The sequence below is a fragment of the Flavobacterium sp. IMCC34518 genome (assembly GCF_027111095.2).
Lineage (GTDB): Bacteria > Bacteroidota > Bacteroidia > Flavobacteriales > Flavobacteriaceae > Flavobacterium > Flavobacterium praedii.
This window is the reverse complement of the sequence record NZ_CP114284.2, coordinates 753,186-810,000: the sequence shown is the minus strand read 5'-3', so window position 1 is coordinate 810,000 and position 56,815 is coordinate 753,186. Positions and strand designations below refer to the sequence as shown.

General features: G+C 32.0%; 52 protein-coding genes (1 of these 52 running past the window's edge). 23 read left to right on the top strand and 29 right to left on the bottom strand.

The genetic code is table 11. From position 1 onward, the window contains the following. Positions 1 to 122 carry the start of a transposase gene (locus OZP06_RS03535; protein WP_269224540.1) on the bottom strand. Its footprint begins 229 nt before the window's first position, so only the first 122 of its 351 coding nucleotides appear in the window; it begins with the start codon at positions 120 to 122; the stop codon falls past the left edge of the window. 369 nt (positions 123 to 491) lie between these two features. On the opposite strand from OZP06_RS03535, the gene OZP06_RS03530 reads away from it, so the two are divergent. After that, entirely contained in the window at positions 492 to 896 is a 405-nt protein-coding gene (locus tag OZP06_RS03530; RefSeq protein ID WP_269223018.1) for a secretion protein, read from the top strand. 442 nt (positions 897 to 1,338) lie between these two features. Here OZP06_RS03530 and OZP06_RS03525 read toward each other — a convergent pair whose 3' ends face one another. From OZP06_RS03525 to OZP06_RS03510, 4 genes are all read right to left on the bottom strand, one after another. Continuing rightward, a complete protein-coding gene (locus OZP06_RS03525; RefSeq protein ID WP_281238923.1) occupies positions 1,339 to 2,220 on the bottom strand; it encodes a tetrahydrofolate dehydrogenase/cyclohydrolase catalytic domain-containing protein in 882 nt (293 codons plus the stop codon). A gap of 69 nt (positions 2,221 to 2,289) precedes the next feature. Then, positions 2,290 to 3,639 (bottom strand): signal recognition particle protein, encoded by a 1,350-nt coding sequence (ffh, locus tag OZP06_RS03520; protein WP_269223708.1) that lies wholly within the window; start codon positions 3,637 to 3,639, stop codon positions 2,290 to 2,292. 139 nt (positions 3,640 to 3,778) lie between these two features. Beyond that, a complete protein-coding gene (locus tag OZP06_RS03515) occupies positions 3,779 to 4,501 on the bottom strand; it encodes a hypothetical protein (RefSeq protein WP_269223707.1) in 723 nt (240 codons plus the stop codon). A 36-nt stretch (positions 4,502 to 4,537) separates the two neighbouring features. Then, positions 4,538 to 5,572: a hypothetical protein gene (locus OZP06_RS03510; RefSeq protein WP_281324233.1), complete on the bottom strand. Its 1,035-nt coding sequence runs from the start codon at positions 5,570 to 5,572 to the stop codon at positions 4,538 to 4,540. 334 nt (positions 5,573 to 5,906) lie between these two features. Between OZP06_RS03510 and OZP06_RS03505 the strand changes: the two genes are divergently transcribed. The 8 genes from OZP06_RS03505 (at position 5,907) to OZP06_RS03470 (ending at position 13,035) form a co-directional block, all read left to right on the top strand. After that, the gene (locus tag OZP06_RS03505) at positions 5,907 to 6,425 is read left to right on the top strand and encodes a sigma-70 family RNA polymerase sigma factor (protein WP_269223705.1); all 519 of its coding nucleotides are present in this window, start codon (positions 5,907 to 5,909) and stop codon (positions 6,423 to 6,425) included. Positions 6,426 to 6,470: 45 nt separating this feature from the next. Further along, positions 6,471 to 7,364, top strand: coding sequence for a FecR domain-containing protein (locus tag OZP06_RS03500; RefSeq protein ID WP_269223704.1), 894 nt, complete (start codon positions 6,471 to 6,473; stop codon positions 7,362 to 7,364). A gap of 6 nt (positions 7,365 to 7,370) precedes the next feature. Further along, complete coding sequence (locus OZP06_RS03495) at positions 7,371 to 9,926, top strand: carboxypeptidase-like regulatory domain-containing protein (RefSeq protein ID WP_281324232.1); 2,556 nt, start codon at positions 7,371 to 7,373, stop codon at positions 9,924 to 9,926. A gap of 300 nt (positions 9,927 to 10,226) precedes the next feature. Continuing rightward, positions 10,227 to 10,622 (top strand): hypothetical protein, encoded by a 396-nt coding sequence (locus OZP06_RS03490; RefSeq protein ID WP_269223702.1) that lies wholly within the window; start codon positions 10,227 to 10,229, stop codon positions 10,620 to 10,622. 5 nt (positions 10,623 to 10,627) lie between these two features. Next, positions 10,628 to 11,497, top strand: coding sequence for a DUF5777 family beta-barrel protein (locus OZP06_RS03485; RefSeq protein WP_281238930.1), 870 nt, complete (start codon positions 10,628 to 10,630; stop codon positions 11,495 to 11,497). Positions 11,498 to 11,545: 48 nt separating this feature from the next. Further along, positions 11,546 to 12,001: a hypothetical protein gene (locus tag OZP06_RS03480; RefSeq protein WP_269223700.1), complete on the top strand. Its 456-nt coding sequence runs from the start codon at positions 11,546 to 11,548 to the stop codon at positions 11,999 to 12,001. Positions 12,002 to 12,137: 136 nt separating this feature from the next. Continuing rightward, entirely contained in the window at positions 12,138 to 12,683 is a 546-nt protein-coding gene (locus OZP06_RS03475; RefSeq protein WP_269223699.1) for a YceI family protein, read from the top strand. Positions 12,684 to 12,789: 106 nt separating this feature from the next. Continuing rightward, positions 12,790 to 13,035 carry a hypothetical protein gene (locus tag OZP06_RS03470; protein WP_269223698.1) on the top strand — a complete coding sequence of 82 codons (246 nt, stop codon included), beginning with the start codon at positions 12,790 to 12,792 and terminating at the stop codon, positions 13,033 to 13,035. A 440-nt stretch (positions 13,036 to 13,475) separates the two neighbouring features. On the opposite strand, the gene OZP06_RS03465 is transcribed toward OZP06_RS03470, so the two are convergent. After that, entirely contained in the window at positions 13,476 to 14,108 is a 633-nt protein-coding gene (locus OZP06_RS03465) for an HmuY family protein (protein WP_269223697.1), read from the bottom strand. A gap of 20 nt (positions 14,109 to 14,128) precedes the next feature. Continuing rightward, positions 14,129 to 16,201, bottom strand: coding sequence for a TonB-dependent receptor (locus tag OZP06_RS03460; RefSeq protein WP_269223696.1), 2,073 nt, complete (start codon positions 16,199 to 16,201; stop codon positions 14,129 to 14,131). A gap of 97 nt (positions 16,202 to 16,298) precedes the next feature. On the opposite strand from OZP06_RS03460, the gene OZP06_RS03455 reads away from it, so the two are divergent. From OZP06_RS03455 to OZP06_RS03445, 3 genes are all read left to right on the top strand, one after another. Next, positions 16,299 to 17,210, top strand: a complete 912-nt coding sequence (locus OZP06_RS03455; RefSeq protein WP_281324231.1) for a DUF6607 family protein — start codon at positions 16,299 to 16,301, stop codon at positions 17,208 to 17,210. A 16-nt stretch (positions 17,211 to 17,226) separates the two neighbouring features. After that, a complete protein-coding gene (locus tag OZP06_RS03450; protein WP_269223695.1) occupies positions 17,227 to 17,571 on the top strand; it encodes a DUF6686 family protein in 345 nt (114 codons plus the stop codon). 513 nt (positions 17,572 to 18,084) lie between these two features. Next, positions 18,085 to 18,639 (top strand): hypothetical protein, encoded by a 555-nt coding sequence (locus OZP06_RS03445; RefSeq protein ID WP_269223694.1) that lies wholly within the window; start codon positions 18,085 to 18,087, stop codon positions 18,637 to 18,639. A gap of 104 nt (positions 18,640 to 18,743) precedes the next feature. Here OZP06_RS03445 and argS read toward each other — a convergent pair whose 3' ends face one another. Beyond that, the gene (gene argS, locus OZP06_RS03440; protein WP_269223693.1) at positions 18,744 to 20,522 is read right to left on the bottom strand and encodes an arginine--tRNA ligase; all 1,779 of its coding nucleotides are present in this window, start codon (positions 20,520 to 20,522) and stop codon (positions 18,744 to 18,746) included. A gap of 354 nt (positions 20,523 to 20,876) precedes the next feature. Between argS and OZP06_RS03435 the strand changes: the two genes are divergently transcribed. Continuing rightward, positions 20,877 to 23,234, top strand: a complete 2,358-nt coding sequence (locus tag OZP06_RS03435; protein ID WP_269223692.1) for a TonB-dependent receptor — start codon at positions 20,877 to 20,879, stop codon at positions 23,232 to 23,234. 275 nt (positions 23,235 to 23,509) lie between these two features. Here OZP06_RS03435 and OZP06_RS03430 read toward each other — a convergent pair whose 3' ends face one another. The 4 genes from OZP06_RS03430 to OZP06_RS03415 all read right to left on the bottom strand — a co-directional run bounded on the left by OZP06_RS03430 (position 23,510) and on the right by OZP06_RS03415 (position 26,952). Then, positions 23,510 to 24,517, bottom strand: coding sequence for a beta-ketoacyl-ACP synthase III (locus OZP06_RS03430; protein ID WP_269223691.1), 1,008 nt, complete (start codon positions 24,515 to 24,517; stop codon positions 23,510 to 23,512). A gap of 140 nt (positions 24,518 to 24,657) precedes the next feature. Continuing rightward, entirely contained in the window at positions 24,658 to 25,602 is a 945-nt protein-coding gene (locus OZP06_RS03425; RefSeq protein ID WP_281238939.1) for an ABC transporter ATP-binding protein, read from the bottom strand. Positions 25,603 to 25,735: 133 nt separating this feature from the next. After that, a complete protein-coding gene (locus OZP06_RS03420) occupies positions 25,736 to 26,425 on the bottom strand; it encodes an OmpA family protein (protein ID WP_269223689.1) in 690 nt (229 codons plus the stop codon). 17 nt (positions 26,426 to 26,442) lie between these two features. Further along, entirely contained in the window at positions 26,443 to 26,952 is a 510-nt protein-coding gene (locus OZP06_RS03415; protein ID WP_269223688.1) for a lipocalin family protein, read from the bottom strand. Positions 26,953 to 27,119: 167 nt separating this feature from the next. Between OZP06_RS03415 and htpG the strand changes: the two genes are divergently transcribed. The 4 genes from htpG to OZP06_RS03395 all read left to right on the top strand — a co-directional run bounded on the left by htpG (position 27,120) and on the right by OZP06_RS03395 (position 32,642). Continuing rightward, complete coding sequence (gene htpG, locus OZP06_RS03410; RefSeq protein ID WP_281324230.1) at positions 27,120 to 29,021, top strand: molecular chaperone HtpG; 1,902 nt, start codon at positions 27,120 to 27,122, stop codon at positions 29,019 to 29,021. Positions 29,022 to 29,253: 232 nt separating this feature from the next. Next, positions 29,254 to 30,441: a pYEATS domain-containing protein gene (locus OZP06_RS03405; RefSeq protein WP_269223687.1), complete on the top strand. Its 1,188-nt coding sequence runs from the start codon at positions 29,254 to 29,256 to the stop codon at positions 30,439 to 30,441. 177 nt (positions 30,442 to 30,618) lie between these two features. Next, complete coding sequence (locus tag OZP06_RS03400; RefSeq protein WP_269223686.1) at positions 30,619 to 31,428, top strand: hypothetical protein; 810 nt, start codon at positions 30,619 to 30,621, stop codon at positions 31,426 to 31,428. 287 nt (positions 31,429 to 31,715) lie between these two features. Continuing rightward, a complete protein-coding gene (locus OZP06_RS03395) occupies positions 31,716 to 32,642 on the top strand; it encodes a magnesium transporter CorA family protein (RefSeq protein ID WP_269223685.1) in 927 nt (308 codons plus the stop codon). 47 nt (positions 32,643 to 32,689) lie between these two features. On the opposite strand, the gene rluF is transcribed toward OZP06_RS03395, so the two are convergent. The 5 genes from rluF to OZP06_RS03370 form a co-directional block, all read right to left on the bottom strand. Further along, positions 32,690 to 33,502, bottom strand: coding sequence for a 23S rRNA pseudouridine(2604) synthase RluF (gene rluF / locus OZP06_RS03390; RefSeq protein WP_281238942.1), 813 nt, complete (start codon positions 33,500 to 33,502; stop codon positions 32,690 to 32,692). Positions 33,503 to 33,698: 196 nt separating this feature from the next. Then, the gene (locus tag OZP06_RS03385) at positions 33,699 to 34,556 is read right to left on the bottom strand and encodes an alpha/beta fold hydrolase (RefSeq protein ID WP_281238943.1); all 858 of its coding nucleotides are present in this window, start codon (positions 34,554 to 34,556) and stop codon (positions 33,699 to 33,701) included. A gap of 46 nt (positions 34,557 to 34,602) precedes the next feature. Then, on the bottom strand, positions 34,603 to 35,382 hold the full coding sequence (locus OZP06_RS03380) for a hypothetical protein (protein WP_269223684.1): 780 nt from the start codon (positions 35,380 to 35,382) through the stop codon (positions 34,603 to 34,605). 3 nt (positions 35,383 to 35,385) lie between these two features. Beyond that, a complete protein-coding gene (locus OZP06_RS03375; protein ID WP_281238944.1) occupies positions 35,386 to 36,483 on the bottom strand; it encodes a Nif3-like dinuclear metal center hexameric protein in 1,098 nt (365 codons plus the stop codon). Positions 36,484 to 36,822: 339 nt separating this feature from the next. Continuing rightward, complete coding sequence (locus OZP06_RS03370) at positions 36,823 to 38,094, bottom strand: hypothetical protein (RefSeq protein WP_269223683.1); 1,272 nt, start codon at positions 38,092 to 38,094, stop codon at positions 36,823 to 36,825. A gap of 396 nt (positions 38,095 to 38,490) precedes the next feature. Between OZP06_RS03370 and lpxK the strand changes: the two genes are divergently transcribed. Further along, positions 38,491 to 39,516, top strand: a complete 1,026-nt coding sequence (lpxK, locus tag OZP06_RS03365) for a tetraacyldisaccharide 4'-kinase (RefSeq protein ID WP_269223682.1) — start codon at positions 38,491 to 38,493, stop codon at positions 39,514 to 39,516. Continuing rightward, entirely contained in the window at positions 39,488 to 40,300 is an 813-nt protein-coding gene (locus OZP06_RS03360; RefSeq protein ID WP_269223681.1) for a purine-nucleoside phosphorylase, read from the top strand. The genes lpxK and OZP06_RS03360 overlap by 29 nt, the downstream gene beginning before the upstream one ends. Here the strand turns inward: OZP06_RS03360 and OZP06_RS03355 are convergent. The 3 genes from OZP06_RS03355 to lipA are packed head-to-tail and all read right to left on the bottom strand — an operon-like array spanning position 40,297 to position 44,408. Then, a complete protein-coding gene (locus OZP06_RS03355) occupies positions 40,297 to 42,480 on the bottom strand; it encodes an ATP-binding protein (RefSeq protein WP_281324229.1) in 2,184 nt (727 codons plus the stop codon). The two genes, OZP06_RS03360 and OZP06_RS03355, sit on opposite strands and share 4 nt — an antisense overlap. Positions 42,481 to 42,488: 8 nt before the next feature. Then, positions 42,489 to 43,496, bottom strand: a complete 1,008-nt coding sequence (gene gap, locus OZP06_RS03350; protein ID WP_269223679.1) for a type I glyceraldehyde-3-phosphate dehydrogenase — start codon at positions 43,494 to 43,496, stop codon at positions 42,489 to 42,491. Between the two features lie 42 nt (positions 43,497 to 43,538). Further along, the gene (lipA, locus tag OZP06_RS03345) at positions 43,539 to 44,408 is read right to left on the bottom strand and encodes a lipoyl synthase (protein WP_269223678.1); all 870 of its coding nucleotides are present in this window, start codon (positions 44,406 to 44,408) and stop codon (positions 43,539 to 43,541) included. Positions 44,409 to 44,648: 240 nt separating this feature from the next. Here lipA and OZP06_RS03340 point away from each other — a divergent pair, with 240 nt between their 5' ends. Further along, entirely contained in the window at positions 44,649 to 45,500 is an 852-nt protein-coding gene (locus tag OZP06_RS03340) for a M48 family metalloprotease (RefSeq protein ID WP_269223677.1), read from the top strand. A gap of 89 nt (positions 45,501 to 45,589) precedes the next feature. Here OZP06_RS03340 and OZP06_RS03335 read toward each other — a convergent pair whose 3' ends face one another. From OZP06_RS03335 to OZP06_RS03295, 9 genes are all read right to left on the bottom strand, one after another. Beyond that, complete coding sequence (locus OZP06_RS03335) at positions 45,590 to 46,408, bottom strand: energy transducer TonB (protein WP_269223676.1); 819 nt, start codon at positions 46,406 to 46,408, stop codon at positions 45,590 to 45,592. 274 nt (positions 46,409 to 46,682) lie between these two features. Next, entirely contained in the window at positions 46,683 to 47,234 is a 552-nt protein-coding gene (locus OZP06_RS03330; protein WP_219318702.1) for a sigma-70 family RNA polymerase sigma factor, read from the bottom strand. Next, positions 47,225 to 48,331, bottom strand: coding sequence for a glycosyltransferase (locus OZP06_RS03325; protein ID WP_281324228.1), 1,107 nt, complete (start codon positions 48,329 to 48,331; stop codon positions 47,225 to 47,227). Before OZP06_RS03325 ends, OZP06_RS03330 begins: the two co-directional genes overlap by 10 nt. A 74-nt stretch (positions 48,332 to 48,405) precedes the next feature. Then, a complete protein-coding gene (locus OZP06_RS03320; RefSeq protein WP_281324227.1) occupies positions 48,406 to 49,020 on the bottom strand; it encodes an FMN-binding negative transcriptional regulator in 615 nt (204 codons plus the stop codon). Between the two features lie 60 nt (positions 49,021 to 49,080). Continuing rightward, entirely contained in the window at positions 49,081 to 50,094 is a 1,014-nt protein-coding gene (murB, locus tag OZP06_RS03315; RefSeq protein WP_281324226.1) for a UDP-N-acetylmuramate dehydrogenase, read from the bottom strand. Between the two features lie 33 nt (positions 50,095 to 50,127). After that, positions 50,128 to 50,799, bottom strand: coding sequence for a DUF2461 domain-containing protein (locus OZP06_RS03310; protein ID WP_269223675.1), 672 nt, complete (start codon positions 50,797 to 50,799; stop codon positions 50,128 to 50,130). 6 nt (positions 50,800 to 50,805) lie between these two features. Beyond that, the gene (locus OZP06_RS03305) at positions 50,806 to 51,504 is read right to left on the bottom strand and encodes a thioredoxin domain-containing protein (RefSeq protein WP_281324225.1); all 699 of its coding nucleotides are present in this window, start codon (positions 51,502 to 51,504) and stop codon (positions 50,806 to 50,808) included. 247 nt (positions 51,505 to 51,751) lie between these two features. After that, positions 51,752 to 52,831 (bottom strand): DNA replication and repair protein RecF, encoded by a 1,080-nt coding sequence (recF, locus tag OZP06_RS03300; RefSeq protein ID WP_281324224.1) that lies wholly within the window; start codon positions 52,829 to 52,831, stop codon positions 51,752 to 51,754. Between the two features lie 202 nt (positions 52,832 to 53,033). Then, positions 53,034 to 54,041: an IS110 family transposase gene (locus OZP06_RS03295; protein ID WP_269221582.1), complete on the bottom strand. Its 1,008-nt coding sequence runs from the start codon at positions 54,039 to 54,041 to the stop codon at positions 53,034 to 53,036. Positions 54,042 to 54,475: 434 nt separating this feature from the next. On the opposite strand from OZP06_RS03295, the gene OZP06_RS03290 reads away from it, so the two are divergent. The 3 genes from OZP06_RS03290 (at position 54,476) to OZP06_RS03280 (ending at position 56,806) form a co-directional block, all read left to right on the top strand. After that, complete coding sequence (locus tag OZP06_RS03290; RefSeq protein WP_281238959.1) at positions 54,476 to 55,255, top strand: tetratricopeptide repeat protein; 780 nt, start codon at positions 54,476 to 54,478, stop codon at positions 55,253 to 55,255. Between the two features lie 101 nt (positions 55,256 to 55,356). Beyond that, the gene (gene ribH / locus OZP06_RS03285) at positions 55,357 to 55,929 is read left to right on the top strand and encodes a 6,7-dimethyl-8-ribityllumazine synthase (protein WP_281238960.1); all 573 of its coding nucleotides are present in this window, start codon (positions 55,357 to 55,359) and stop codon (positions 55,927 to 55,929) included. Positions 55,930 to 56,101: 172 nt separating this feature from the next. Further along, complete coding sequence (locus OZP06_RS03280; RefSeq protein WP_269223673.1) at positions 56,102 to 56,806, top strand: DUF6624 domain-containing protein; 705 nt, start codon at positions 56,102 to 56,104, stop codon at positions 56,804 to 56,806. The last annotated feature ends 9 nt before the right edge of the window (positions 56,807 to 56,815 follow it).

Genomic DNA, 56,815 nt, shown 5'->3' with positions numbered 1-56,815 from the left:
GTCGCTTTTTCTTCAAAATACAAATGCAGATTTTCTTCTGAATTCTTGAATGAGGTTAGATTAAAATTCTCAATCAAAAACTCAGGTAATATTAATTTCAATAGTTCTATATACGATTCCAATTCTCTACTAGTTTTTTGCAAATATCAGACTTTTTAATTATTTCTCCCCAGGTTTTGTTCTTGATCCTGATATTCTATAAAATCGTGAAATTACTAATTTTGTTTTCACTTAGATTTTGCATATTTACGCAGAAAAAGGAGTGCGAAACGTTAAGATTTTGTGATACTTTTTTTTCTTATTTTTAAAAAATAAAAAAATATAGTGTGTTCTAAATTACCTTAGAATAATACTCAATTATCTTAAGTGGTTAGATATCGTTTTCGTAAGGTTAATATAACAACTGTATTGGAAAATGGAGTTGTGTTTTGAACTGAATTATCCTGCTACTTTAGCAGTGGAAATAATTACTAATTTAAAACAACAGTATTATGAAAACGATTTTAAAATTAAGTCTAGTAGTATTAGTAGCAATGACTACCATGAATACTTACGCAATTGATGGTGATTTTTTACTAAATGTAAAAAAAGGAACAGGAAAAGAAATTAGTTTTTCGGTAAATGAGATTCAGCAAGCAAATGTAACTATATATGATAAATTGCATAACGAAATTTATTCTGAGGTTGCTACCGGTAAAGCTGGTATTATGAAAACCTATAGTCTTGAGGAATTTCCTGATGGTGTTTATTTTTTGGAAGTGGAAACAAACTTAAAAAAAGTAACACACGAAATTGTGATCTCAAAAGATGTGCCTTCATTATCTAGAAAAGCTATTGCAGAAGTGTATAAAGGTAATCTAAAAATGAAAAATCAAAATGTAGTAACTTTGAATTAATAAAGTCATGCGTTAAGAAATATACTTACTTCGAATTTATGAAAAACAGCTCTTATATGGAGCTGTTTTTTGTTTTAGTATATTTCCTTTAAAACCAATAAAAAGGTTGTTTTTTGAATTTTAGATTTTGTATTTGATATGAATAAAACTGAATCTGATTTTTTTTAAATTTCATTTCTGATGTCTTATAATATCTTCTTAATGTTCAATTCCCTGTAAAATATTTTATATTAATAAAAATGAAATAATTTTGTCTTTACGAAGTATCGGTTCTGTTTATGGGTTCGCAAAACAAATTTACTAGCCCTCGCTTTGTTTTTATAACAAGGAACTTGAAATAATTACTTATAAAAAAAACGGTAGTAAACTTTTGTTTACTACCGTTTGGAATTTATAACGTATTTACATTACAGTTTAATCAGTTTTAGAATATATAATTTTATTATTTATTACTTCTCATTTGACGAGCTAAAAGTGTGTTTTTTAATAACATCGCAATGGTCATTGGGCCCACTCCTCCAGGAACTGGAGTAATAAAAGAAGCTTTCTTACTTACTTCTTCAAAATCTACATCACCTGTAATTTTGTACCCTTTTGAGTTTGAATTATCTTCAACACGTGTAATACCAACATCTATTACAACTACCCCATCTTTTACCATATTTGCTTTTAAGTAATTTGGAACTCCAAGAGCAGTAATAATTATATCAGCATTTTTAGTATATTCTTCGATATTTTTGGTTCTACTATGTGTAAGTGTTACTGTAGAATCTCCCGGATATCCTTTTCGACTCATTAAAATACTCATAGGGCGACCCACAATATGGCTGCGTCCAATAACTACGGTATGTTTTCCAGCAGTTTCTACGTTGTAACGTTTCAATAATTCCATGATTCCATAAGGAGTTGCTGGCAAAAATGTTTCCATATCCAAAGCCATTTTACCAAAATTGGCAGGATGAAAACCATCTACATCTTTGTCTGGATCAATAGCCATCAAAATTTTTTGCTCGTCAATGTGTTTTGGCAAAGGCAATTGAACAATATAACCATCGAGGTCATTGTCTTCATTTAAATCTTTTATCTTCGCTAATAGTTCTGTTTCGGTAATTTCTTCCGGTAAAGCTACTAATGTAGATTCAAAACCTATTTGCTGGCATGAGCGAACTTTGCTTCCTACATAAGTTAGACTGGCTCCATTACTACCAACTATAACAGCGGCCAAATGAGGTACTTTTTGACCGTCTGCTTTCATTCTTTGAACTTCGGCAGCGATTTCGTTTTTAATATCTTCTGATGTTTTTTTTCCGTCTAATAGTTGCATCTTAAAAAGGTTTCAGGTTTAAAGTTTCAAAAAATCAGAAACTCCAATTTATTATTTTAAACATATATTTTATCTCATTCCAGGCATTCCACCTTTCATATTTCCCATCATTTTCATTAGGTTTTTACCACCAGGACCCTGCATCATCTTCATCATTTTGCTCATTTGCTCAAACTGTTTCATTAATTGATTCACTTGTTCGATTTTTGTCCCTGAACCTTTTGCAATTCTAGCTTTTCTTTTGACATCTATTACTGCTGGTTTTGATCTTTCAATTGGAGTCATTGAATGAATAATAGCTTCTATATGTTTGAAAGCATCGTCTTCGATTTCGATATCCTTCATTGCTTTGGAGGCTCCTGGTATCATTCCTACCAAGTCTTTCATGTTACCCATTTTTTTGACTTGCTGAATTTGTGACAAGAAATCATCGAAACCAAACTCATTTTTAGCAATTTTCTTTTGGATTTTTCTGGCTTCATCTTCATCATATTGTTCTTGGGCTCTTTCCACCAAAGACACAACATCCCCCATACCAAGGATACGCTCAGCCATACGATTTGGATAGAAAACATCAATTGCATCCATTTTTTCACCTGTACCCACAAACTTAATCGGTTTGTTGACTACTGATTTAATAGAAATTGCAGCTCCACCACGAGTATCACCATCTAATTTGGTTAAAATAACCCCATCAAAATTTAAAATATCATTGAATGCTTTAGCCGTATTTACGGCATCTTGGCCAGTCATGGCGTCGACAACAAATAAGGTTTCTTGTGGCTGAATAGCTTTATGCACTTTGGCAATTTCATCCATCATTTCTTTATCCACAGCCAAACGACCTGCTGTATCGACAATTACTACGTTGAATCCATTAGCTTTGGCGTGTTTAATTGCATTTTGTGCAATTTCAACTGGATTTTTATTTTCAGGTTCAGAATAAACTTCTACCCCAATTGAATCTCCTACCACATACAATTGCTGAATTGCTGCAGGACGATAAATGTCACAGGCCACCAAAAGTGGTTTTTTGTTCTTTTTTGTTTGAAGATAATTGGCTAATTTACCAGAAAAAGTAGTTTTTCCAGATCCTTGTAAGCCCGACATTAATATAATGGATGGATTACCAGAAAGATTAATACCTGCCACATCTCCACCCATCAATTCGGTAAGCTCATCTTTGACTAGTTTCACTAATAATTGTCCTGGCTGAAGAGTTGTCAATACATCTTGGCCTATTGCTTTTTCTTTTACTTTAGTGGTAAAATCTTTTGCAATCTTAAAATTGACATCGGCATCAAGTAAAGCACGACGAACTTCTTTCAAAGTTTCGGCTACGTTTACTTCGGTGATTTTTCCGTGTCCTTTTAATATATGAAAGGCTTTGTCTAGTTTATCGCTTAAATTATCGAACATAATTGTTTTATCTTTTATTGAGGTGCAAATATAAGGTAAAGTTGCAAAGTCTCAAAGTTACAAACTTCTAAAATTTAGTTTTTATGCAATAAAAAACCAGTCAAAATGACTGGTTTATAGGATAAAATATTGTTTTTAATTAATCTTTATCATCTAAATGTGTTTCATTTTCGAGTAAATCTTTTATTTCATGTCCAATAGTAGAATGACTGTCTTCAATACCAGTACTAATTTCAATAATTCCATCTCCATCAGTATCCAATAATAAACCTTGATTGGCTAATGTTACTAGTTTTGCCATCAAAGCATCCAATTGTATTTTTATATTAAGAGCAACACCGCTTCCATTAACCGAAAAATCTTTGGTTGGATCCATAAAATCCATTTCAAGTTCTGCATCTTGGTCGCTCCATATCAAGAGTGGCTTATCATTTATTGTTCCTTTGATTACAAATGTTTTACCATTCATGTCTCCCGCAACAAGACTTTTGGTAAACATAAATTTTATTTCTTCGTATTTCGCATTGGGAACATCTACAGAAGTAATAAATTGACTCAAAGGTTTGTTTGGGTCTAATAAATCTAATAAAAAAGGACCAACTAGTTTTACATCTTCGTGTAAAGGGTCTTTGTCATGCATAGCATCTTCGGCATCTGTCTCTAATTTAATTTTTCCGATATTGATCTGAAAATCGGTAATGACAACGGTTGATGCTGCCGCACGTCCTGTTAATGAAGTTTTTCCTGTTGTAGAAAGTGCTGTAGCTTTTAAGCTAACATTACCACTTGTTGAATTTGACGAATCGTTTGAGCAAGAAATTGCGGTAACAACTGCTAGAGCTAAAAATACAATTTTTTTCATAGTATATTAATTTTGAGAGTTAGTATTTATTTATAATTATTTTTTTTCGAAATACAAGTAATCATTATCTGTATTGTCATCACTTTGTCTAAAACGCAATTGGGAATTATTAAATTCAAACACTTTCCAGCCTTCATCTAATTCTTTCAAAAGAGTTGATTCAAATTTCATTTCAAATTCTCGAACTCCATTGTTTATTTTAGAAGACCAAGTCCCGTTATAGGAGATTCCAGATTTTATAGCAACAACTGTATAATTAGTATTGAAAGTAAAGGTAAAGGCATTATAATTTAACGTTTTATCACTATCCTGAAAGAAATATGAAACCTTCCAAGGATTACTGGTTATTGTTTGTACAAAATCAAGTGATGTATTACTATTATTGGGACAATTATCAATCGCGAATTTTATAGCATTTTCAAACTGAGAATTATTTTCAATTATTGTTGTTGAATTATTAGAACCAACAATAGAAATAGGATAACTTAAGGCTATAAATTGACTATCATTTAAATTATTTATGAATTCAAAAAATAATTTATCATTTGTTACAGGTACAGAACTTGCTATTTGGTTCAAATTGTTATAAATATTGATAGTAATTGGATAATTAATATTTAAGCAATTGATCTTTGATAAAAGGTCTGGTTCAGCATTCCAATAAGCCAGAAGAGAATCAAATTCAGATTGATTTTCGATAATTTTTTCTGTATAGTTATAATAAATCATTGTTGCAGGAAAACCTATTTTTACCACATCATTATCATTTGAATTTGCGTTTATATTATCGAACACTTTTTGATAATCTGCGGCAGAATTTATTGCTATAATTACGTCATTTACAGTAATATTGTATGGGAATTTTATGGTACAATAACTAGATTGATCAATTACATTATCTTCTACTGTTTTAACCATAGCTGCTCTTTGCAGATACGAAGTCAGTGGTGAAGATTTTGTAATTGTTTCCTGTGTACTGTATTGTTGTTCATTTATTTCACTTTGACAAGAGTAAAAAAGGGAAAAACATACAATAATCAAAAATCGCAAATAATTTTCAAAATGTTTCATATTTTCTTTTTGATCAAATGTAATAAAATTTAAAATTATACGATTTTATCAATTATAATGACTTTACATTAAAACCCATTTGAAGTGAAAAATCATATTTATAATAACAAATTTAATTCTACTATAAAAAGCTAAATACAATTTTTCTGTATCCTAAGTAAAAATTAAGCTGCTTTTTATCATATAAACCTAAATTGCACGTTAATGAATTGGTAGTATTTTTGTTAATAGCTATTTTCTAACGCGCAACTAATCATAAAACAATTTAGTTTACTTTTACCCTACCAAAATTTAAAATAAACGTATTAAAAAAGTAAAAAATCGAAAGACACAAATGCTAAAAGATTACAATTCAAATACTTGTGATGAAATTATTTTTTCATCTTTTTTTAAAAATCAAGCAAAATCACTTCGGAATTTTCTTTTCTACAAGTTTGGAAATATGGAACAAGCTGAAGATTTGACTCAAGAAGCCTTCATTAAACTATGGCAAAATTGTGCTTCAGTGCCTATTGAAAAAGCAAAATCATACCTTTATACGATAGCGAATAATAGTTCTCTTAATGAAATTAAACATCAAAAAGTAGTCTTAGCCTATGAAAAACAAAATACAGGACTTGATAAAACAAACGAAAATCCTGAATATATTCTAGAGGAAAAACAATTTAAATCTAAATTATTAAAAGCTATTGAAGAATTGAATGAAACACAGCGAGTTGCGTTCTTAATGCATCGCATAGATGGGAAAAAGTATACTGAAATTGCTCAAGAATTAAATATAAGTGTTAAAGCTGTAGAAAAAAGAATTCATTTGGCTTTAGTAGCCTTAAAAAAAACAATAGATTTAAAGTAGGGTGAATCAAACTTTACTTGTTTTATAATTATAATCACAAATACCATGAAAAAAAACTACCTTTTATCAAAATGGTTAAATAACGATTTAACAGCTTCTGAATTGGCTGATTTTAAAACTGATCCAGATTTTGAAAATTATGAAAAAATTAAAAAATATTCGGCTGAATTAAAAGTAGCTGATTTTGACGAAGATGCTGTTTTAAAAAATATTATTAGCCATAAAAAAACAGAACCAAAAGTTATACCATTGTATAAAAACTGGATGTTTAAAGTTGCTTCTATAGTATTGATTGCCTTAAGTATAACAATCGTGGTGCAAAATTTTAGAACACAATCGCAACTAGCTCTAAATGGAAAAAGAACCACATTCTCCTTGCCAGATGACTCGGAAGTAGTTTTGAATGCAGGTTCCGAAATTGAATTTAGAAAATGGAATTGGAGTCATAACAGAAAACTGGAACTTCAAGGAGAAGCCTACTTTAAAGTAGCGAAAGGCAAAAAATTTGAAGTGGTGACCCACTTAGGAAAAGTAACCGTTCTAGGTACGCAATTTAATGTAAAAGCAAGAAATAATCGTTTTGATATAACTTGCTATGAAGGAAGAGTAAAAATAAACTACAAAAACTTAGAAACCATTATAACCCCTGGAAAAAGGGTGACTTTCGAAAACGGAAAACAGATCAATAGCACTCTAAATACGACAAAACCAGAATGGCTTGAAAATCAGGTTTCCTTTGAGCATGAAAATTTGCGCAATATCTTAGAAGAAGTTCAAAGGCAATATAATATTACAATAATCGTAAAAGACAAACTACCGAATGAATTGTTTACGGGTAAATTGCCAACAGATAATCTCGATGTTGCTATTAAAATCATAGCAACGACTTATCATTTGGAACCAAATAGGATTACAGCAAACAAGATAATACTTGAATGAAAATAAATGCTTTCTAGAAAACATTTTCACATTTTATTTTTCTGCTTTTTTTTTGTCACGGCTATACATGCCCAAGACAAAAACAAAGCTATTGCATTAAAGACAATCCTCGAGTCAATTGAGAAACAACATCATGTGTCTATCAATTATCTAGAGAATGATATTACTGGAATTAGAATAGTGCCTCCAAAAAAGTCATTGTCTTTGGATATGAAGATCAATTATCTTCAAAAAAAAACGAATCTCCAATTTGATAAATTAGACAAACTTTTCTATACCATTTCAAGCAAAAAAGAAACAGCTATTATATGTGGGACCATTTATAATAAATCTGATAATTCACCAATTGCGGGTGTAAACATACAATCCTCAATAGGAACCCATGCCGTAACCAATAACAATGGATACTTTGAAATAAATGGAGAAACTTCAACTTTTATTACTATAAGTTACATTGGATATACCACACAAAAAATTGCTCTTCAAGAACAAACGAATGCAAAAAAATCCAATAAGGATTGCTTTAAAATAAATCTTGAGGTCGAAATTTTAAATTTAGAAAGTGTAATTGCAAATCATTATTTGGCCTCAGGTATTTCAAAAACAAACGATGGAAAATTCGAAATAAAACCCAAAAAACTTGGAATTTTACCTGGCTTAATTGAGCCCGATGTATTGCAAACCATGCTGCAAATCCCAGGAGTTTATAGCACCGATGAAAGTCTTGCTAGTATAAATGTAAGAGGCGGAACAAACGATCAAAATTTATTTTTATGGAATGGAATTAAAATGTACCAAACTGGGCATTTTTTTGGATTAATTTCGGCCTTCAATCCTTATTTACCACATACAATTTCTATTTCAAAAAACGGAAGTTCCCCTTTTTACGGAGAAAGCGTTTCAAGTGTAGTTGATATCTCTTCGGACCAACAGCAACTAAAAAAACCTAGTTTTAGTGCGGGAATAAACATGATAAACGCAGATGTTTATTTTAAATTTAATCTAAATAAAAAAGGTTTTATAGAAATGGCTTCGAGACGTTCGATCACAGATTTGGCGCATACTCCAACTTATGATTCCTATTACAACAAAGCATTTCAGAACACAACGATCACTAATTATACAACAAAACAAAATGTAGATTTCAATAGCGAGGAAAAATTTAAATTTTATGATATTTCATTAAAATATTTACAAAATATTGGAGAAAAAGACCAACTCAATATTGATCTTATCACAATAAATGATCAACTTAATGTATTTCAAAAGTCAACCACTGACAATGTTTATCAATCGGAGAATAACCTATTAATTCAAAAAAACCACGGAGCAAATCTTTCTTGGACCAGAAACTGGAGTCCTAAAAATAGTACTAAAATTAACGCATTCATCTCCTCCTACGAACTTGATGCTGAAACTAGTAAAATACAAAGTTCTCAAACGGTTAAACAAGAAAATTTGATGCTAGATGATGGTTTAAAAATAGAAAATAACCATCAAATTAGTTCAAAATTTAGTATCAATGAGGGATACCAATTTGAGGAGATGGGAGCAACAAATTTAGATGCAGTAAACAATCCTCTCTATTATAGAAAAAGGAAACAAGTACTTCGAACGCATGCTGTAATTGCCGAAGGAAAATACAATGACCCAATAAAGAAAATAACATTAAACACAGGAATTCGAGCTAATTATATAGAAGAATTTAAAAAAACACTAATTGAGCCCCGATTACAGTTCAATTATGAGATGGCTCCAAATTTAAATTTAGAAGTTCTTGGTGAATTCAAAAGTCAAAATACCTTTCAAGTAATTGATCTTCAACAAGATTATTTTGGAATAGAAAAAAGACGTTGGATCTTATCTAATAACAACAGCATTCCGATTCAAAAAAGCAAACAAGCCTCAATAGGACTGTCTTTTGCAAAGAATAATTGGTTGTTGAGTTTAGACAATTTTTATAAAACAGTAAATGGGATTAACAGTTCAAGCCAAGGTTTTCAAAACCAGTTGGAACTTGTAAAAATCAATGGAGACTACATTGTATGGGGGGGGGAAATGCTTATTCAAAAGAAGATTAATCATTTTACAACTTGGTTAAGCTACACTTACAATGAAAATAACTATCACTTTTTGGATATAAACCAAAATGAATTTCCTAATAATTTTGAACTTAGCCATTTTGTATCATGGGCTGGAACTTATGAAATTAAAAAATTAAAAATAGCGTTAGGTTCAAAGTGGCATTCCGGAAAACCAGAAACAACTCCCTTGACGAATGTAATAGACAATAGCAATACATCAAATCCAAAGATTAACTATAACTTTCCTAACAATAAAAATTTGAATGACTTTTTTCAGATTAACTTTTCGGCTACCTACAAATGGGAAACATTTAATGAAACAATATATAATTTAGGTTTTTCTGTTATAAATGTGACCAATCGAAAAAATGAAATCAACGAATTTTACCGAATAAATTCGACTACAAATACCATCGAAGACGTAAAAAATTATTCCTTAGATCGCACTTTTAATGTCAGTTTTAGAGTTTCATTTTAATGTTTCTTTACTTTAAAACAAGAAAACACTTTGCAATATCAAAAATATTTTTATCCTTTTTAAACAACTTTAAACATTTGTAAAGCAAATTATTAAGCTTTTTTCTGCACCCTCATTTGACTTCATTTTTATCTCAATTCAAAATTATTTTAAAAAAACACACAACTTAGGGTAGGGTAAATCTCTCTGAAATGGTTTTATCTGTGTAATCAAAATAGTAACGTTACGTTGAGTACAAATCAAATGAACCGATGTGTTCTATTTATTTTCAAAAAAATTAATTTAATAAAAAAGAGCAAAATGAAAAACAGTAAAAAAATAATACTCCTCTCATTACTTGCACTTGTTCTATTGGGATTTACAAGTTATAATTATGTAATGCATGGCGGTGCAAGAGATTTAGCTTCCGAAGATACTGCCTATTCTGTTAGCTCAAAAAGTATAATTGAAGAATTTGTATCTAATATAGAAACTTCCAATACAAAATACCTTGAGAAACCAATTGCCATTTCGGGAACCATAACGGCAATTACAGGTCGTGAAGTCATCATTGACAATTCAATTATTTGCAATTTAAAAAACCCTGATATTAGTATTACAAAAAATCAAAATGTGACTATAAAAGGAAGAGTAATAGGTTATGATGACTTAATGCTAGAATTAAAATTAGATCAATGTTTTATCATTAACAACTAAACTAAATGAATCTTAAAACCTTTTTGCTTCCCGTTCTACTATTTCTATTTTTTCAAAACGTAAATGCTCAAGATGATTTACTCGGTCAATTAGATGTAAAATCAGATCAGAAAGAATTAGCGACAGCTGCATTCAAAGCATTACAAATATGCAATATGCAATCGACAAAATTACCCGTAAAAGGAGAGTTTTACTTCCTAGTTTCGCATCGCTTTGGTGATTTAACAGAGGGACTTCAAAACTTTTTTGGATTGGATGAAGCCAATACTAAAATAGGGGGAATCTATGGAATTGCCAATTGGCTTTCTATAGGTGCCTCAAGACACACTGATAAAAAAATATATGAAGTAGGCTTAAAATACAAACTTGCGAATCAAATGATTGGAGGGTTTCCGGTTACAATTGTAGGGTATAATACAGTTGATGTTAATAGTGAACTTGACAAAGCTAATTATCCTCAATTGCAGTTTAATAATCGATTGGCTTTCTCTTCACAATTATTAATTTCCAGAAAATTTACCGAATCCTTATCGTTTGAAATAGCGCCAATTTACATTCATAAAAATCTGTATGACAATAAGAATGAATATGCAGACTTAATCCTATTGAGCTACGGTGCAAGATACAAATTAACAAAAAGATTAAGTGCAAACGTAGAATATGGATCTCGTATAAGTGCTATGGATGGCTTTTTGGATACAAAATACCACAATCCAATAAGTGCAGGTTTAGATATCGAAACTGGCGGTCATGTTTTTCAATTGGTTTTTTCAAACAGTCAAGCAATGAACGATGTTTCCTTTTTTTCTAATGCAAGTGGAGCCTGGAAAGGAAAAGGAATTTACTTTGGATTTAATATGTATCGCGTTTTTTAATTAATTGGAATACTAAAAAATAAATAATAACCTATAAATAAAATAATTATGAAAAAAGTAGCACTGTTTTTATTAGCCATTGGTAGTGTACTGGTACTATCTTGTGAGCCGAACACTTACGACGAAATCGAGCAACCAGTATCAACTCCTGATCCGACGCCAACGCCGACGCCGACGCCAACGCCGACGCCGACGCCAACGCCGACGCCGACGCCAACGCCAACGCCAACGCCGACACCAACACCGACACCAACGCCAGCAAACGTAACTTACACCAAAGATGTACAACCTATTATTGCTACAAACTGTACTTCATGTCACAGTTCTGGTGGACAATCACCTGCTTTAGGAACGTATACTCAAGTAAGTAACGCTACAAAAACAGGTAGATTATTATGTACGATTCAAGCCCAAAACTGTGTTACGATGCCACCAAGCGGAAAAATGTCACAAGCAAATATTGATTTAATTCTTCAATGGAAAACCCAAGGGTATTTACAATAAAAAAGATGAAATCGCTATCGCAACAGTTATAACAATTGAAAATCATCGAATACCAAAACAAAAATAGTAATCGATGAGATAAACACCAATGAAGATCTGGCGATACTATATTCCATTAAAAAAATATTATCTACATATGAAAAGAACAGCCCTCATACTACTAATTTTAATGCTTGGAAATACTATTTTCTCTCAAAAAATGATTACCCGAACAGGCTTGGTCACATTTGAAGCCTCAATGCCAAGCTTTGAAGAAATTGCAGCAAAAAACAATACTGCTTCTTGTATACTGGACAAAGGAACGAGTGATTTTGTGGCGCTGGTTTTGATCAAAGGATTTCAATTTAAATCCCCTTTGATGGAAGAACATTTTAATGAAAATTATATGGAATCCTCTATTTATCCAAAAGCCACTTTTAAAGGAAAAATTTTAAATTTTGATTCCAAAAAATTAACCACGACTAAAAGTGTTTATGATTTAGAAGGTGATCTGACTATTCACGGTGTTAGCACAAAAATTAAAACAAAAATAAACTTAAGTTTGGTATCCGGAAAAATCAACGCAACTTCTAGTTTTGATGTAAAACCTCAAGATTATAAAATTGAAATTCCAAATCTTGTAAAAGATAAAATTGCAAAAAATATCACTATTAATTTTAATTTCTCATTAGTAGATCAATAATTAAAAAAAGACTCCAAAGTAACAATTGGAGTCTTTTTTCAAACAACAATAATTGAAAAAATGGCTACATTCGCTAAGTCAAATATAAAAAAGGCATTTTAATTGAATGAATATATCCATTATAACTACTATGAGCTACAATGACATTATTGAATCTTTTGGAGTTGGAATTATTTTGGTTGCCTACTTCTTGAATGTTTTTTCATTTAAACCAAAAAAAGGTAAATTCTATTTCACGCTAAATATCATTGGAACTAGTATTACTTGTTTTTCTTCTGTTTTAATCAATTACTTTACTTTCATTATTTTTGAAGGAACGTTAGTAATATTGTGTTTGTTTGGACTTTTTTGAATATTAAAAAATAAAATACCTTAAACTTAAAAAAGAGACTGCCAAAAAAAGAGGGCACTGAAAAAGTCCCCATTACCAAAAAACAGCTAAAAAAGTGATGAAATAAGGCTTTAATTTTATTTATTCCCCTTTTTTTAGTCGGGTTTTATTTTGTTAGACTACAAGTCTTTATAATAATCAAAAAAGAGCGAAACTGTAATGGTTTCGCTCTTTTCTATGAAATTTCATTTTCTGTATTATAGGGGCTTTTTCAGTGCCCTCCCAAAAAAATGGCCAGCCTCTTTTAACAAAAACTATAAAAACTAACTAATAATTAGTTAGACGCATCTTCTTATTTCAAAAAGGCACCTTATAAAGTTGGACAAACACAAATTTCTACTCTATGTAGCTCAGTTATGAATCAGTTTTTACAATAGTTTGCAATTTCTTTATTTTTTTAGTTAAAAACTAGCGGAACTATTCCCCTGATAAACAAATTTAAAAGTAAAATATCTTCCTACTGATGTTGCGTCTGGTGTTGCTGGAGCATCTTTGTAATAGCTTAAAATTTCAAATTTTGCATATTTCCCATCATGTGTTTTTACTATGAATATTTTTCCAGCAATTGGCGAAATAATATTGGTTGTTTGATTGTATGAGTACCAACCATTTCCGCTTCCAGTAGGAATAGCATAAGTTAAAGCAGCATCTTGAGCAAATGTTGCCACCGCAGGAATTGTAGTTATGGCATTTAATGTGCCCGAAACAATACTTACTGCGCCCGTTCCTGTTCTAGCTGGCTCATCTGCAATACCAATTAAAGTTCCGCCATTTACAATTATTGTCGTTCCTCTAAAAGCAATATCCCAATTATCATTTGTAACTACAGCATTTTCTGAAAAACTAAATTTAGTAAAGGGACCACCTACTGTTTGCCCTTGCCCACCAGTTTGCGGAGCTGTTAAATTGGAAACCGTTTTTGTTTCTAATACTATCGCTACTGGAGTATCTTCATCGCTACTGCAAGATGCTGTAAATAGTACTACTGCCAAAAGAGATAGTTTTAAAAATTTTGTTGTAAATCTGTTTTTCATAATAAAAGTGTTTAAAATAATTAATAATTGAATTGTAATTTTCCAAAAATCTGCCTTCCAGAAACGGTGCTGATTTCTTGTGGATTTGTAAAATCAAAAAGATTGTTAACACCTAATTGGAGGGATAATTTTTTAATTTGTTTTAAAAATGAAAGATTTGCTGTAGTATAACCATCTACAAAATCATCATATTTATCTAAGATTTGATTGCTGTTAGTATCCCATAAACCATATTTACTTTTATAAAAAATTTGTAAATTGAGATCGGTTTTTATTTTGGGAATGATATAATAAAACTTGACATTTGCCGTATTCGTGGAACGGTTAAATAGCCCAAAATAATCAGTAGTTTTTATTTTGAAAGACTCTAATGTAACAGGATCTCTGGCATAGACAGTTCCATTTTCGATAGCTTTTACAACAGATTTATCTTTTGCAACTAGGTATTGATATCCTACAGAAAAATTAAATTGCTTCGAAAAATTATAAGTTGAATTGAATTCTAATCCATAAGTAAAAATTTGGTTAATATTAAAGTAGCTAAATACGTTTTGGCCATTTGTTTTTTGTGCTACAACACGAGTATCAATTAAATTTGAAATAGAATTGTAAAATAAATTAGCTTCTATTTTTAATTTATCTTTTTGATAAAAACTTCCAAAATTGACATTTATAGAACTTTCTGGTTTCAACGAATTTTCAAAACTAATCTCTGAAATTCTATACAACAATTGTCCTTGACTCTCTAAAACATTCAATTGTGATTCTGCGACATTGTATCCCAAAACGGTATAGCCTACAGAAGAATTGGTAAAATCAAAATACAATTGACGAAAATCGGGTGCTTTAAAACCATATCCAATAGATGACTTAAGTGATAAATTAGTGTTTATTTTAAAATTTACAGCTAATTTTGGGCTTAATTGCGACTCATATTGTTTGTTGTCGTCATATCTCAAGCCAGCCAAAATATTCCATTTATTTGTTGGATTATAATCATATTGTATAAAAGCATATTGCGAATTGAAAACTACTTTTCCTTCAAAATAAGTCCTATCTAAAGTTTCATAATTCATACCGATTCCTGTGGTTAATTTATTTTTGCCTATCAAGAAAGTGGCTCTAATTTCTGGTCGAAATAGCCATTGATTATAAAAGCTTTCTTCAAAAAGTACATTGTCTGGATTATTCAAAAAGGATTCATTTATATAATTGGTGGTGTACAATTCGTAGTCCATATTTATATTTGAATTCCATCTTTGCTGCAATTTTGTTTGAATATCCCATTCATTTATACTTGCATCTCCATTATAGTTTTCATTTTCAATTACAGTTTTATAATCTTGTTTCTGATGGTAATACCTTGTCCCCATGGTTAATTTTAAACCATCCGAAAAATCAAAATAGAATCTCGGCTGAATAGTTATATTCTGATAAGGTTCTACTGTTTTCAACACAGTAGTTTCGTCCAAATCATAGCCATCAGACTTAAAATAATCTGTAAAAACTGTCCCCGAAAATTTTTTCTTTTTCCAATTTAAGCTAGCATTAGCATCGATAGTATTAAAGGTCGCATACCGATATGAAAAACTGCCTGAAAGCAAATCTTCTTTAGGCTTTTTGGTAATGATATTTATTACTCCGGCAAGAGCCTCCGATCCATACAGTGAAGATGAAGCTCCTTTCACAATTTCAATTCGCTCTATATTACCGACACTTACTCTTGATAAGTCTAAAGTTCCAGCACTCCTGCCTACTAGCGGAACACCATCCATCAGAATCAAAGTATAAGCTGCGTCCAATCCTTGCATTTGAATCCCTTCAACTCCACCAAAATCGGCAGTCGTGATAAGTCCTGTTTGTTGTGACAAAATCTCGTTTAATTTAGTCACTCCTGCTCTTTCAATATTAGCTGCTGTTATTACATAAGTCGGTAATGGCAAAGTCGAAAGCAGTCTTTCGGTTCGGGTAGCTGTTACAACTACTTCGCTTAATTGCTCCATTTTTAAACTAGTTACATTTTTATCTTCTTGAGCAAAAACAAATGTTGGTAACAAAATTAAACCTATAAATTGTAGTTTATTTAGAAACATTCTTGATAATTTTTGACAAATATATATTTTATTTTTATTCATTCTAAATAAAAATAGTATTTTTGACAAATAATAATATTAATTAAAAACTAACCCTATGAGAATCAAAGCAATTATTTTTTCAATTGTACTATTAACAAGTCTAACAGGCAAAAGTCAAGATTTAAAACAACAACAAGACATTAACTCTATAAAAGCAATGTGTGGTTGTTATGAAGTGAAATTTAACTTCACTGAAACTTTTAAATATTCAAAAGACAGCATCAATTACAAACCATCAGAAACCAAACATGATAGTGGATTAGAATGGGTTGAATTAGTAGAAAATCTACCTAACAAAATTGTTTTACAACATTTATTGATTGTTGGAACTGGAGAAAATGATATTGTAAAACACTGGAGACAAGATTGGCTATATGAAAACACTGATTTGTATTCTTTTTTTAAAGACCAAACCTGGAAATTCAACAAATTACCAACCAAAAGCGTAAAAGGGCAATGGACACAAAAAGTATATCAGGTAGATGACAGTCCAAGATATGAAGGAACTGCAAGCTGGGTTCATGTAGACGGAAAAGATTATTGGATGAACACAACTGATGCACCATTACCGAGAAGAGAGCATACTAAAAGAAACGATTATAATGTGTTAAAAAGAAGAAACATTCAGGAAATCACATCGTCTGGCTGGATTCATGAACAAGACAATGACAAAATAGTTAGAGATACTGACGAAAAAGACGTCTTACTGGCACAGGAAAAAGGGATGGATATTTATACCAAAGTTGACGACAGCAAATGTCTATTGGCTCAAAACTGGTGGAAAAAAAACCATGAAGTTTGGATAAAAGTTAGAAGCAAGTGGGGAAAAGTCTATGCTAATAACAAAGATTTATCGTTGCTTAATAAAGTAAACAAAAAATCACTTTTCTCTATTTTATTTGATTTAAAGCCATCCGCAACCCAAGTCGAAGTTGATACTATAATTGATTCTTTTATTGTCAAATAATTAAAACTTTACAATTATGTGCAATCTAAAAATATTAAATCGAACCTCTAATGGAATTTTGTTGTATTGTCAACATCGAGACATGTATCAATTATTGTTCAATAATTTGACCTTTGATCTGAGCAGCATCGAAATGACAAGTTTTTCTAACTATTTGGATCACATAGATATTGATTATTGGGAAACTGAATATCAACATTCTATTTATGAAAAGAAGATTCCAATCCCGACTTTACAAACCAACTTTATTATTTTATTGAACAGAAAGGAAGTGGAGGAATTACGGTATTTGGTAGATTGTATTAATGAATATAAAATCCTAAAACCATTTGAAATTAATTATATGATAATTTCAAATTGATCTAATCTTTCTTTTAGAATTAGCACATAAAAAAAAACCGTCTCGTTCAATAAAAAACGGGACGGTTTTTTTGTTTTAGGCAGTATCTGATAAAATTTGATTTGTGATGAAAAGCTGAATTTAAGGAATTCAAAATTACTGCAAAAGCAGCATATAAAAAGATATATTTTGATATGTCATCTTTTATACAATTTAAGACTAGTTTTTCATGTCTTCTGATTGATAATTAAGTTGGATTTTACACTTTTAGCATTAATTTCTATCAAACGTTTTCGTTTGTTTTACAGTTTGCCAAAAGAAGCTTTTTTAATAATGTCTTAATGTTAAAAAATAAAGAATAATTTAATTTAAAATTAAAATAAACACATAAAATTATTGTATTTGTAAAAAATGTTTGTTTTTTTGAAAAATTAATAAAAAAATATTTTTGCTGTTTCAAAAATAAATGTACTTTTATACTATAAAATAAAAACATAAAAATCTTTAAAAAACAATATAAAAAAATACAAGATCATGAGAACAATTATCACCTTTGCCCTTTGCTTAATCTTCTTTTCTGCGACGTATTCACAAGACCAAAAAACAGCTGATAGAAAAGCAGAAACTTTAAAAATGGAAGTATTACCAGAAGTATTAGTTTCACACACTAAAAATGTTTCAAAATACATTCCAGACAACAATCCTGATGCAGTTATCAGAAACATTCAAAACAAATTCATTTCGTACAATGTAGATAATGAAGAGTGCAGAAATTTCGACGAGTATTTAGTGACTTTAGAAAATGAAAAAGGCTTCATGGTGGCAACTTACAATCAACACGGAGTATTAGTAAGGGTTAACGAAAAATATACAAATGCAGAATTACCAAGAGAAATAATGCGTTTTGTCTTTATGTGGTATCCTGAATGGACAATTACAAAAAGTAAGTTTGAATATTCTCAACAAAAAGGAGCAATATTAAAAAAAACATACCATTTGAAACTTAAAAAAGATAATCAAACTCAAAATATACAAATTAGTTTAACAGACGAAATTGTTAAAACAAACAATGAATTAGCAATGAATTAAAATTGCAATGATTCTCAATCAAACCAAAATTCCCCGTCCCTAACAAATAAAAAAGAGGCTGTCTAAAAACATAGACAGCCTCTCCTTAAAATTTATTTATAAAATTACATTCTCTCTGGAACATTTATTCCTAGTAAACTAAAGGAATCAGCAATAACATCTGCCACTTTTTTAGACAATTGCACTCTGAATATCTTCTTGTTCAAGTCTGTTTCTCCAAGTATCGAAACCGCTTGGTAAAAAGAATTATACTCACGTACCAATTCATAGGTATAATTGGCAATCAAAGCTGGACTATGATTGTGAGCGGCATTCTGAATCACTTCTGGAAACAATTCAAGTTGTTTTACCAATTCTTTTTCTTTCTCATGCAATTCTAAAATGCTTGATATTACATTAAGATCAAAATCTGCTTTTCGTAAAATCGATTGAATTCTAGCATAAGTATATTGAATAAAAGGCCCTGTATTCCCAGCAAAATCAACAGATTCTTCTGGATTAAACAGAATTCGTTTTTTTGGATCTACTTTCAAAATATAATATTTAAGAGCACCCAAACCTATTGTATTGTATAATTTTGATTTCTCTTGAGTCGAGTAAGATTCTAATTTTCCTAAATCTTCAGCAATTTTTTGAGCCGTATCGGTCATTTCTTGCATCAAATCATCGGCATCAACAACGGTTCCTTCACGGCTTTTCATTTTTCCAGAAGGTAAATCTACCATTCCGTACGATAAATGAAAAAGATTGGAAGCCCATTCAAAACCTAATTTTTTCAAGATAAGAAACAATACTTTGAAGTGATAATCTTGTTCATTTCCTACCGTATACACCATTCCGCCAACGTCTGGCATATCTTTTACACGCTGAATTGCAGTTCCAATATCCTGTGTCATATATACCGCTGTTCCATCAGAACGCAATACAATTTTACGATCCAATCCTTCATCGGTCAAATCAATCCAAACCGAGCCATCAGGATCTTTTTCGAAAATTCCTTTTTCAAGACCTATTTGAACTACATCTTTTCCTAATAAATACGTATTACTTTCATAATAAAAGCTATCAAAGTTTACGCCTAGATTTTTATAACTTATGGCAAAACCATCATAAACCCATTGGTTCATCGTTTTCCAAAGCGAAATTACTTCAGGTTTTCCGTTTTCCCAATCCAAAAGCATTTGCTGAGCTTCGAGAATAATTGGCGCTTGTTTTTTGGCTTCATCTTCTGTTTTTCCAGCATTCATCAACTCATTGATTTCAGCTTTGTACGCTTTATCAAAAGCAACATAATAATTACCAACCAGTTTATCACCTTTTAAACCAGTAGATTCTGGAGTTTCTCCGTTTCCGAACTTTTGCCAAGCCAACATGGATTTGCAAATATGAATTCCTCTATCGTTGATGATTTGAGTTTTGTATACTTTTTTACCGGAAGCTTTGATAATTTCGGCAACAGAATATCCTAGTAAATTATTACGAACGTGCCCTAAGTGCAATGGTTTGTTGGTGTTTGGCGAAGAATATTCGACCATTACCGCTTTATCATTTACCGAAGGTGTTACAAATCCGAACTTCTCTACATTTTTGATTTCGTTGAAGAAATTCAAATAATATTGATCTGCAATCACAATATTTAAAAATCCAGAAACCACATTAAAACGGGCAACTTCTGGAAGATTTTCAACCAAATAATTTCCTATTTTATTTCCTAATTCAACTGGATTACTTTTTACCAATTTAAGTAATGGGAAAATAACCATCGTAATATCTCCTTCAAACTCTTTTCGGGTGGCTTGAAACTCAACTTTTTCAATGGTTACATCAAACAAAGTTTGAATGGCTTTCTCTATAGATGGGGTAAGAATATTGGATAATGACATGGATACTTGATTTTTTTAAGTGTGCAAATATAAGGCTTATTCGCCAAATATGGAAAGTGAAAAAGCATTCTGTAGTGTAATGTTTTTAAAAACAGATTATCGTATAAAAATACAAGACTCAATTGAATGCAAACCGTTTCCATTTATACTTAATCGCTCGAAGAACAGTTCAATTTGATAATGAAATCCCTTTTTTAGTTAGAAAAAAACAAACATCGAATCTCCTAAAAATCAAAGCACTCAATTAAAACCACCAAATATTTGCAAATTTTTTTTTAAAAATGTGTTACAAATAGAAGACAAAACAGTCTTATGGGAAATCATCAGTCAAAATCATCAATCAAAAATCAAATTATGAAGACTAAACTATTAGTAGTATTCCTATTGAGTTTTATAGGAATAGCTCAAGCTGAAAACCCTGGAACAATATCCGGAAAAGTAACAAACAAAACCACAAAAACTCCTGTTCTCTATGCGTCAATTGTGATAAAAGAAGCAGGCAAAATAATTACTGGAATTGTTGCTGACGATAAAGGAACCTTTTTAATTAAAAATTTAGAATTAAAAAAATACACTTTAGAAGTAGAGTTTATTGGGTACAAAAAATTCACTACTTCTTTTGAATTGAGTCCTGCAAAAAAAACATCAACAATAGAGATCCTTTTGGAAGAGGAGGCTACTGAACTCAAATCGGTTGATATTATCAAAGAACATTCCTTAATCGAACAAAAAACGGATCGAAAAGTCATCAATGTAGGTAAAGATTTACTGAGCGCAGGAGCAACTGCTTCTGAAATTTTGAATAATATTCCTTCGGTTAGTGTCGATCCTCAAACCAATGCAGTGAGCCTTAGAGGAAACTCGAATGTAAGAGTTTTTGTAGACGGCAAACCATCTACTTTAGACGCAGCCCAATTGTTGCAACAAATACCGTCAACTTCCATCAAGCAAGTTGAATTAATTACCAACCCATCGGCCAAATACAATCCTGAGGGAATGAGCGGAATTATCAATATCGTATTAAATAAAAATGCTAAAATCGGTTTTAACGGAAGTATAAATAGCGGTGTAACCTTTGGTAAAACACCAAAAACTAATTCTTCTTTTGATATGAATTATCGTAGTGGAAAAATCAACATGTATGCTAATTATGGATTGACTACTGGTCAATACCATAACAATGGACATATTGACACTACTGAACCAAATGAAGAAAATTCACAAGACTTTAATTTCAAAAATGAAAACCTTTCGCATTTAGCCAAAATAGGATTAGACTTTTATTTAAATGACAGTAATACTATTTCTATTTATACCACTCAAAACATTGGAGATGAAAACGGCAGTTCAAAAGTAATTGTTGATTTTCCAAATGCGCAAAAGCCAGGAGAAATTGACCTATCTAAACGTATTACTCAGTTATTCGATAGTAAAAATGACAATTACACTCAGACTTATAATTTTGATTACAAGAAAAAATTCAAAAAAGAAGGGCATACTTTAGAATTTGAAAGCAACTACAATAATAACGATAATAGAGAGAATAGTGTTTTTAGCGATCCTAGAACAAATGACATCTCCAACAAAGGGGAAAATGTTTTACTCAATTTAGATTACACCATTCCTTTAACGGAAACAATTAAACTAGAAGCAGGATTGGAAACTCGAATCGAAAACACAAAAAATAATTTTCTGGAGAATGGCGCTTATAATTCCAATTTCAATTACGAAAGAAATATTTATTCTGCCTACACAACAATCTCGAAACAGTGGAAAAAATGGAATGCACAAGTTGGCGCTCGTTTTGAAAAGTACACTGCCGATGCGTTATTCAAAAAAATAAATGAAGCTGATGGAACTTTTAATGACAAACTATTCACGGTATATCCATCTGGTTTTTTAAATTACACTCCAAATGACAATGATTCATACAACCTTAGTGTTTCAAAACGTGTGGACAGACCAAGTATCGATCAAGTAAACCCAATTCGTGAATGGAGTACACCACAAATCGATTCTCAAGGAAATCCAAATTTATTTCCTCAATTTACCAATTCGGTTGAATTAAACTATACTCGAAAAACAAAGATTGGTTCAATCACTTCTGGAGTATTTTATCGTCAAATTAATGATGAAATAACAAGAACACTTTTTGAAAACCCTAATGATTCAGAACGATTAATTTTATCGTATGCAAACCTTAATGACAACAATGCATTTGGACTTGAATTGTCAGGGAATTTAGATTTTACAAAATGGTATTCTGCCAATATTAGTTTTGATATGTACAACAAAAAAACAAAAGGCTATATTGGGACTGATTATGTTGAAGTTGATGTAACTACCTTCAATTCTCGCATTAGCAATACATTCAAAGCTTCCAAAAATTTGCGTTTTCAATTGACAGGAATGTACAGAGGTGAAGATTTAGGTTTGCAATTTTTAAGAAAACCAATGTGGAAAATTGATGCAGGCTCAAGTCTTACTATACTTAAAGGCAGTGGAACCATTACCGCTCGTGTAAGCGATATATTTGATAGTATGCATTTTGCATTTGATGCTACTAAACCAAAAGCACAAACTGGAGAATTTCATTGGGAGAGTCAAACCGCCTTTGTAGGATTCAATTACCGTTTTGGAACAGGGAAAAACAAAGCCATTCAAAGAAAAGAAAGAGATAAAAATGAAACCCAAGGAAGTGGTGGATTTTAAGACCGTTAACGCTTATAAAATAGTCTAAAGATGCGAAGTTGTTGTTTTTCAAGACAACGAAAAAAATCATTGCATAGCCTTTGCTACGGAATTATTTTTTGAGAAAGTATTGGAGAAAAAGAACGAGTAGATTGGGCTATTTTGTAAACTGTAATGGTATAAAGATTAGTTTTAATAATAGGTTGCCCAAAAAGAAACCCCAGAGTATGCCAACTCTGGGGTTTCTTGTATAATGAACTATTCTCTGGTGATAATTATTTTTATGTTTATAAATTTTACCATTTTATAATAGCACTTGCCCAAGTAAATCCACTTCCAAAAGCAGCCAAAACAACTGTGTCGCCTGATTTTATTTTTCCTTGCTCCCAAGCTTCGGTCAAGGCAATAGGGATAGAAGCGGCCGTGGTGTTTCCGTATTTCTGGATATTATTAAAAACTTGATCATCACTTAATCCAAATTTCTTTTGTATAAACTGTGAAATTCTCAAATTGGCTTGATGCGGAATCAGCATATCAATATCCGAAACCTGCAAATTATTAGCTTCCAAACCTTCATTGATTACTTCGGCAAAACGAACCACCGCATTCTTGAATACGAATTGTCCGTTCATATAAGGATAATAACTTTCGTCATCTGGATTGTTATCTGCCAAAATATCGGTTACCCAGCGACCACCCATTCCTGGAGCCGTCACTACCAATTCTTCGGCATGAACTCCTTCGGAATGCAAATGAGTTGACAAAATTCCTTTGGTCAAATCTTCTTCTCTACTGATAATTGCAGCTCCAGCCCCATCTCCAAAAATTACCGAAACCCCACGTCCTCGAGTTGTCATATCCAATCCTGTTGATTGAACTTCGGAACCAATAACAAGAATATTTTTATACATTCCGGTCTTGATATATTGATCGGCTACAGATAGCGCATAGACAAAACCCGAACATTGATTTCGAACATCCAAGGCTCCAACGGTTCTCAAACCCAAATCACGTTGTACTAAAACTCCTGGTCCTGGAAAATAGTAATCTGGACTTAATGTTGCAAAAACTACAAAATCAATATCCTCTGCAGCAATTCCAGAACGTTCCATTGCAATTCTGGCAGCTTTTACTCCCATTGTGGTGGTGGTATCTTCTCCTCGGATAATATGTCTTCTTTCTTGAATACCAGTTCTCTCCTGAATCCATTCGTCATTGGTGTCAATGATTTTAGACAAATCATCATTAGTCACTACATTATTTGGGACATAATATCCCAATCCCGTTATTTTTGAATGGTACATATTTTATTGTTTTGTTAAAATCAAGGTTGTAAATTTATATATCTTTTAAAAAAGAAGCACACAATATAGTAATTTTTTAGACATCAGTAATTCTAACGTTAAAAAATTTTAAGTTGTTTTACTAATTAGGGATCAAAATGTCAGATAATTTTCAAGATCACTTCTTGATTTACTTCTATAGCAGATTCATGCTCAAAGAAAATCACTTTCCTGTCAAAAACAGCTTTGATTAAAAAACGACTTCCTTTAAAAAAAGATTCTTTTACTATTACTTGTAATGAACCATTAGGATCTACTTTTAGTTGATGTGGATACAATAAAATGATTTCATCTTCTCCTTCTATTGGCATTAATTGGGATAATTTTAATTCATTTACTTCGCCAAAAAGAGAGGCAACATATTTATTCAAAGGATAATTATACACTTCTGCTGAAGGTCCTTTTTCCATAATTCTTCCTTGATACAAAACAATTGTTTCATCAGAGAAGGAAAGGGCATCGGTACTATCGTGAGTGGCTATAAAACAAGTAATTTTTTTTTTCTTTAAATAAGCAAAAAGATTTCTACGTAATGCATTTTTTCTAAAATTATCAATATGGCTAAAAGGTTCGTCTAGTAATAATACTTCGGGTTCGAGAGCTAAAACTCTAGCCAAAGCCACTCGTTGTTGTTGACCACCACTGAGTAATTTTGCTTTTACATTAGCAAATTCAGTCATTTCGACCATTTCTAATAATTCTTGAATACGCAGTTTTTTTAAAGGCAAAAAACCATTGGAGAGAAATTTACCTACATTTTCGGCTACTGTTTCATAAGGCATCAAATCAAAATCCTGTGCCAAATATTTCATAAATGGCATTCCTGGAATTAAATTATATTTTGGTCCACGAATCTCGGTTTCATTATAAAAAATATGCCCTTGATTTAAGTCATACATGCCATAAATCAGTTTTAAAAGAGTGCTTTTTCCACAACCGCTTTCTCCAAGAACAGCTATATTCTGTCCTTTTGCAACTGTGAAATCTACATTTTGAATAATGATTTTTTCGGTATACCCGAATGAAATATTTTGAACTTGAAGCATTCTTTGACATTAAAATTTGAGAGAACAAATATAGTTCCTTTACTAAAAAAAAATTGTTGATAATTCATTTATATCCAAAAAAAAACTGCTTCATAAATAAAGCAGTTTTTTTGAACAAATAGGGATTAAAAAACTATTGTTTCTTTTTGGCATCTTCAACCATTTTTGCATTTGCTGTAATGGCAAATTCGACTCTACGGTTTTGACTTTGACCTTCTTTGGTGTCATTACTTGCAATTGGATCTGCAATTCCATAACCAGATGTTTTGAAACGGCTTTCCGCTAATCCTTTTGATACTAAATAAGTCTTTACTGATTCGGCTCTTTTTTGTGAAAGAGTCAAATTGTATTCTGGTTTTCCCGTATTATCTGTGTAACCAAAAATTTCGATATTGGTATCCGCATATGAATTAAAAACAGGTACTAATTTGTCTAAGTTTGCTTGTGCTTGAGTTGTCAATGTAGATTTATTAACATCAAAACGAACTGCATTTTCATTCAAAACCAAATGAATTCCTTCGCCAACTCTTTCTACATCGGCACCAGGCAAGGCTTGATCAATTTCTCTTGCTTGTTTATCCATACTATTACCTATCAAAGCTCCTGTTCCGCCACCAACAGCAGCTCCAATTGCAGCTCCTAATGCGGCGTTACCACCTTTTCCTAAATTATTTCCCAGTACAGCTCCAAGAATTCCTCCCGCAACGGCACCTATTCCTACTCCTTTTTGAGTATTATTAGCATTTTTTACAGAATCACAACTTGTAAAAAACATACTTAATACTAATAAACTACTTAACCCTAAAATTGCTATTCTTCTCATAATTACTTTACTTTAAATTAATTAATTCTCTGAAATTGATATACAACATCGGTAGGATTGCTGCCAACATTTATTTTGTCAATCAACTCAAAAGAATTCTCCGTTTGATTTTTAACTCCCAATACAAAACCTGTTTTAACCTTTTTTGACTTTAATCCTTCATCCAAAATTTTAAGAACAAATTGACCTTCTTTGTTGATGTACCAAGTAATGGCAGAAGTGAAACCAGTACAATTTGGATTGTTCAAAGTCATTGTGCCTTTATTGTTATTCGAAATAAAATTCCAAGTACTTCCAATAAAGCATTTGGAATCGGCTAGATTAAAGGAATTTACCTTAATGTAATCTGAACCTGGATAAATAACATTGGTAATTTGCCAATTTCCTTTTATTCCAACTTGAGAAGCTTTATCTAATTTGGTCATAGGAGCATTTGATACTGGCTCTGTGGTAGCTGGGGCTGTTGACGCAGATTTACATGCAAATACCATGACAGTAATTACACATAGTAATAGAATTTTCTTCATTTTTTTTAATTTTTAAATTAATACACCTACAAAGATACATATCAATTTGATTGAAATATTTTTTTTGTTTTATATAATTTACTTGCGACAATTTGTCACTTCAATTGCAATTGGTACTCTATTTGAAAGTAAATTAACAGATTGTAAAACCTTTAAAAATTTAAAATATGACAACAGGTAAAATTAATGTTTCGGTTGAAAACATCTTTCCCTTAATCAAAAAATTCTTATACAGTGATCACGAGATTTTCTTGCGTGAATTGATTTCAAATGGAACCGATGCGACTTTAAAATTAAAACACCTAACCAGTATTGGTGAAGCCAAAGTTGAATATGGGACTCCGATTATTGAAGTTAAAATTGATAAAGAAGGAAAAAAAATCCACATCATTGACCAAGGGCTTGGTATGACAGCCGATGAAGTTGAAAAATACATCAATCAGGTTGCGTTTTCTGGTGCCGAAGAATTCTTGGACAAGTATAAAGATTCTGCTAAAGATTCAGGAATTATAGGTCATTTTGGCCTTGGTTTTTATTCTGCTTTTATGGTTTCAGAGAAAGTAGAAATCATCACCAAATCATACAAAGACGAACCGGCAGCACACTGGACTTGCGATGGAAGCCCAGAATTTACATTGGAACCAGCAGACAAAACTACAAGAGGAACTGAAATCATCTTGCACATTGCTGAAGATTCTCTTGAATTCTTAGAAGAATTTAAAATTTCAGGCTTGTTGAACAAATACAATAAGTTCATGCCTATTCCAATTAAATTTGGAACAAAAAAGGAAAAAATCGAACAAAAGAAAGGTGAATTTGTTGAGTCTGAAGACAAAGAAAATACTTTTACAGAAGTAGAAGTCGACAATATCATCAATAATCCTAATCCTGCTTGGACCAAACAACCAACAGAATTGACTGATGAAGATTACAAGAATTTCTACCGTGAAATGTATCCAATGCAGTTTGAAGAACCATTGTTTCATATCCACCTAAATGTTGATTATCCTTTTAACTTAACGGGTATTTTATATTTTCCAAAATTGGGTTCTGACTTACAAATTCAGAAAGATAAAATTCAATTGTACCAAAATCAAGTATATGTTACGGATAATGTAGAAGGAATTGTACCTGAATTTTTGATGATGCTTCGCGGTGTTGTTGACTCTCCAGACATTCCTTTGAATGTTTCTCGTTCAGGGTTACAGGCAGATGGTGCTGTGAAGAAAATATCCAACTATATCACTCGTAAAGTTGCTGACAAATTGAAGTCTTTATTCAATGAAAATAGAGAAGATTTTGAACAAAAGTGGAATGACATCAAAATCGTTCTGGAATACGGAATGCTTTCTGAGGATAAATTTTATGAAAAAGCAGGGGCTTTTGTTTTATACCCAACAGTAGACGACAAATATTATACTCTTGAAGAATTAAAAGAAGCTTTAAAAGAAAAACAAACGGATAAAGACGGAAAACTAGTTGTGCTTTATGCTGGAAATAAAGAAGCACAACACTCTTATATTGAAATTGCAAAAGACAAAGGATATGAAGTGTTACTTCTGGATTCTCCTATTATTTCACATTTAATTCAAAAAATTGAAGGTGATAATAGTGGTTTGCATTTCGTTCGTGTCGATTCTGACCATATTGACAATTTAATTAAGAAAGAAGACGCTGCCATTTCTAAATTATCAGACGAAGAAAAAGAAAGTTTGAAAACAGTTCTTGAAACCATCGTTCCAAAACAAACTTATACGGTACAACTTGAAGCATTGGATAGTGATGCAGCTCCATTCATCATTACGCAACCTGAATTTATGCGTAGAATGAAAGAAATGAGTCAATCTGGTGGTGGCGGAATGTTCGGAATGGGGAATATGCCTGAAATGTACAATTTAGTGGTTAACACTAACTCTGATTTGGCAACAAATATTTTGAACAACAAAGACAAGTCAGCACAAGAGAACTTAGTAAAACAAGCTTTGGATTTGGCCAAATTATCTCAAAACCTTTTAAAAGGAGAAGCTTTAACTGCTTTTGTTAAAAGAAGTTTTGAACTGATAAAATAATTTTAATTTTTTATAAAAATAAAAACTTAGGCAATTATCAATATTCATAAGCCTGCTAGTGAAAACTGGCAGGCTTTTTTTTTAGGTTATTGCATTTTGTAATATTATGAAGTATTAAAAATCTAAAATACAGGTGTTTATCTCCGTGAGTCGTGTTGATATTTTTTATAACTTTAAGGAATTATACCATTTTGTAGTATTCCCTTTAAAAATAACTAAAACATCTAGACTTATGAGCTTAGCTGAAAACAAAAGTCAAATAGAATTGGAAGAAAAGAAAGATAAAAAGGCAATAAAAGAAGCTGAAGCATCTGTTTTATTCACCTTGTATATTGGTTTTTTTACAGGATTAGTTCCAGTTATTGGGTTTCCAATCACTATTCCTGAAATGGGTGGCAGAATTTTATTTATCGGATTAATTATAGGGATAGCCGCATTTATAAGTTCGTTTTTTACGGGTACTTTATTTGGTATGCCCAAAAGGAATAATATCAAAGAAAGCGATTATTCCCTAAATAATAGTCTTGTAGAAATATCAGATTGGTTAACAAAGATAATTGTGGGACTTGGGTTGGTCAATTTAAAAGAAATTCCAGATTTCTTAATATCATTAGGGGAGTATGTGAGAGCCTCTTCAAAATATGATAATCAATTAGTAAATATTTATTCAATAGGAATAGTTGTCTATTTTAGTTTTCTAGGATTATATATTGGTTATAATTATATGCGATTGGTGCTTTCTAATAAATATAAGTATGCTGACGATAATTTGTTAGAGAAAAAATTAGAAATGGCTAGAAGTGAAGCTTTAGAAGCCAAAAATGAAAATGAACAAAAAGAGAAAGAAATAGTAAAAATTAAAAGTGATATACAGGATAAGGTTCAGTTGACAAAAACATTGCTTAAAAAAGTTAATGACCCTATAATTTCAGAAACAGATGTTCAAAGTGTCATTAATTTAATGGGCTCTAGAAAAAACATAAAAGACAAAGGAAATCTTGAGCATAACATTGAAAAAATGCTTAACGAAGCAAATTTAAAACTAAAGAAAGGGCTAATAACAAATAACAGTGATCCTCAAAAAGGACAATGGAAATCCAATCCTATTAACAATGAACGAGAGTTAAAAGCAAATGTTACCGAAGAAGCCAAAGGATTGTTCAAAATAAAAATACAAGTAGTATCAACAGATCCAGAAAACAATCCATTGAAAAATGATGATTTGATTCTTTTTGCACTTCATAATACTTTTGGAGAACCTCCTTTTCGAATAGTAAAAGTAGCGAATCAAACAGCCGAACTTAATTTTTATTCCTATGGCTCGTTTACAGTTGGTGCATTCGTCGATTATGGCACAACAGAATTGGAACTTGACTTAGCGGAATTACCAAACGTTTCAAATTATTTCAAATCGCATTAAACTTAAGTTTAATACTCAATAGCAGGGATGATATTTTTATTTTGTTATAAGATGATTATTTTTAAAATAAGGATTTAGGAATGATTCCTATTATATTTAACATTGTTTTCAATCAAGTATTCATGAATTTTAATATGTTTGCAATCCCAAACTATCAACCTAACTAAATTAAAATTTATGAAAAAAAGCTTTCTTTTATTAACGGTATTTACTTTTTCTAGTTCACTTTTTCTTTCTTGTTCAAAAGAAGATACATTAGGGGCGACAGACAATAGTCCTGTTGTGGCATCCGCTTCAATTGATGTAATAAACGAATTAGATATTCAAACCGGAAATCAAGTGTCTTTTGAAAACTTAACGGCAAAAAGAACAGGAAAATCTTTAGTAGGTACATGTGCAATAGTAACAATGGATCCACAAACAGCTACTTTTCCTAAAATATTTTATGTGGATTTTGGAACAGGTTGCACGACAAATAACATTACAAGAAAAGGAAAATTAAAAATAACTTTCTCGAATTTTATCACAGAAACGGGTAGTACAATGACTGTAGAAAGAGTGAATTATTTTGTAAATGGTAATAAAGTTGAAGGGAAAATAGAATACAAGAATACAACTATGACTACTATTCCTCAATGGACCAGAACTGTTATTGGAGGAAAATTCACAGATACTAACGGCAATTCATATCTTAACTCTGGAAATCATACTGTTAAACAAACTGAAGGGGTATCAACACCAATTCTTGATGATAATAGTTTTGAAATGATTGAAGGAACTCAAACTGTAACGAAACAAAATGGAGCTACTTTGACTTTAACAGTTATCGAGCCATTAGTGAAAAATTTCTCCTGTCAATATATTTCCAAAGGAAAGATAAAAGTTCAAAGTACATTATTAAACGGTACAATTGATTATGGCAATGGAGAATGTAATACTAATGGAACTTATACTCAAAACGGAATTGTTTTTCCTTTTACTATGTAGTTTAAATACTTGTAAATAGCTAAGAGACTGTTAATAGCAGTCTCTTTTTTTTTGCTATTGCTGTAAAATATTATTCTGTAAATAAAGTGAATGGACGCTTTTATGAAAAAATAACAACAAATGACTGTAATAATTTTACAACTTATTGATTTTTTTAAAATATAAAGAATACTTTTGCGAAACTTACAATAAACAACCCCATGGACGATTATTATTCGGAAAAATTGAAAGAATAAAGCACTTGAAAAACATTCAAGATGCTATAACTTAACCTATAGAATTTTGAAATGAAAGCTTTTTACAAAAACAATAACGGATTAATCGAGTCTCAGGAGTGGACTCCAAACTGCTGGATCAATGTTGAATGTCCAACAGAAGAAGAGAAAAAATACCTCCTAGAAGAACTGAACGTTCCAGAAGAATTCTACAATGACATAGAGGATATTGATGAAAGACCCCGAATAGAAGTAGAGAACGGTTGGACATTAATTATTATTAGAATCCCAATAAGTACCGATAATGTTAAATTACCTTTTAATACAATTCCCGTTGGAGTTGTTTTTAAGGGAGAAGTTTGTGTTACGATCAGTTTTCATAAAACAGAAATGTTAACAGATTTTGTGATTTACACGCAACGCAAAAATAATGATATTAAAGATTATTTTGATTTGGTTTTGAAATTGCTCTTGTCATCAAGTGTTTGGTATTTGAAATATTTAAAGCAAGTCAATCAAAAAATAAAATTAGCCGAAGATAACTTAGAGGAATCCATCAAGAATGAAGAATTACAAGCGCTGCTTCAAATAGAAAAATGTTTGGTGTTCTTTATGACATCCTTGAAAGGAAATGATATATTACTCCATAGAATCAAGAATGTTAAATCCCAAAGAGATTCTTATGATCTTGATCTATTAGAAGATGTTGAGATTGAGTTGCGTCAAGCCCAGGAAACAACGAATATTTATAGTGATATCTTGACAGGAATGATGGATGCTTATGCTTCCGTTATTTCTAATAATTTGAATTCCATAATGAAGCAGATGACTTCTATTTCTATTATCTTGATGATTCCTACGGTAATTGCCAGTTTGTATGGAATGAATGTTCCTAATAATCTTGAAGATAATAAGTTTGGCATGCCAATTGTCATACTTGTATCGGTATTACTTTCTATGTTTGGAGTTTTTCTATTCAAAAGAAAAAGATGGTTTTGATAAAAGAAAAGCCGTTTCATTTTAATGAAACGGCTTTTTTTTAGGGTTTAATAATCTCCTCTTTTCTTAAATCGAGGATCATCTCTTTTTATAAATTCAGTTCTTCGTTTTGGAGTTTCTGTTTTAGGCAAACTGGCTTCTTCGGTTTTGCTAGAAGGTTCAATCAATTCATTGAGCTCTTTTATTTCGGCATCGGTTAAATCACGATAACGGCCTACTGGCACATCAAGTGAAATATTAATGATTCGGATGCGTTTCAAGGCGGTAACTTCATAGCCTAAATATTCGCACATTCTACGAATTTGACGATTTAATCCTTGAGTCAAAATAATTTTGAAAATGTATTTGCTGATTTGTTCTACTTTGCATTTTCGGGTTACGGTGTCTAGAATTGGTACACCATTGCCCATTCGTTCTATAAAACGATCGGTTATGGGTTTGTTTACTGTTACGGTATATTCTTTTTCGTGATTGTTTCTGGCACGCAATATTTTGTTGACAATATCACCATCATTGGTCATGAAAATTAAACCTTCACTGGCTTTGTCCAATCTTCCTATGGGGAAAATTCGTTTTGGGTAATTGATATAATCTACAATGTTGTTGCGAACTTCGAGATTGGTGGTACACTCTATTCCTACGGGTTTGTAGAATGCCAAATAAACGGGTTTTTCGTTTTTCTCACGGATTAATTTTCCGTCTATGCGCACTTCGTCATCTGGTGAAACTTTAGTTCCCAGTTCTGGCACGATGCCATTGATGGTTACACGACCTTCTTCGATAATTTTATCGGCCTCACGACGGGAGCAATAGCCCGTTTCTCCTATGAATTTGTTGAGGCGTTTTAGATTTTCTTCCATAGTGCAAAATTAGTCTTTTTTTAGACTTCTTGGATTGTTAGATTATTAGACTTTTTAGAATATTTCCTGAAACTAAAATAGTATCACCTTTTAGCCCCGATAGAAACGGCATCCTTTTTTTTAAGTCAGGGTTTTTTTTACCCTGGCTTAAAAAAAAGATATAGGGGATAGCGGGAACCCATACTAACAAATAAGCCTATTTTTCTGCTTCAAACAAAAATTGATATATTTCTTGATATAATGTATCGTCGTGCATGGAATGCCCTAAATTTTTGGTGGTTATGAATTTTCCTTTTTTCCAACCATTGGCTATTTTTTCACCTTCTTTGTAATTGACTATGGTGTCGGTAGTGTCATGAGCAATGATTCCTTCAATTTGTATGTGTTTGGCAAATTTTCCTCCAGAGAAATCCTCTAATTTGATTTTAAAATTTTCTAAATAACGTTTTTCCAAAAGTGAGAACATCTTTTTGTTTAAACTCAACATGTTGATGTAATTTTGGATAAGTGTTTTTAAATCCGAAGGTGCGCCGAGAATAACCATTTTTTGAATACTGGTTTCTGGATGTAAATATTGATGATAGACACAAGCAGCTCCACCAATGGAATGACCAATGATAATGCTGGGTTTGTATTTTTCGACAGCTTTGTTGATGAATTCGGTATACCGAGGAACGTTGAATTCCTTGCCACTACTTTGTCCGTGTGCTGGAGCATCTATGGCTATGATGGTACTTCCTGATTTTTGAAGATGAGGCAGGGTTTTCTCCCAACGAGCCGAATTGCTTTCCCAGCCGTGAACCAAAAGGATTTTGGTGTCGTTTCCTTTCCAAGTATAGGTTTGAAAACGGTCTTCGTTATGATGAAATGTTTCTTTGATTGTATTTTGCAGAATCTCTGGAAGTTTGTCTTCAGAAAGTTGCCCAATTCTAGGGTTTGTGAAAAGGGTATAGGATAAATGTAAAGCCTTTTTTGGATATACAAAACTGAGCAGATTGATGTATTGACCAACGGATTTGACGAGAAGAAATCGGAAGCTTTTTTTTAGATTCAAAATAGGGGATATAAAAAAAGCCTCGAAATTCGAGGCTTAGTTATTTTTAGAATTTAGAAAACAGTTGTTCCATTTTCTCTCTTTCTTCTTCAGCCAGTACACTGTCTACTAGAATTCTTCCAGAGTGCTCATCAATTAAGATTTTCTTTCTAGATGCGATTTCTACTTGTGTTTGTGGTGGAATAGTGAAGAATGATCCTGCAGATGCACCTCTTTCGATAGAAACAACTGCTAGTCCATTACGAACACTGCTTCTGATTCTTTTGTAAGCTACCAATAAACGTTCTTCAATTAATGCTTGAAATTCAGCAGATTTCTCAGTTAAGAAGATTTCTTCTTTTTGAGTTTCAGCCATGATAGCATCAAGTTCTGATTTTTTGTGTTTCAAGTGAGATGATTTAGACTCTAATCTCTCTTTTGAAGTAGCAATTACTTCTTTTTTATGCTCGATTGTAGCTTTCATTTCTTTGATTTGCTTTTCAGCCAGTTGAATTTCTAATTCTTGAAATTCGACTTCTTTGGTCAAAGAGTTGAATTCGCGGTTGTTGCGAACGCTTTCTTGTTGTTTTGTGTATTTTTTGACTGCTTCTTTGTGCTCGTCAATAGCATTCTTTTTCTCTTTGATGAGATTTTCGATTACTTCGAGGTCGCTTTTCAATTTCTCTGAACGAGTGCTTAAACCAGCAACTTCATCTTCTAAATCTTCAACCTCTAAAGGAAGTTCTCCTCTAACGTTTCTGATTTCGTCAATTCTAGAGTCAATTAGCTGTAAATCGTAAATTGCTCTTAACTTGTCCTCAACACTTAATTCTTTCGTATTCGCCATATTCTATAAGTACTTAACTGGATTTGTATTTTCTTCCGATAAAATGATTGCAAAATTAGGGATTTTTTTTCTAAGATAATCAACAATATACTCTTTTGTATAGCGTTCGCTTTCAAAATGACCAATATCGGCCAATAAAAGTTGATTTTCGGCTTCATAATACTGATGATATTTCAAATCAGCAGTCAAAAAAGCATCGGCACCTGCTTGAATTGCATTTTTTATGGCAAAACTACCAGATCCTCCCAATACGGCTACTTTTTTTATTTTTTTTCCTATAAAAGCTGAATGGCGAATACCGTTGGCTTTCATTTTGTCTTTGGCATAAATAAGAAAATCTTTTTCAGTCATTGGCTCTTCAAGTTCTCCAATCATTCCTAAACCAATATGATTAAAAGTGTTTTTCATATTGTATATTTCGGTAGCTACTTCTTCATAAATGTGATTTTCTCTTAATGCTTTTATGATTTTAGCTTCCAAGTGTTTGGCGTAAACCACTTCTATTTTGGTTTCAGTCCCTCTAGACATAACCCCTCTTTCACCAATGGTGGGTTCGCTTTTTTCGTTTCCTTGGTAGGTAAAAATTCCTTCAGAATTGAAACTGCATTTATCATAATTCCCAATACTACCTGCACCAGCTTCAAACAAAGCATTACGAACTTTCTCGGAATTGTCTCTAATGGTATAGGTTACTAATTTTCGGATATGATTTTGTTTAGGAATTAAAACTTGGGTATTTATCAGTCCTAGAGTATCACAGAATATTTTATTTACTCCTTCCGGGTGATTGTCCAATGCAGTATGAACGGCATAAATAGCAATGTCGTTTTTTATGGCTTTGAGCAAGGCGCGTTCTACATAATTTTTCCCTGTAATTTTCTTTAATCCATTAAATACTATTGGATGGAACGAAACTACCAAATTGCATTTTTTGGCAATGGCTTCATCGATTACATTTTCAAGTGCATCATGACAAACCAAAACTCCAGTTGCTTTGGCCTCTTCATCTCCTATTATTAAACCTACATTATCAAAATCTTCGGCATAAGCCAATGGAGCCATTTCTTCAAGTGTAGACAGAATTTCTTTTATTGTACTCATTATTTTAATCTTTTTGGGGTATTTATTTATCAGTACTCAAATTTATAGCCCAAATTTATGGACGAATTTAGAATACGTGTGTTTTTAAAAATTTCCGTTCAAAGATAAAATATTATATTTTCGAAAAATGAGTTTCGATCGAAAAATATTGTTTCTAGATGTTGTTTTTTAATGATTTTCGACTTGTGTTTAAGGGGTTCGATTTTTTGGTTCATTATATTGAGAAGCATCTCAAATTGAAACAGCTCATTTCATATTGATTTTTCTGTTTTTCTAAAACTTATTTTGAGTCAAAAATATGTTTAGAATTTATTTATTGGATTGAGATGCTGCTAACTATTACGAAAGTTTTGCTTTTAATTCGTTGTATTCGGTAGTCATTTCCAATGCATTGTACACACTAAGAAGGCTTTGAGAAGTTTCAATATCATTAGGGTCTATTTCAATTACTTTTTTGAGATATGGAATGGTGCTTTTATAGATTTCTTCTTTTTTTGATTTTAACAAATCGTATTTTTTCATTTCTACAGGAGAGGTTCCTAATTTATCCATATCCTCGTTTATTGGTTTTACACTTTCCAGTTTCAGAATAGATAAATTTACATAAGATTTTGTGTCTTTTGGGGCAATAGCAATGGCTTTTAAATAGAAATTTTCGGCCTCAATTGTGTTATTTGCTTTGGTGCTTAGGATTCCAAGATTAAATAATAAATCGAGATCATTTGGGTTGTTTTTTGATATGGTTCCAACTAATTTTTTATAGGTAACATAGTCTTTTGATTCAAGGCAAAGTTCGGCTTCGGCTAAAGCCAAAGAGTTGTCTTCAGGATTTTTATTTCGTGCATCTAAAATCGCATTTTTGGCTTTCAATTTGTCTCCATTTTGAAAATAGATTAAAGCTATATTTTTATAAATTTCACCTCTTTTGGATACTCCTATTACGTTTCTTGGTTTTTCATGTGTTCCTGAACTAACAGAATTGTCTCTGTCATACATTTTTAGAAACCGTTCTTCAATATTTGTTGCTTTGTTTACGGCATAGTAATAATTCCCTATTCCGGAAAAATTAAGCGATTTGAGCGTTTCATAATGTTTGAGAGCAGATATAAAATCTTTTCCATTTACAAAGGCGCATGCAGTATTGTATAAATTAATTGTATCTTTTTGGTCTAGTAGATAAGCTTCATAGAACATAGTAGCACTTTCGATATGTTTTTTTTGTAGGGAATTAGAAACTGCATTTTTTATTAATTTCTCTTTTAAACTCTTGAAAGTACTTTTTGCTTGACCATAAAAATTGGTTTTCCCCGACTCTGATTCCACTTTATTTATTTCTTGGAATGACTGCGCTGCTAAAGTTAAATTTTTGCCTTCATCAACATTTTTATTTGCCAATCCTAACAAAGCATTTCCTTGAACGTAATAGAAAAGTGCTTTTTCTTCATCTTTTGAATTGTAAACTTGATATTCAATGCTCTTGAGTATGATTAGTGCATCCTGGGGATTTCCGCTATTAACTTCTTTTTCGGCTGATTTTATTTGACTTTTTTGGGCTTGAATAGTTCCTGCAAACAATAATAGCATACCAATAATAGTGTAGTTTTTTTTCATAATAAGAAGATTGTTGGTTAAACTGATTTGAGGTTTTTTATTGCATTTTGTAGTTTTAAATTATATTTATCTTATTGTTTTATTTGCTTTAAATAATATTGTTTTTTAACAAAAATAAGGTTAAATATCAATGAATTGAATGATTTTGTTAAAAAAATGATCGTTGATAAATCGATTTATTAATATGATAAAATGAGGTATGTTTATTTGTTTAAATCCTAATTGAAGGTATCTTTTTTTGTTAAAAAGATATAGCGTAAAAAGGATTCGGTTTGATATTTTTAAAAAATGGAATAGCTTTTTTTAAAATCTAATTTCTTATGTTTTTTGGCTTTGTGAAATCTTTGGTTTGTAATTACTTTTTAGTATTAGCTTAAAATGTTTTACTTTCGTAAAATGAATTTACTACGAAAAGTACTGTTCCCTTTTGCTGTTTTATATGGCTTAATTACGAGTATTCGAAATTTTCTTTTTGATGTTGGGATTCTAAAATCTTATTCCTTTGATTTACCTGTTATTGCCGTGGGGAATCTTAGTGTGGGTGGTACGGGAAAGACACCTCAAATCGAATATTTGATTCGGTTGATTACTGAAAAATATAAAGTAGCTACTTTGAGTCGAGGTTATAAAAGAAAATCAGAAGGTTTTGTATTGGCAAATTCATCTTCGGATGCATTGCAATTGGGGGACGAACCTTTTCAGTATCATCAAAAATTTGCGACTATTCAAGTGGCTGTAGATGCCAATAGAAAGAATGGAATCGAACAATTATTAACTCAATCAAATCCTCCCGAAGTTATTTTATTGGATGATGCTTTTCAACATCGAAAAGTAAAAGCTGGTTTCTATATTCTATTGACTTCATACGGTGATTTGTATTGTGATGATTATATGTTGCCTACCGGTAATTTAAGAGAGAGTCGAATTGGAGTGCAAAGGGCAGATATTGTTATTGTTACAAAATGCCCGTCAAATCTTTCCTTGAGTGAGCAAAATAAAATTAAAAAACAGCTTAATCTTTCTTCTAATCAAAGTTTGTTCTTTACCTTTATTGAGTATGAAGATGTTGTTTTTTCTGGGGATAAAGAACTAAAAGTAGCTGATATTATAGGTCTTGAAAAAATACTTTTAGCAGGAATAGCAAAGCCTCAATCCTTTTTTAGGCATTTGAAACAAGAAAATGATGTATGTTTAACATATTCAGATCATCACCATTTTAGCGAAAGCGAATTACAAGAAATTAAAATAAAAGCAAACCATAAAATTATAGTAACAACCGAAAAGGATTATGTGCGTTTACAAGGAAGTATTTTGAGCGAACAGCTTTATTATTTACCTATAAAAAGTTCATTTCTTTCGGAGGGAGATAATTTTGATAAAATCATTTTAAATTATGTGGGACAAAGTACAAGAAACCGTTAGTTTTATTTCTAAAAAAATAAATTTCACTCCAGAATATGGTGTGATTTTAGGTTCTGGATTAGGCGGATTTACAAAAGATATTGCAATTGAATTTACCTTACCGTATGAGGAAATTCCAAATTTTCCGGTTTCGACAGTTCAAGGACACAAAGGAGCATTGGTTTTTGGTACTATTGGTAACAAGAAAGTAGTAGCAATGCAAGGGCGTTTTCATTTTTACGAAGGGTATTCTATGAAAGAAGTGACTTTTCCGGTGCGGGTGATGAAATATTTAGGAGTCAAAAAATTATTAGTCTCTAATGCTTCGGGCGGAGTAAATCCAAATTATAAAGTTGGTTCGATTGTGATTATCAAGGATCATATCAATTTTATGCCAGAGCATCCATTGAGAGGTAAAAATGATGAACGTTTTGGTCCAAGATTTGTTAATATGAGTCAGCCTTACTCTGTTGAAATGATAGAAAAGGTTAAAAATATTGCTTTAGAATTAAATATAGAAGTACATGATGGGGTGTATTTAGGGCTTCAGGGGCCTACTTTTGAAACCTTATCAGAATACAGAATGGTGAAGATTTTAGGGGCAGATTGTGTAGGGATGTCTACTGTTCCAGAAGTAATTGTTGCTCGCCATATGGAATTAGAAACCTTTGGGGTTTCAATCATTACTGACATGGGGGATGAAGAAAGTATACTTACTATATCACACGATGAGGTTTTGGAAGCTGCAAAAGGGGCTGAGCCTCATTTACGCAGCCTTATCAAAGAATTGATTAGTAGGGACTAGTTGGTGTTGCTAATGTTTTTGGCGAGTATAGTATAAAAATCTTCGGGTACAAATGGTTTAGTAATTACATCGGTCATTCCAAAAGAGAGTAACATTTCTCGGTTTTCATTTAAAGATATTGCTGTTAATGCAACTATTGGAGTTTTGGTATCAAATTCTCTAATGCGTTGGGTAGCAATAGTACCATTGATGCCTAATAAATGAACGTCCATTAGTACCATGTCAAATGAATTTGTTTTAAGCAATTCTATTGCATCCTCTCCATTGTCTAGAATGGTGCAAAATATTTCTTTATTCAACAACATTTTTTGAGTGATCATTTGGTTGATTTTGTTGTCTTCTACCACCAATATTTTTTTGTTTTTAAATATTTCTGGATTGTAATTTTTAGTTAAAACGGTATTAGGTAGCGGTTTGTTATCAACTTTAAAATTCAATTCAAAAGAAAAAGCAGAACCTTTTCCGACGGCACTTTTTAGTCTTATCCGACCACCTAATATTCGAACTAGTTTTTTTACAATAGTAAGTCCCAATCCTGTCCCTCCAAATTTTCTGTTGATTTCTACTGATCCTTGAGAAAAACTTTCAAAAACAGTTTTTAGTTTGTCTGCAGGAATTCCAATTCCTGTATCAATGATTTGAAAATGTATTGTTGCAGTTTCATTTTGAAAACTTCTCAATCTTGCAATAACGCTAACTGTTCCGTTATTGGTGAATTTTAATGCATTGTTAATTAAATTCATGAAAATTTGAGACAATTTTGTAGGGTCTCCAATTAAGTTTTCAGGAACGGCTGTGTCAATTTTCAGAATAAATTTATTGTTATTTACTATTGCTATTTCTTTGAGTGAGTTTTGGATGTCTCCTAATAACTGCTTGAGGTTAAAATTAATATGCTCCAGCTCTAATTTATTAGAGTCAATTTTGTTTATTTCTAATATATCATTGATAAAGTTCGTTAGGTAATTACCTGAAAATTTCAAGGACGATAAATAATGCATTTGGGTTTTCTTTGGATTTTCTTCCAGCAGTAAATGTGTAATTCCATTAATTGCATTCAATGGAGTTCGCAACTCGTGACTTACTGTTGATAGAAACTCCGATCGTGCTTTGGATGCTTCTTCGGCTCTATTTTTTGCGGCAATCAATTCATTGTTTTTTTCTTTTAATAATGAATTGGTTTGATTACGTATGATATTATTTTTGTACAGAGACAAACTCAAAAGTGACAAAATTGAAATGATTGCAATAGCTAGAATGCTAATAAGCTTAGAAAATTTATCTGCTTTTTCTTTTTCGCTATTTTCTCTTTCTAATAATAATTTTTCTTGTTTTCGTTGGGATTCTTTAAATATTTCATAATCATTAATGCCCAACTTTTCATCATTAGCAAGTAAAATGCTTTCTTTTAGATTTAGATGTTTTTTTAAGTATTTGTAAGCAGAGGATTTGTCAAGTAATTTATCATAAACAGTACTTAAAGCAAGTAAAATATTTGATTTTTGATTAAGATTTTTAGTGGTATTGTTTAATTCAGCCGCTTTATTAAAGTAATTTAAAGCCAGATTATATCTTTTTCCTGAGGCTTCTATTGTTCCTATTTGATAGAGGGCTTCTGCTTTTGTATTTGTTGAATTATTGTTTTCGATCTTAGCAATAATAGCGTTAAATAGGGATAGTGCCAATGTAATATTTCCTGTAGATTTTGCAATTATTCCTTTTTGAAGATTAATTTTATCACCAGGATCATTGATTTTTAACTTCTTTTGTATTTCTTCAGTTTTGAGGATGCAGATTTCTGCTAAATTGTATTTCTTTTTTTCGATATAAGATAAACCCATAAAATAGTAGGCATTGGCTACTTTTTCGTTAGGTTTTGTTGAAATGCTATTGAATAAAATAATGCTTTTGTTGAATACTTCAATCGCATCATTGTAAAGGTTTAGATCGAAATAAATTTTACCTAAGTTGAAAGTTTGGAAGAATTCAGCTTCTTTTTTGTGGTTCTTTTTACAAAAATTTATTGATTTTTGGGTGTAAAATAAAACATCTTTATAATTATTGTTTTTTGTATTTTCATTAACTAATTTCGAGTAATATGAAACACTGTCTACTTTAATGCTATTTTGAGAAAAGAGTAGTGAGTGAAAAAAAACAAAACATAATAAAAAGTATTTCATGATTGATGCTATTTTTTATTATTGTTTAGCAATAAAATAAGATCAATAATTCTTGACGAATATCCTATTTCATTATCATACCAACCTACGACTTTTACCATTTTGTCTATTACCGATGTTAGCAGGGAATCAAATATACATGAATTTTTGTTACCTATTACGTCAACAGATACAATTGGGTCTTCAGTATATTCTAAAATTCCTTTTAAATTGGTTTGAGATGCAATTTTAAAGGCTTCGTTTATTTGTTCTATTGTAACGGAACGTTTTACATTAAAGGTTATATCAGTCAAGGAACCATCAGGAACTGGAACTCGAATGCCACAACCTCCCATTTTTCCTTCAAGTGAAGTAAAGATTTTGGTTAAAGCTTTTGCTGCTCCAGTTGTCGTTGGGACAATTGATTGGCTTGCTCCTCTGGCTCTGCGCAAGTCTTTATGAGGCTGATCGTGTAAACTTTGATCTGTTGTATAGGAGTGAATGGTAGTGATGTAAGCTTGTCCGATACCGCATAGTTCTTCGATCACTTTGATCATTGGAGCTGCATTATTTGTGGTGCAACTGGCATTGGATATAATAGTTTCCGTTCCGTCAAGAATTGATTCATTAACACCTAATACTACTGTTTTTATGGTATCAACTTCAGATGGTGCCGATAATATAACTCTTTTGGCTCCTGCGATAATATGAGCATTAATCTCTTCAAAAGTTTTGTATTTGCCAGTAGATTCTACAACAAAATCAATATTTATACTTTTCCAATCCAGATTAGAAATGTTTTTTTCATGAAAAAACAAAAAATGTTTCCCATCGATTAGTATTCCTTTTTCATCATTGCTTACTGCAAAAGGCAAAACCCCATGAATACTGTCGTATTTCACTAAATGAGCCATAGTTTTTTTGTCGGCAATATCATTTATGGCTACTACTTCTATTGAGGGATGGTTTAGAAGTAAACGAAATAAATTTCGTCCAATTCTTCCAAAGCCATTAATCGCAATTCTTGTTTTTGTCATTTTAAACGAGTCGTTTTTTTTATTTTTTATAAGGGTTAGAAGCTATAATATATGTTTTTGCGCTTTGTAGGAGGAGCGTACTAATGGTCCGCTTTCTACATGACGGAAGCCTAGTTCCAATCCGTATTTTTCATATTTTGCAAATTGTTCTGGAGTTATAAACTCTTTGACTGGAAGGTGTTTTTTGCTGGGTTGTAAATATTGACCAATAGTTACAATGTCTACATTTGCATTTCGTAAGTCACGCATCGTTTGAAAAACTTCCTCTTCTTGTTCTCCTAATCCCAACATAATTCCTGACTTAGTTCTATTGATTCCTTTTTCTTTTAGGTATCTCAAAACCTCTAAGCTTCTATCGTATTTGGCTTGAATTCGTACTTCGCGAGTTAGTCTACGTACTGTTTCTACATTATGCGAGACTACTTCGGGATTGGCTTCAATAATACGATCGATATTTCTTTCTATGCCTTGAAAATCAGGAATTAAAGTTTCAAGTGTTGTGTTTGGGTTCATCCTTCGAATGGCTTTTACAGTTTCAATCCATATAATAGAACCGCCATCTTTTAAATCATCTCTATCAACACTAGTGATTACGGCGTGTTTGATATTCATGATTTTTATAGAACGGGCTACTTTTTCTGGTTCATCCCAGTCTACAGTTTCTGGCCTTCCAGTTTTTACACCACAAAATCCGCATGAACGTGTACATACGTTTCCTAAAATCATAAAAGTTGCAGTTCCTTCTCCCCAACATTCCCCCATATTTGGGCAACTTCCAGAGGTGCAAATAGTATTCAGGCTATATTTGTCTACCAAACCACGAAGTTCGGTGTATTTTTGACCAATTGGGAGTTTTACCTTAAGCCATTTTGGCTTTCCTACTGGTAAAGTATTATCTAAAACAGTTTCCATATCTTAATTTTGTAACTGCAAAGATAATGAATGTACTTTTAGAATTAGAGCTCTCGATTTGTGAATTTTGATAAAAATGGATTGTTTATAAAAGCAATTTTAAGCTTTTTATATTAAAAAGAGGTTTTGTATATTAATTTTGAAAAAGAGGTTTGTTATATCTAATTTTAAAATAAAACTTGATTCCGATGTTTTTAAACTTGTAGTATATTTGCAAATTCAAATAAATAAAACAAAAGTATGAATACAAAATCGATACAATTAAGTGCTTTGGCAATTGTGTTTGGGTTTTTTACTGCTCAAGCGCAAATTAATTTTGGGGAAAGAGCATTGGGCGCTGTTCAAAAGGGAATGACAGGATTTACTTTTAGTGATGCCGATGCTGCGGCTTTATCTAAACCTGCGGTAGATAAAATGGATGCAGAGAATAAAGTGGCTATACCAACAGATCCTTATGCGATTCGTTTAGCTAGCGTTTTTGGAAAATACACCAAAGGAGAATTTTACACCTTAAATTACAAAGTGTATCTAACAAAAGATATAAATGCTTTTGCAACTGCAGACGGAAGTGTGCGTGTTTTTTCAGGTTTGATGGATGTTATGGATGATAACGAATTAATTGCAGTAATTGGTCATGAAATTGGCCATGTAAATAATCACGACTCTAGAGATGCTATGAAAGCTTTGTATCAAAAAGAAGCTTTGATTGATGCTGCTGCTTCGCAGTCTACTAAAGTGGCTGCAGTAACGGATAGTCAATTGGCTAAAATTGGTAGTGCGATGATAGATAGTAAATACAGTCGTAAACAAGAATCAGAAGCCGATTTGTTTGCTTATGATTTTATGAAAAAAAATGGTTATGATGTGAATGCAGAAGAATCTGCGTTTCGAATATTGGCCAAAATGAGCCAAGGCGCGCAAAGTTCTTTCATAGATCAAATGATGAGCTCTCATCCTGATTCAAGTTTACGAGCGGATGAAGCCAAAGCAAGAGCAGAAAAAGATGGTTTGTATAAGCCTTATGTACAAAAAATGCCAGTAGTTAAGAAAACAACGACTACTAAAAAGACTGCTACTAAAAAGAAAAAATAATTTTGTCTTAGTACTTTAGTTAAATAAAAAAATGAGAAAGCGGAACTTTTTAAAGTTCCACTTTCTCATTTTTTTATTTAATATTCAAATTAATTGGGTTGAATTGTAATCGGTAAATTATAAGAAGTTCTAACTGCTTTTCCTTCATACATACCTGGAGACCATTTGGTTTTTAAGGATTTTAAAACACGAATGGCTTCAGCTCCGAGTCCATAACCAGGGTCTTTTAGTACTTTTATGTCTGTCATACTTCCATCTTTTTCAATTACAAATGAGACACTTACGCGAATGGCATTTTCACTATCTAATTCTGGTTTTTCAAAATTATTGCCAACATAGGTGTAGAACTTTTTGATTCCGCCTGGGAATTCTGGCATTTTATCTACTACGTTGCTTGATAGAATGGTAGTGTCGGTAATGCCAGGGTTACTGGTTACTGCTGTTCCGGTTGACGGAGTTGTGCTTGTTCCAGTTCCGCCTGTATTGTTATCTGGAGTGCTTTTTAGTTCAGTATTAGAAGCAATTTTTTCAGGACTGGCTAATGCCGCTTGAACGATTTCTGGATTTATGAGTTGTGTATTGGTATTAATGTTTGCTGTAACTGGGTTTTTAGTTTTAGGTAAAGGTGCTTCTTCAGCTTTTGTTTCAGGTAGTACATAAGGGTCAATATCAACAACAACTACCGGCGGTAGATCAGGGACCAATGACGGAATTCTATGTTCTGGATTTAGATAATTGTAAACCGCTGGAATACTAATGGCTGCTGTCAAAAGTAATACCCCTATGAAGAGTGCGAAAAAGGACGTTTTGGTATTTTCCTGACGTAAATGATAAGCACCGTATTCTTTGTTTCTGTTTTCGAATACAAGATCAATCCAACTGGTTTCGTAGAGGTTTAATTTAGACATAATTTACGGATTTAATGGTTAAGTAGAAATTAAATCATAAGCTAAAGTATTTTTAGTTTTTAACGCAAATAACAGGAATTTTAGTGTGTATGGATCTGATTATTTTTCAACAAATTTGTTAAATAGATATTATTATACGTAAATATAGAAATAGTTATCGAAAATAAATATAGTTATTTAACAAAATAAGTTTACTTAATGTGATTGGGTTTTAGCGGTTCTAGAGTAGTGGTGTAATGCCTTTTTCTAAGTAAATACTAGACTTTAGACGAAATTATCGTCTGTTTTGGATAATCTCCGAAAGTAATTTTTTGGCACGAAGGAGTTTAATCTTTACATTGCTCAGCGGTTCGTCAATTTTATTGGCGATTTCTTGGTAACTCATTTCCTGAAAATAACGCAATTGAATTACTTCCTGATAATGTGGTTTCAATTCTTTTATGAATTGTAATAACTGGGAAAGATTTTGTTCGGTAATTAAAACGTCTTCTGCCGAAGGAGTAGTGTCGGCAATATTATAGGCAGTTTGGTCTTCTTCGTCTGTTATTTCGATAAAAAGACTCGATTTTTTTTTGCGAATTAAATCGATATGTACATTTTTGGCAATAGAAATCAGCCAAGTGTTGAATTGAAATTCGGGATTGTATGTGGCTATTTTGTCAAATGCCTTGGAGAATGTTTCAATGGTAATGTCTTCTGCAGTGGTTTCGTTTTCGGTACGTTTTAGCATAAAACCGTAAACCTCATTCCAGTAGTAATCTAATAGAAAAGTAAAGGCAACTTGATTTCCTTTTTTTGCTTTTTCTATTTGTTTGCTTATTTCCAATGGGCAGGTTTTGAAAAAATGTTAGTTACAAAGACATTAATTTGAGTGAATATAAGTATAATTTCTATAATAGGATACCAATACATCACATCTTTTTCTTTTAATTTACCCGCTGCAAATCCAGTAACAATCCAAGTAACTAAATATCGGAATCCGATAAGGCTTACGACTAATATCCATTGAAATTGAAATGCTAATAATACAATTGGCATTATTAGAAACAATAATTGAGAACTAAAGAATATTGCTAATTGTATTTTGTCAAATGCTTTATAATGTGTTGCAGTGGCGACATGTCTTCTTTTTTGAATAAACCAATCCTTAAATGTGGTTTTTGGTGCCGAATATGTAAAGCTTTCAGGTGAATAACTTATTGTGATGTTATCTGAATTTGCTGCTTGATTGATAAATAAATCATCATCTCCTGAACGAATTTGAATATGGTCAATAAAACCGTTGACATTGAAAAATTCTTCTTTTTTGTATGCCAAATTACGGCCTACACCCATATAAGGTTTACCCATTTTTGCCCACGAAAAATATTGAATTGCAGTAAGTAAAGTTTCGAATCGGATTATTTTATTGAGTAATGAATTGGCTATTTTTTCATAACCACTATAACCCAAAACTATAGTTTTTTCTTTGGTGAACTGAGAACTCATTGCAGTTATCCAATCTTTGGAGGTTGGGTAACAATCAGCATCTGTAAAAAGTAAATGTTCTTTTTTGGCTGCTTTTATTCCCAGTGTTAATGCATATTTTTTATTTCCCCAAAAAGCTTCGTTGTTTTTAACTTTAACAAGTTTTATATTGGAATATGTTTTTTCAAATTCTTCAAATACATCCAAGGTGTTATCGCTTGATGCATCGTCAATCAAAACGATTTCATAATCAGGATAATTTTGATCGGCCAATAAAGGAATGTATTTGATCACATTCTCTTCTTCGTTTTTGGCACAAACAATTACTGAGATTGGTATATTTTTGGATTCGAATTCTTGTTTTTTTGCAAATGAAAACTTCCCAAAAACAATTAGATAATAAAAAAGTTGAATAACAACTATAGCAATAAAAAAGTATAAAATAATTGTAAGCATCTTTTATTTTTTGGCTTTTAAAAACGATTGCAAATGTAATTAGCAATTGTCAATTATCAATATAAAATCGGAAATTACTTTTTATTTTTAGTCATTTCTTTTGCCACAGCAATAGATTGAGGGTTTTCTGTTTTTTCTAACTCTAAAATAATATTCGAATAATTTTTGGCATCTCTGTTTTGTGACATTTTATTTTGGGCTTGTATTTCTTCAATTTTTATTTCAAAAGCTACAATGCCACGGGTTTGTAGCATTGTTTTCTTCGAGAAATCGGCTACGCGAACGGGACATTTGGAATTTTGCTCGTATTTGTCGACTAATTTGGTTAATGAATCAATTACGGCATCTCCTTTGATGATTTTTATTTTTCCATATACATGTACAGCTGAGTAATTCCAAGTAGGTACATTTTCGTGATCGTACCAAGAAGAAGAAATATAGGAGTGAGGCCCCGTAAATACAGCCAAAACTTGATCATTCGTTTGAAAAGCTGTCCATTGTGGGTTTTCTTTTGCGATATGACCGTGTAAAACCTCTTCGCCTTCTTTATTGATTTCGAGTTCCAATGGAATGTGGGTTGCCCATAATTTTCCATTGGTTTGATTTATAAGAATTCCAAAAGCATTTTCTTTTAGAAATTTCTGAATCGACTCTTTGTCTTCGTTCTTGTATAAATCAGGAATGTACATGTTAAGCTATTTAAGATTTTAGATTTAGGATTACTTTAATCTGAATTCTAAAATTTGCATTTAGATGATATTCACTTCGGCTTCAATATGAATGCCAAATGTGTTGAAGACAGTATCCTGAACGGTTTTGGAAACCTCCAAAATTTCTTGCCCAGTTGCTCCTCCGTAATTTACTAAAACCAATGCTTGATTTTTATGAATTCCAGCTTCTCCAAAACGTTTTCCTTTTAACCCAGCTTGTTCAATTAGCCAACCTGCGGGTACTTTAACTTCGGTTTCTGAAATTTCAAAGTGTCTCATTTCTGGGAATTTTTGGTGAATTGGCTCAAAATCTGTTTTTAAAAGAATTGGATTTTTGAAAAAACTACCGCTGTTTCCCAATTCGGCAGGATCGGGTAATTTACTTTTACGAATAGCAATTACGGCATTACTCACGTCTTTAAGCGTTGGATTTGTAATGTTATTTTTAGCTAATTCGGCTGTTATGTCTCCGTACGAAGTATTTATTTTGTGGTTATGTTTGGTTAGTTTATAAACAACTGAAACAATAATGTATTGATCTTTTACTTCATTTTTAAAAACACTTTCTCTGTACCCAAAGTGGCAATCTTCTTTGGTAAATGTTCTCATTTCTTGAGTTGCAATATTAATCGCTTCACAGTAAACAAAAGTGTCTTTGATTTCGGTTCCATAAGCGCCAATGTTTTGAACGGGAGTTGTACCCACATTACCAGGAATGAGCGACATATTTTCGAGTCCCCCTAAGTTTTGATTTATGGTCCAAAGCACAAATTGATGCCAGTTTTCGCCTGCTTGGCTTTCGACCCAAACATAATCGGCATCTTCTTGGAGTATTTTTTTTCCTTTTAAATCAATATGGATGACCAAAGCTTCAATATTTTTGGTCAAAAGCATATTGCTTCCACCACCTAAAATGAATTTTTTTTGGTTTTTATTTTGTTCTAAAATGGATTTCAATTCGGGAATACTGTGAACAGCAACAAATTGTTCTGCTTTGGCTTCAATGCCAAATGTATTGTAGTTTTTTAAAGAAAAATGATGCGAAATTTCCATAAAGAATTGTATTTAAGTTGTTGTCTTTTGAGTTTATTCTGAATATAAAGCTCTGTCGATAAAATGATTGAAAGGTTTTAAGGCAATCATTTTTTCTACCATTGTCGTTACAAAATCTTTTTGAGTAACCAATTTGGTGTCAAATTGTTGAGTAGCGGTAAAGCTTTTTAATTTCAGGTATTCAATGGCTGGATCTTCTTTGTCATACCCTTTTGGAAGGTTTTTTAAAGTCGAATTTTCGTCTCTATTCAAATTTTGATAAATAGATTGGAATTTTTTTTCGTTTAAAATTTCTTGTAAATCATCATAGAAAAAGTGAATTTCTTTTCTGATTTTTTGAAGTTGATCGGGTTGTGGGCAATACAATCCGCCGCCTACAAAGCATTTTCCGTTTTCTATATGAAGGTAATAACCCGAAGCTTCAGCATTTTTGGCTCCTGCGGATATCCAAATCCCTAAATTCGTTTTGTAAGGTGATTTGTCTTTGGCAAACCGAACGTCACGGTTGATTCTAAACGTACAGTTTTTGACTTCTAGCATTTCTAAGGAAGAGTCAAGAGGCTTTAGAGCGTCAAGAAATGCAGCAACCAATTGATGGTAGTCTTTCTTTACGGCTTCGTAGCGTTTTTTATTTTCCAGAAACCAATCACGATTGTTGTTAGCCTTTAAATCTTCGAGGAATTGTAACGTATCTTTTGAGAGCATAATTGCTTATTGTAATTGAGTTTTTATTTCTTCTTCGCTAATGAATCCTGATTTTTGCCATTTTATTATTTTGTTTTCATATAATAATAAAGTAGGAAGTTCGCTTATTTTTAACTCTTTCATAATGGTTTTATTTTCGTCTGCATTCAATCGAATGATAACTACTTTGTCGGCCATTTCTTTTTGCATTTTTAGAATATAAGGTTCCATTTTTTTGCAAGGAGCGCACCAAGGCGCATAAAAATTGACTAATACTTTCTTGTCTGATTTTATCAACTCGGCATATTCTTGAGGGCAAACACCAATGATTTTGGTATCTGGTTTTGCTAAGCCTGCAGCTTCCCATTTGAGCATTCCACCGTCAAGATTGTAAACAGTTGTGAAACCTAATTCGGCTAATTTGTTGGATGCTTTGGCACTTCTTCCGCCACTTTTGCAGTATACAAAAACCGGTTTGGTTTTGTCATATTTGTCCGTTTTTAAAACAAAACTATCACTGAGCCAATTCACATTATCGGAATTTTCGATATTTCCTGAGGCATATTCTTCGGGTGTGCGAACATCTAGAATTTGTGCATTTGGGGTATTCTTTATCTTTTCTGAAAAGGTTGTAACATCAACGGTTTTTACAGCTGGTGATGTTTGTCCGTTACAGGAAAGTATAATAAAAGATATAATAATTAAAAAAAAGTGATTTGTTTTCATTGTAAAATAAATGATTTAGTGTTGGTGTAAAATTAAGCAATTTGGAACTATTCAGCACATTTCCTGCAAGGTCTTTTTTGGACCTTGTAGGTATAAAATGAACATGCTAGTAAATTTGTTAGAATTAAAATACTTTGTCAGTTCGTCAATAGGTTCGTTTAATCGAATGTCAAAGTTAAATAGTAATAGATGAAATACCTACAAGGTCCAAAAAAGACCTTGCAGGATTGTAGTTAGTCTTTTAAAGTTACAAATTAAAAATCGTATAACTCTGGAGTGTCGATTTTACGATTACTTCTGTGCGTTCTGGATGTGTGTCGGATATAAAAAGTTGTCCAAAAGTGTCGTTGTTGACCATTTCTATGATTTTGGATACGCGACTTTCGTCTAATTTATCGAAGATATCGTCAAAAAGCAGAATAGGTTTTACACCGCTTTGCTTTTTTAGGAATTCGAACTGTGCGAGTTTGAGAGCGATTAAAAAGGATTTTTGTTGCCCTTGAGATCCGAATTTTTTGATGGGATAGTTATCGATTTCAAAAGAAAGATCATCTTTATGAATTCCGACGCTGGTGTATTGCAACATTCGGTCTTTGTTGATGTTTTGTTGTAATAATGTCAATAAATCATTTTCGAATAAATGGCTTTCGTAAATCAATTGAACCGATTCTTGTGAACCCGTAATATTGTGATGATGAAAGTTAAAAATTGGAATGAACTCGGCGATGAATGCTTTTCTTTTTTCGAAAATGGATTGACCAAATTGGGTTAGCTGTTCATTATATATGGATAAGGTATCATTGTCATACGTATGATTCAAGGCAAAATACTTTAATAAAGCATTGCGTTGGCTCATTACTTTTTGATATTGAATGAGCTGTTGGAGGTATTGCGAATCCAATTGAGAAATCACGCTGTCCATAAACTTTCTGCGGGTATCGCTTCCTTCTACGATTAAATCCCTGTCGGCTGGGGAAATAATGACCAAGGGAATGAATCCGATGTGGTCTGAGAATTTATCGTAGGCTTTTCCGTTGCGTTTCAGGATTTTTTTTTGGCCTTTTTTGAGACTGATGACAATTTGTTCGGTTCTGTCGTTCTTTTCAAATTCGGCATCAATGACGAAAAACTCTTCGCCGTGTTTGATGTTTTGAACGGCTAGTGGATTGAAATAACTTTTCCCGTACGACAAATGATAAATGGCATCCAATACATTGGTTTTTCCGATGCCGTTTTTGCCTACAAAACAATTGATTTTGCTGTCAAAGTCGAAATTGGCTTCGGCAAAGTTTTTGTAATTGAATAGGGATATTTTCTTTAAATACATTTGAAGTTCTTGCTGTAATGATTGACTTTGAAGTCTTTTTTTTGACTTTTGAAAAGAGGGTGCAAATTATTGAAAAATATCGATATAAAGGATGGGAATTTGTGTTTTCGTTTTTTTACTGCGTTAGTGGGCTCGCGTGAGGGACAGGAGCAAGCTACCGAAGTAGCGCATTCTATGATAAAAAACAAATAATTTTAAAATATTAACAGGCAAATTTATATGTATTTATATATGGTGTTTGTCTGTTAATTACAGAGAAAACACGTCCTATTATTTTGCATTTTACATTGTTTAAGACTAACATAGCATTTTTGCCTTCTCCTTTTTTTCTTTCATAATATTCTTTGAGTTGCGGATCGTGTTTTACCGCTGTTAAAGCACACATTTGTAATATTGATTTCATTTTTTTATCTGCCATATGATTGACTTTGGTTCGTCCTTTTATACTCGAACCCGATGTATGTTCAAAAGGTGCGGTTCCAGCGTAACAAGCCAATTTTCTGGCATTATCAAATGCTGTAAAGCCTCTTGTAACAATTAGCATATAGATAGCCGTTTTATCTCCAATGCCAGGAACACTTTTAATCAACTCAAATTGTTTTTTCAATTCAAAATGATTACATATTATTGCTTTCATTTCCTTCTCAATAGATTTTAATGTTGCTTTTAAAAACTTCACTGTTTTATTATTTATTCCTTTAATTGATTGATAAACTTGTTTTGGTGTAAAATCAGCATTCTCTTTTGTCCCTTCAAAAATTTTAAATGATTTCATTACTTTTTCTCTTTCAGTGAAAAGCAATTTTAATTGTTGAATTACTGTTTCTGGTAAAGTAGACAGTTTTAGTTTGTCAATATTTCGAATACTGTACAAAGCAATGTCTTTGGCATCTGCTTTGTCATTTTTACCTCTCGAGATCCCTTTAGATCGTTTGATTTCAATGGCCGGCACAACCCAGAAATCAAGATTGTTTTCAGATAGACAGCTGCTTAAAGGGAAAGTATAAACCCCAGTGTTTTCACAGCAAAATAAAACAGCACTTAAATCTATCTTCTGTTTTATTAAGTTTTTAAAAATTTCCTTAACGCCTTTTAAATTGTTTTCGACAATGAAATGATTAGTTACATTAGGTTCTTCTTTTTTTAAAAGAACCACATCCAATTTTGATTTTGAAATGTCAACGCCTACATAAAATAAATAGTTTTTCATAACTTTGAATTTAGGATAAACAAAAATGTTGAACTTCTTTAGAGCCTTTATTAGACCTTGATGTCTATCATTCTATTTGAAGCAATTCAACGGGATTCAAGGAGAAGACAGAGGACTAATGCGCTACATAAGTCACAAGCTTGGCGGATAGCATAGTTCACCTCTGTTTTCCTTTGAATAAATTTAGTGTTATATTAAATACAAAGTAAAGGCGTATGGCCCGACAGCAGCTAGGAAAAAGGGCGCTGACGACAAAGGGAATAGCCCTTTTTTCTAGCTGGTGGCACGCCCTAATTATTCGGATAGTAGGGGGTATTTTTTCTGGGAAAATAAGGGATTAGAAATATTTTTCTAAATTTTAATATAAAATCGAATTTTTTTACGTGCATTAGAATAAAAATTTTATTTTTGCCGTTCACTAAATTAAATTTTAAATGGCTACTTACAGTAAAAGAGGATATAAAACACCAAAAGAAAAGGAAGTAAAAGACGATGCAGTTGAAAATGTAACGATTGATGTAAAAGACAGTGCTACGGCTGAGGTTTTTTCAAAATTAGACGAAACAGCTTCTAAAACAGAAGACTGGGTTGCAAAGAATCAAAAAATCATAATTGGGGTTGTAAGCGCTATTACATTGGTAACTGTTGGCTATTTTGCATATCAAAAATTTATTGCAAATCCTAAAGAAGACGATGCTGCAAATGAGATGTTTGTTGCTCAATCTAATTTTGAAAAAGCAACTAATGGTGTAGCAAGTGATTCATTATACAAATTATCATTGAACGGTTCAGAAGGTAAATTTGGATTTGTAAAAATCGCAGATCAATATTCTGGAACTGCTGCTGGGAATTTGGCTAACTATTATGCAGGTATCGCTTACTTGAATACGGGTAAATATGATGAAGCAATTAGTTATTTAGGTAAATTTAGCTCTGATGATATGATCTTGAGTGCCTTGGCTAAAGGAGCTATTGGTGATGCTTATTCTCAAAAAAATCAACCGAAAGAAGCTTTGGAGAATTATAGTAAAGCGGTTGAAGCTAGTAAAAATGATTTTACAACGCCACGTTTCTTGATGAAAGCCGGTAAAGTAGCTTTGGCATTAGGAAATAAAGCCGATGCTTTGAAATATTTTACAGATATTAAAGAAAATTACGAAAATGCTCCAGAAGCTGCAACAGTGGATGGATTGATTGGTTTGTCACAGGAATAAAAAGATTTAAAATTGTTGATTTAAGAGTAGTGATTTTTGATTTCAAAACGCTATCTTTAATAGCTACAATTTAAAATTTAAAATCTGCAATCTTAAATAATATGGCTACCATAAATAAAAATTTATCTGATTACGATAAAAACACAGTCCCAAACGCGAAAGATTTTCGCTTTGGGATTGTTGTTTCAGAATGGAATGATACTATCACCGAAGGACTTTTTAAAGGAGCAATTACTGCTTTGTTGGAAAATGAAGTGCCGTCTCATCACATTATTCGTTGGAATGTTCCGGGGAGTTTTGAACTAATTTATGGTTCAAAAAAAATGTTGCAAACTCAAAATGTTGATGCTGTAATTGCTATTGGATGTGTGATTCAAGGGCAAACCAAGCATTTTGATTTTGTATGCGAAGGGGTGACTCAGGGCATTAAGGATTTGAATGTTCAAACGGATGTTCCTGTTATTTTTTGTGTATTGACAGATGATACCATGCAACAATCGATAGACCGAAGTGGAGGTATTCACGGAAATAAAGGTACTGAAGCAGCAATTGCCGCCATAAAAATGGCCTATATTCGTCAACAAGCTTCGTTGTCTCACCAAATTGACAATCAACATTTATTGTCTCCAGGTGCTTTGCGAATCGAGAATTTGCCTTTGCAAATAGAAGAGTAATTATTTCAAGTAATAAGTTAATTACTGAGCACTATTCATAAATTACTATAAAAAGAGCCTATACTTTTCATTGAATTGTATGGGTTTTTTTATGTTTTTATTGTGATAAACAGAATGTACCAAAGGTTCTTTAATTGTTTATATTTGAGGTTAAACATTTTAAAAATTAACGATGGTAATAAGTTGTATGCAAAAATATGCATTTATTATGTTGTTGTTTGTGTATGGATTAGCTAAAGCACAAGAAACAATTAATGAAGACTTGAAAAAGGAATTGGATGGTATTTATAAAATAGACCAAATTCTTCGAGAATATATTGATAATGAGACTTCTGATAGTCGAAAATTACAAATACTTAATGAAACAGGTTACTCGAAAGAGGATTTTGCTAATGGTAATGTGTATAAAATATTGAAAATTCGAGATTCTATTAATCTTAAAAGAATTGAGGAAATTATTGCAAAACAGGGTTATCCTGGTAAAACTTTGGTTGGCGAACCAACCAATGAAGTAGCTTGGATTGTGATTCAACATAGCAATAAAATAGCAAATTATTTTCCGGTGATTCAAGAAGCAGGAGCTAGTAATGAAATACCCTTTACGAAAGTCGCTATGATGCAAGACAGAATGCTAATGTATGAAGGGAAAGAGCAACTTTATGGGACTCAAGTTTCGGGACAATACATTCTTAACGTTACGACTGGAAAAAAGGAGTTCTGGTACTGTGTATGGCCAATTCTTAATGCAGAATCTGTAAATGATCTGAGGAAAGAAGCTGGATTTTCGACGACCATTGAAGAGTATGCCCAAAGTATGGGAGTCACATATAAAAAGTTTACACTAGAAGAAATAAAGAAATTAACTGTCAAAGATTAATAGCATTGT

What these genes read in the sequence shown, in the direction of transcription:
- OZP06_RS03280 (WP_269223673.1), top strand. Translation starts at nt 56,102, where the DNA reads ATGGTAATAAGTTGTATGCAAAAATATGCATTTATTATGTTGTTGTTT.
- OZP06_RS03445 (WP_269223694.1), top strand. Translation starts at nt 18,085, where the DNA reads ATGAGAACAATTATCACCTTTGCCCTTTGCTTAATCTTCTTTTCTGCG.
- OZP06_RS03435 (WP_269223692.1), top strand. Translation starts at nt 20,877, where the DNA reads ATGAAGACTAAACTATTAGTAGTATTCCTATTGAGTTTTATAGGAATA.
- OZP06_RS03420 (WP_269223689.1), bottom strand. Translation starts at nt 26,425, where the DNA reads ATGAGAAGAATAGCAATTTTAGGGTTAAGTAGTTTATTAGTATTAAGT.
- OZP06_RS03405 (WP_269223687.1), top strand. Translation starts at nt 29,254, where the DNA reads ATGAGCTTAGCTGAAAACAAAAGTCAAATAGAATTGGAAGAAAAGAAA.
- OZP06_RS03370 (WP_269223683.1), bottom strand. Translation starts at nt 38,094, where the DNA reads ATGAAAAAAAACTACACTATTATTGGTATGCTATTATTGTTTGCAGGA.
- OZP06_RS03460 (WP_269223696.1), bottom strand. Translation starts at nt 16,201, where the DNA reads ATGTTTCTAAATAAACTACAATTTATAGGTTTAATTTTGTTACCAACA.
- OZP06_RS03515 (WP_269223707.1), bottom strand. Translation starts at nt 4,501, where the DNA reads ATGAAAAAAATTGTATTTTTAGCTCTAGCAGTTGTTACCGCAATTTCT.
- OZP06_RS03455 (WP_281324231.1), top strand. Translation starts at nt 16,299, where the DNA reads ATGAGAATCAAAGCAATTATTTTTTCAATTGTACTATTAACAAGTCTA.
- ribH (WP_281238960.1), top strand. Translation starts at nt 55,357, where the DNA reads ATGGCTACCATAAATAAAAATTTATCTGATTACGATAAAAACACAGTC.
- OZP06_RS03320 (WP_281324227.1), bottom strand. Translation starts at nt 49,020, where the DNA reads ATGTACATTCCTGATTTATACAAGAACGAAGACAAAGAGTCGATTCAG.
- OZP06_RS03500 (WP_269223704.1), top strand. Translation starts at nt 6,471, where the DNA reads ATGAAAAAAAACTACCTTTTATCAAAATGGTTAAATAACGATTTAACA.
- OZP06_RS03505 (WP_269223705.1), top strand. Translation starts at nt 5,907, where the DNA reads ATGCTAAAAGATTACAATTCAAATACTTGTGATGAAATTATTTTTTCA.
- OZP06_RS03360 (WP_269223681.1), top strand. Translation starts at nt 39,488, where the DNA reads ATGTGGGACAAAGTACAAGAAACCGTTAGTTTTATTTCTAAAAAAATA.
- OZP06_RS03400 (WP_269223686.1), top strand. Translation starts at nt 30,619, where the DNA reads ATGAAAAAAAGCTTTCTTTTATTAACGGTATTTACTTTTTCTAGTTCA.
- OZP06_RS03340 (WP_269223677.1), top strand. Translation starts at nt 44,649, where the DNA reads ATGAATACAAAATCGATACAATTAAGTGCTTTGGCAATTGTGTTTGGG.
- OZP06_RS03295 (WP_269221582.1), bottom strand. Translation starts at nt 54,041, where the DNA reads ATGAAAAACTATTTATTTTATGTAGGCGTTGACATTTCAAAATCAAAA.
- OZP06_RS03430 (WP_269223691.1), bottom strand. Translation starts at nt 24,517, where the DNA reads ATGTACCATTCAAAAATAACGGGATTGGGATATTATGTCCCAAATAAT.
- OZP06_RS03290 (WP_281238959.1), top strand. Translation starts at nt 54,476, where the DNA reads ATGGCTACTTACAGTAAAAGAGGATATAAAACACCAAAAGAAAAGGAA.
- lipA (WP_269223678.1), bottom strand. Translation starts at nt 44,408, where the DNA reads ATGGAAACTGTTTTAGATAATACTTTACCAGTAGGAAAGCCAAAATGG.
- OZP06_RS03480 (WP_269223700.1), top strand. Translation starts at nt 11,546, where the DNA reads ATGAAAAAAGTAGCACTGTTTTTATTAGCCATTGGTAGTGTACTGGTA.
- OZP06_RS03510 (WP_281324233.1), bottom strand. Translation starts at nt 5,572, where the DNA reads ATGAAACATTTTGAAAATTATTTGCGATTTTTGATTATTGTATGTTTT.
- argS (WP_269223693.1), bottom strand. Translation starts at nt 20,522, where the DNA reads ATGTCATTATCCAATATTCTTACCCCATCTATAGAGAAAGCCATTCAA.
- OZP06_RS03495 (WP_281324232.1), top strand. Translation starts at nt 7,371, where the DNA reads ATGCTTTCTAGAAAACATTTTCACATTTTATTTTTCTGCTTTTTTTTT.
- recF (WP_281324224.1), bottom strand. Translation starts at nt 52,831, where the DNA reads ATGTATTTAAAGAAAATATCCCTATTCAATTACAAAAACTTTGCCGAA.
- lpxK (WP_269223682.1), top strand. Translation starts at nt 38,491, where the DNA reads ATGAATTTACTACGAAAAGTACTGTTCCCTTTTGCTGTTTTATATGGC.
- OZP06_RS03325 (WP_281324228.1), bottom strand. Translation starts at nt 48,331, where the DNA reads ATGCTTACAATTATTTTATACTTTTTTATTGCTATAGTTGTTATTCAA.
- OZP06_RS03530 (WP_269223018.1), top strand. Translation starts at nt 492, where the DNA reads ATGAAAACGATTTTAAAATTAAGTCTAGTAGTATTAGTAGCAATGACT.
- OZP06_RS03525 (WP_281238923.1), bottom strand. Translation starts at nt 2,220, where the DNA reads ATGCAACTATTAGACGGAAAAAAAACATCAGAAGATATTAAAAACGAA.
- OZP06_RS03355 (WP_281324229.1), bottom strand. Translation starts at nt 42,480, where the DNA reads ATGAAATACTTTTTATTATGTTTTGTTTTTTTTCACTCACTACTCTTT.
- OZP06_RS03335 (WP_269223676.1), bottom strand. Translation starts at nt 46,408, where the DNA reads ATGTCTAAATTAAACCTCTACGAAACCAGTTGGATTGATCTTGTATTC.
- OZP06_RS03425 (WP_281238939.1), bottom strand. Translation starts at nt 25,602, where the DNA reads ATGCTTCAAGTTCAAAATATTTCATTCGGGTATACCGAAAAAATCATT.
- OZP06_RS03310 (WP_269223675.1), bottom strand. Translation starts at nt 50,799, where the DNA reads ATGCTCTCAAAAGATACGTTACAATTCCTCGAAGATTTAAAGGCTAAC.
- OZP06_RS03375 (WP_281238944.1), bottom strand. Translation starts at nt 36,483, where the DNA reads ATGAGTACAATAAAAGAAATTCTGTCTACACTTGAAGAAATGGCTCCA.
- htpG (WP_281324230.1), top strand. Translation starts at nt 27,120, where the DNA reads ATGACAACAGGTAAAATTAATGTTTCGGTTGAAAACATCTTTCCCTTA.
- OZP06_RS03380 (WP_269223684.1), bottom strand. Translation starts at nt 35,382, where the DNA reads ATGGCGAATACGAAAGAATTAAGTGTTGAGGACAAGTTAAGAGCAATT.
- OZP06_RS03465 (WP_269223697.1), bottom strand. Translation starts at nt 14,108, where the DNA reads ATGAAAAACAGATTTACAACAAAATTTTTAAAACTATCTCTTTTGGCA.
- OZP06_RS03475 (WP_269223699.1), top strand. Translation starts at nt 12,138, where the DNA reads ATGAAAAGAACAGCCCTCATACTACTAATTTTAATGCTTGGAAATACT.
- OZP06_RS03450 (WP_269223695.1), top strand. Translation starts at nt 17,227, where the DNA reads ATGTGCAATCTAAAAATATTAAATCGAACCTCTAATGGAATTTTGTTG.
- OZP06_RS03485 (WP_281238930.1), top strand. Translation starts at nt 10,628, where the DNA reads ATGAATCTTAAAACCTTTTTGCTTCCCGTTCTACTATTTCTATTTTTT.
- rluF (WP_281238942.1), bottom strand. Translation starts at nt 33,502, where the DNA reads ATGGAAGAAAATCTAAAACGCCTCAACAAATTCATAGGAGAAACGGGC.
- OZP06_RS03415 (WP_269223688.1), bottom strand. Translation starts at nt 26,952, where the DNA reads ATGAAGAAAATTCTATTACTATGTGTAATTACTGTCATGGTATTTGCA.
- gap (WP_269223679.1), bottom strand. Translation starts at nt 43,496, where the DNA reads ATGACAAAAACAAGAATTGCGATTAATGGCTTTGGAAGAATTGGACGA.
- ffh (WP_269223708.1), bottom strand. Translation starts at nt 3,639, where the DNA reads ATGTTCGATAATTTAAGCGATAAACTAGACAAAGCCTTTCATATATTA.
- OZP06_RS03395 (WP_269223685.1), top strand. Translation starts at nt 31,716, where the DNA reads ATGAAAGCTTTTTACAAAAACAATAACGGATTAATCGAGTCTCAGGAG.
- murB (WP_281324226.1), bottom strand. Translation starts at nt 50,094, where the DNA reads ATGGAAATTTCGCATCATTTTTCTTTAAAAAACTACAATACATTTGGC.
- OZP06_RS03470 (WP_269223698.1), top strand. Translation starts at nt 12,790, where the DNA reads ATGAATATATCCATTATAACTACTATGAGCTACAATGACATTATTGAA.
- OZP06_RS03305 (WP_281324225.1), bottom strand. Translation starts at nt 51,504, where the DNA reads ATGAAAACAAATCACTTTTTTTTAATTATTATATCTTTTATTATACTT.
- OZP06_RS03490 (WP_269223702.1), top strand. Translation starts at nt 10,227, where the DNA reads ATGAAAAACAGTAAAAAAATAATACTCCTCTCATTACTTGCACTTGTT.